This window comes from Streptomyces telluris, from assembly GCF_024519335.1.
Taxonomy (GTDB): Bacteria; Actinomycetota; Actinomycetes; order Streptomycetales; family Streptomycetaceae; genus Streptomyces; species Streptomyces telluris.
Genome location: NZ_JANIID010000016.1, coordinates 113,846 through 165,858, shown reverse-complemented (window position 1 = coordinate 165,858; position 52,013 = coordinate 113,846). Strand labels below are relative to the sequence as shown.

Annotated in this window: 44 protein-coding genes (1 of these 44 cut by a window edge); 25 read left to right on the top strand and 19 right to left on the bottom strand. The window is 73.1% G+C overall.

Annotated elements, in window-relative coordinates:
* Nucleotides 1-56 precede the first annotated feature (56 nt).
* Nucleotides 57-566 carry a GNAT family N-acetyltransferase gene (locus tag NQU55_RS19005; RefSeq protein WP_168094818.1) on the top strand — a complete coding sequence of 170 codons (510 nt, stop codon included), beginning with the start codon at nucleotides 57-59 and terminating at the stop codon, nucleotides 564-566.
* Nucleotides 567-1,222: 656 nt separating this feature from the next.
* Here the strand turns inward: NQU55_RS19005 and NQU55_RS19000 are convergent.
* From NQU55_RS19000 to NQU55_RS18955, 10 genes are all read right to left on the bottom strand, one after another.
* Entirely contained in the window at nucleotides 1,223-1,744 is a 522-nt protein-coding gene (locus NQU55_RS19000; RefSeq protein WP_256790877.1) for a flavin reductase family protein, read from the bottom strand.
* A gap of 34 nt (nucleotides 1,745-1,778) precedes the next feature.
* On the bottom strand, nucleotides 1,779-3,053 hold the full coding sequence (locus tag NQU55_RS18995; protein ID WP_168094817.1) for an ATP-grasp domain-containing protein: 1,275 nt from the start codon (nucleotides 3,051-3,053) through the stop codon (nucleotides 1,779-1,781).
* On the bottom strand, nucleotides 3,050-4,018 hold the full coding sequence (locus NQU55_RS18990) for a 3-oxoacyl-ACP synthase III family protein (protein ID WP_168094816.1): 969 nt from the start codon (nucleotides 4,016-4,018) through the stop codon (nucleotides 3,050-3,052). The genes NQU55_RS18995 and NQU55_RS18990 overlap by 4 nt, the downstream gene beginning before the upstream one ends.
* Nucleotides 4,015-4,809, bottom strand: coding sequence for a thioesterase II family protein (locus tag NQU55_RS18985; RefSeq protein ID WP_256790876.1), 795 nt, complete (start codon nucleotides 4,807-4,809; stop codon nucleotides 4,015-4,017). The genes NQU55_RS18990 and NQU55_RS18985 overlap by 4 nt, the downstream gene beginning before the upstream one ends.
* Nucleotides 4,806-8,021, bottom strand: a complete 3,216-nt coding sequence (locus NQU55_RS18980) for a non-ribosomal peptide synthetase (protein WP_168094293.1) — start codon at nucleotides 8,019-8,021, stop codon at nucleotides 4,806-4,808. The genes NQU55_RS18985 and NQU55_RS18980 overlap by 4 nt, the downstream gene beginning before the upstream one ends.
* Nucleotides 8,018-9,091, bottom strand: coding sequence for a MupA/Atu3671 family FMN-dependent luciferase-like monooxygenase (locus NQU55_RS18975; RefSeq protein ID WP_168094292.1), 1,074 nt, complete (start codon nucleotides 9,089-9,091; stop codon nucleotides 8,018-8,020). Before NQU55_RS18975 ends, NQU55_RS18980 begins: the two co-directional genes overlap by 4 nt.
* Before the next feature lie 8 nt (nucleotides 9,092-9,099).
* Nucleotides 9,100-10,680: an amino acid adenylation domain-containing protein gene (locus tag NQU55_RS18970; RefSeq protein WP_168094291.1), complete on the bottom strand. Its 1,581-nt coding sequence runs from the start codon at nucleotides 10,678-10,680 to the stop codon at nucleotides 9,100-9,102.
* Entirely contained in the window at nucleotides 10,677-12,695 is a 2,019-nt protein-coding gene (locus NQU55_RS18965; protein WP_168094290.1) for a beta-ketoacyl synthase N-terminal-like domain-containing protein, read from the bottom strand. The genes NQU55_RS18970 and NQU55_RS18965 overlap by 4 nt, the downstream gene beginning before the upstream one ends.
* A 17-nt stretch (nucleotides 12,696-12,712) precedes the next feature.
* Nucleotides 12,713-13,021 (bottom strand): acyl carrier protein, encoded by a 309-nt coding sequence (locus NQU55_RS18960; RefSeq protein WP_168094289.1) that lies wholly within the window; start codon nucleotides 13,019-13,021, stop codon nucleotides 12,713-12,715.
* A 280-nt stretch (nucleotides 13,022-13,301) separates the two neighbouring features.
* A complete protein-coding gene (locus tag NQU55_RS18955; RefSeq protein ID WP_168094288.1) occupies nucleotides 13,302-14,615 on the bottom strand; it encodes an MFS transporter in 1,314 nt (437 codons plus the stop codon).
* Between the two features lie 68 nt (nucleotides 14,616-14,683).
* On the opposite strand from NQU55_RS18955, the gene NQU55_RS18950 reads away from it, so the two are divergent.
* Entirely contained in the window at nucleotides 14,684-15,190 is a 507-nt protein-coding gene (locus tag NQU55_RS18950) for a MarR family winged helix-turn-helix transcriptional regulator (protein ID WP_256790875.1), read from the top strand.
* A 65-nt stretch (nucleotides 15,191-15,255) separates the two neighbouring features.
* Here NQU55_RS18950 and NQU55_RS18945 read toward each other — a convergent pair whose 3' ends face one another.
* Entirely contained in the window at nucleotides 15,256-16,182 is a 927-nt protein-coding gene (locus NQU55_RS18945; RefSeq protein ID WP_256790874.1) for a ParB/RepB/Spo0J family partition protein, read from the bottom strand.
* Between the two features lie 299 nt (nucleotides 16,183-16,481).
* On the opposite strand from NQU55_RS18945, the gene NQU55_RS18940 reads away from it, so the two are divergent.
* The 10 genes from NQU55_RS18940 to NQU55_RS18895 all read left to right on the top strand — a co-directional run bounded on the left by NQU55_RS18940 (nucleotide 16,482) and on the right by NQU55_RS18895 (nucleotide 26,790).
* Nucleotides 16,482-17,507: a helix-turn-helix domain-containing protein gene (locus NQU55_RS18940; protein WP_168094963.1), complete on the top strand. Its 1,026-nt coding sequence runs from the start codon at nucleotides 16,482-16,484 to the stop codon at nucleotides 17,505-17,507.
* A 153-nt stretch (nucleotides 17,508-17,660) separates the two neighbouring features.
* A complete protein-coding gene (locus NQU55_RS18935) occupies nucleotides 17,661-19,670 on the top strand; it encodes a glycosyltransferase family 2 protein (protein WP_168094962.1) in 2,010 nt (669 codons plus the stop codon).
* Nucleotides 19,671-19,973: 303 nt separating this feature from the next.
* Entirely contained in the window at nucleotides 19,974-21,113 is a 1,140-nt protein-coding gene (gene hisC / locus NQU55_RS18930) for a histidinol-phosphate transaminase (RefSeq protein WP_168094961.1), read from the top strand.
* Nucleotides 21,114-21,370: 257 nt separating this feature from the next.
* Complete coding sequence (locus tag NQU55_RS18925; protein ID WP_308402252.1) at nucleotides 21,371-22,648, top strand: ATP-grasp domain-containing protein; 1,278 nt, start codon at nucleotides 21,371-21,373, stop codon at nucleotides 22,646-22,648.
* Nucleotides 22,649-22,738: 90 nt separating this feature from the next.
* Nucleotides 22,739-23,401 carry a type 2 periplasmic-binding domain-containing protein gene (locus NQU55_RS18920; RefSeq protein ID WP_168095911.1) on the top strand — a complete coding sequence of 221 codons (663 nt, stop codon included), beginning with the start codon at nucleotides 22,739-22,741 and terminating at the stop codon, nucleotides 23,399-23,401.
* Between the two features lie 4 nt (nucleotides 23,402-23,405).
* Nucleotides 23,406-23,819 carry a DUF2000 family protein gene (locus NQU55_RS18915; protein WP_168095912.1) on the top strand — a complete coding sequence of 138 codons (414 nt, stop codon included), beginning with the start codon at nucleotides 23,406-23,408 and terminating at the stop codon, nucleotides 23,817-23,819.
* 153 nt (nucleotides 23,820-23,972) lie between these two features.
* Nucleotides 23,973-24,386 (top strand): cell division protein SepF, encoded by a 414-nt coding sequence (locus NQU55_RS18910; RefSeq protein ID WP_058042284.1) that lies wholly within the window; start codon nucleotides 23,973-23,975, stop codon nucleotides 24,384-24,386.
* A 24-nt stretch (nucleotides 24,387-24,410) separates the two neighbouring features.
* Nucleotides 24,411-25,721: an AAA family ATPase gene (locus NQU55_RS18905; RefSeq protein WP_168095913.1), complete on the top strand. Its 1,311-nt coding sequence runs from the start codon at nucleotides 24,411-24,413 to the stop codon at nucleotides 25,719-25,721.
* The gene (locus tag NQU55_RS18900; protein ID WP_372504743.1) at nucleotides 25,711-26,106 is read left to right on the top strand and encodes a nucleotide pyrophosphohydrolase; all 396 of its coding nucleotides are present in this window, start codon (nucleotides 25,711-25,713) and stop codon (nucleotides 26,104-26,106) included. The genes NQU55_RS18905 and NQU55_RS18900 overlap by 11 nt, the downstream gene beginning before the upstream one ends.
* Nucleotides 26,107-26,331: 225 nt before the next feature.
* Complete coding sequence (locus tag NQU55_RS18895; RefSeq protein ID WP_168095914.1) at nucleotides 26,332-26,790, top strand: DUF6099 family protein; 459 nt, start codon at nucleotides 26,332-26,334, stop codon at nucleotides 26,788-26,790.
* An 11-nt stretch (nucleotides 26,791-26,801) separates the two neighbouring features.
* Here NQU55_RS18895 and NQU55_RS18890 read toward each other — a convergent pair whose 3' ends face one another.
* Nucleotides 26,802-26,996: a hypothetical protein gene (locus NQU55_RS18890; RefSeq protein ID WP_168095915.1), complete on the bottom strand. Its 195-nt coding sequence runs from the start codon at nucleotides 26,994-26,996 to the stop codon at nucleotides 26,802-26,804.
* Nucleotides 26,997-27,244: 248 nt separating this feature from the next.
* Between NQU55_RS18890 and NQU55_RS18885 the strand changes: the two genes are divergently transcribed.
* From NQU55_RS18885 to NQU55_RS18855, 7 genes are all read left to right on the top strand, one after another.
* Nucleotides 27,245-28,168, top strand: coding sequence for an LLM class F420-dependent oxidoreductase (locus tag NQU55_RS18885; protein ID WP_256790873.1), 924 nt, complete (start codon nucleotides 27,245-27,247; stop codon nucleotides 28,166-28,168).
* A 37-nt stretch (nucleotides 28,169-28,205) separates the two neighbouring features.
* Nucleotides 28,206-29,144, top strand: a complete 939-nt coding sequence (gene mmuM, locus NQU55_RS18880) for a homocysteine S-methyltransferase (RefSeq protein ID WP_168095094.1) — start codon at nucleotides 28,206-28,208, stop codon at nucleotides 29,142-29,144.
* A 333-nt stretch (nucleotides 29,145-29,477) separates the two neighbouring features.
* Entirely contained in the window at nucleotides 29,478-30,965 is a 1,488-nt protein-coding gene (locus NQU55_RS18875; RefSeq protein WP_256790872.1) for a hypothetical protein, read from the top strand.
* A gap of 4 nt (nucleotides 30,966-30,969) precedes the next feature.
* A complete protein-coding gene (locus NQU55_RS18870; protein WP_168095092.1) occupies nucleotides 30,970-31,800 on the top strand; it encodes an NUDIX hydrolase in 831 nt (276 codons plus the stop codon).
* Between the two features lie 34 nt (nucleotides 31,801-31,834).
* On the top strand, nucleotides 31,835-33,301 hold the full coding sequence (locus NQU55_RS18865; RefSeq protein WP_168095091.1) for a 3' terminal RNA ribose 2'-O-methyltransferase Hen1: 1,467 nt from the start codon (nucleotides 31,835-31,837) through the stop codon (nucleotides 33,299-33,301).
* A complete protein-coding gene (locus tag NQU55_RS18860; RefSeq protein ID WP_256790871.1) occupies nucleotides 33,298-35,994 on the top strand; it encodes a polynucleotide kinase-phosphatase in 2,697 nt (898 codons plus the stop codon). The genes NQU55_RS18865 and NQU55_RS18860 overlap by 4 nt, the downstream gene beginning before the upstream one ends.
* Nucleotides 35,995-36,107: 113 nt before the next feature.
* Nucleotides 36,108-36,551 carry a hypothetical protein gene (locus NQU55_RS18855; protein ID WP_206329156.1) on the top strand — a complete coding sequence of 148 codons (444 nt, stop codon included), beginning with the start codon at nucleotides 36,108-36,110 and terminating at the stop codon, nucleotides 36,549-36,551.
* 21 nt (nucleotides 36,552-36,572) lie between these two features.
* Here NQU55_RS18855 and NQU55_RS18850 read toward each other — a convergent pair whose 3' ends face one another.
* Nucleotides 36,573-36,965: a RidA family protein gene (locus NQU55_RS18850; RefSeq protein WP_168092131.1), complete on the bottom strand. Its 393-nt coding sequence runs from the start codon at nucleotides 36,963-36,965 to the stop codon at nucleotides 36,573-36,575.
* A 122-nt stretch (nucleotides 36,966-37,087) separates the two neighbouring features.
* The gene (locus NQU55_RS18845) at nucleotides 37,088-38,224 is read right to left on the bottom strand and encodes an acyl-CoA dehydrogenase family protein (RefSeq protein WP_168092130.1); all 1,137 of its coding nucleotides are present in this window, start codon (nucleotides 38,222-38,224) and stop codon (nucleotides 37,088-37,090) included.
* Nucleotides 38,225-38,353: 129 nt separating this feature from the next.
* On the opposite strand from NQU55_RS18845, the gene NQU55_RS18840 reads away from it, so the two are divergent.
* Both NQU55_RS18840 and NQU55_RS18835 read left to right on the top strand, forming a co-directional pair.
* Complete coding sequence (locus NQU55_RS18840; protein ID WP_168092129.1) at nucleotides 38,354-40,093, top strand: AMP-binding protein; 1,740 nt, start codon at nucleotides 38,354-38,356, stop codon at nucleotides 40,091-40,093.
* Entirely contained in the window at nucleotides 40,086-40,928 is an 843-nt protein-coding gene (locus tag NQU55_RS18835; protein WP_168092128.1) for a PaaX family transcriptional regulator, read from the top strand. Before NQU55_RS18840 ends, NQU55_RS18835 begins: the two co-directional genes overlap by 8 nt.
* A gap of 113 nt (nucleotides 40,929-41,041) precedes the next feature.
* On the opposite strand, the gene NQU55_RS18830 is transcribed toward NQU55_RS18835, so the two are convergent.
* The 5 genes from NQU55_RS18830 to NQU55_RS18810 form a co-directional block, all read right to left on the bottom strand.
* Complete coding sequence (locus NQU55_RS18830; RefSeq protein ID WP_168092127.1) at nucleotides 41,042-43,294, bottom strand: bifunctional salicylyl-CoA 5-hydroxylase/oxidoreductase; 2,253 nt, start codon at nucleotides 43,292-43,294, stop codon at nucleotides 41,042-41,044.
* Complete coding sequence (locus NQU55_RS18825; protein ID WP_168092126.1) at nucleotides 43,291-44,118, bottom strand: enoyl-CoA hydratase family protein; 828 nt, start codon at nucleotides 44,116-44,118, stop codon at nucleotides 43,291-43,293. Before NQU55_RS18825 ends, NQU55_RS18830 begins: the two co-directional genes overlap by 4 nt.
* Before the next feature lie 172 nt (nucleotides 44,119-44,290).
* Nucleotides 44,291-45,292 carry an ornithine carbamoyltransferase gene (gene argF, locus NQU55_RS18820; RefSeq protein WP_168092125.1) on the bottom strand — a complete coding sequence of 334 codons (1,002 nt, stop codon included), beginning with the start codon at nucleotides 45,290-45,292 and terminating at the stop codon, nucleotides 44,291-44,293.
* Between the two features lie 88 nt (nucleotides 45,293-45,380).
* Complete coding sequence (locus NQU55_RS18815) at nucleotides 45,381-46,712, bottom strand: arginine deiminase (protein ID WP_240976242.1); 1,332 nt, start codon at nucleotides 46,710-46,712, stop codon at nucleotides 45,381-45,383.
* A 124-nt stretch (nucleotides 46,713-46,836) separates the two neighbouring features.
* Entirely contained in the window at nucleotides 46,837-48,366 is a 1,530-nt protein-coding gene (locus NQU55_RS18810; protein ID WP_058042297.1) for a helix-turn-helix domain-containing protein, read from the bottom strand.
* A gap of 103 nt (nucleotides 48,367-48,469) precedes the next feature.
* Between NQU55_RS18810 and NQU55_RS18805 the strand changes: the two genes are divergently transcribed.
* The 4 genes from NQU55_RS18805 to acnA all read left to right on the top strand — a co-directional run.
* Nucleotides 48,470-49,459: a hypothetical protein gene (locus NQU55_RS18805; protein ID WP_168092124.1), complete on the top strand. Its 990-nt coding sequence runs from the start codon at nucleotides 48,470-48,472 to the stop codon at nucleotides 49,457-49,459.
* A gap of 1 nt (nucleotide 49,460) precedes the next feature.
* Nucleotides 49,461-49,823 carry a GntR family transcriptional regulator gene (locus NQU55_RS18800; protein WP_168092123.1) on the top strand — a complete coding sequence of 121 codons (363 nt, stop codon included), beginning with the start codon at nucleotides 49,461-49,463 and terminating at the stop codon, nucleotides 49,821-49,823.
* A 129-nt stretch (nucleotides 49,824-49,952) separates the two neighbouring features.
* On the top strand, nucleotides 49,953-50,849 hold the full coding sequence (locus NQU55_RS18795) for an alpha/beta fold hydrolase (RefSeq protein WP_168092122.1): 897 nt from the start codon (nucleotides 49,953-49,955) through the stop codon (nucleotides 50,847-50,849).
* Between the two features lie 218 nt (nucleotides 50,850-51,067).
* Nucleotides 51,068-52,013, top strand: the 5' end (the start) of a protein-coding gene (acnA, locus tag NQU55_RS18790; protein ID WP_168092121.1) for an aconitate hydratase AcnA. The gene runs 1,769 nt beyond the window's last position; the window shows 946 of its 2,715 coding nt (coding positions 1-946); the start codon lies at nucleotides 51,068-51,070; its stop codon lies beyond the right edge, outside the window.

Genomic DNA, 52,013 nt, shown 5'->3' with positions numbered 1-52,013 from the left:
CGAGGTCAGCCGCCGCCACCATGACGTCTGAATCCAAAGGCAAGGGAGCAACACACATGCTGCTACGTGATGTTGAGTACGGCGACGTCGACGCCTACGTCCGGATGCGATGCGACCCGGTCATGATGGCCGAGCTGGGCGGACCGCTGCCTCGCGAAGGCATGGAGGCGAAGGTCCAACGTGATGTTCAACGGGTGGCAGCGGACACCGACTGGACAAAGATGATCGTGCCCGATGAGGCCGAGCTGGACGTGGTCGCGGGAACCGTGACCTTGTGGCACCACGACGCAGCCGGCGAGCGCATCTCCGAGATCGGCTGGATGGTGCTGCCGGAATACCAGGGACGGGGACTCGGAAAACAGGGCGTCCGCACGCTGCTTGAGCTGGCCTTCGACGACGGCCGGTGGGGGCTGATACACGCATTCCCCGCAACAACCAACGCACCGTCCAACAGCATCTGCCGCACCCTCGGATTCCGATTCCTGGGCAAGCAAGACGTGCCCTTCGCCGGTCGAGTCCTGCAAACCAACCACTGGGCCATCGACCCTCGCACCGACCTGACCTGATACAGGTCCATGGCACGCCGGGGACCCGCACGGAACCCCGAGGGCGGGAGGCATTCAGAGAGTTCCAATACCCGACTCCACCATTACACCTGCAACCGGACGCCCACAAGGCCGTCCTCGGAGTGTGGGAGCGCTTGGATGTCCCGCTGAGCATAGCTGCATAGATCGACCCTCCGCCCTGTCCGCACGGACAGGGCGGAGGCCGGTCACGTTCTGTGTCCGGTCGGCCGGTAGGTACACGCCTCGGTGCGGGGTGCGTTCGCTGCCTTCCGGCGGGCTTTGCTTGGACCTGGCCCGCTCGACGCGCTGCCGCCGGACAGGCATGATGGGGGCGGATGAGGAGTGTCGCAGTCTTCGTCCGTGATCGTTCTGGGTGGCAGGTTGCGGTCTCGCCGGGTTGGTGCAGGTGCTCCGGGGGCCTGATACGGCGAGCGCTGGCACCTGCTGACTGTGACGCTCGTTTGACGCTCAGAGCCGATATCAGCCCACTTGGGGGGCTGATAAACCGCCTCTGACCAGCAGTTTTTCCAGGGGCACGCCCTTGTGACGTGTAAACGATGACGCACCACGTGGAGTGCGTGGCGATCCTGAAGCCGGTCGCTAAGGACGCCTGACCGGGCCCAGGGCTCCCGGCCCCGGTCAGGTGGTCCGGCAGGCTAATGGGTCGGCCGCCCCAGCGGTGTGCGGAATTCTCGCTGGTACCACAGCAAGGGCTCGCCGCCGGGGCCCTGGCGGGTTTCCAGGAGTTCGCCGAGGAGCAGGTCGTGGTCGCCGGCGGGGAGGACGTCCGCTCGTCGGCACAGGAAGGCCGCGTGTGCGTTGGCGAGGACCGGGAGGGCGGAGCCCGGCCACGTCTCGAAGCCGCCGGAGGCGAACCGGTCGATGCCGCTGCGGGCGAACGTCCTCGCCGTGGCGGCGTGTTCGGCGCCCAGGAGGTTGACCACGAACTCGGGGGCGGACGTCAGGGCCGGGTGGCAGCTGGACGTGCGGGCGATGCCGACGAGCAGCAGCGGCGGTTCCATGGACACGGAGGTGACCGCGCTGGCGGTGAACCCCCAGCGGCGCCCCGTCTCGTCCGCGGTCGTGATGATGGTCAGCGGCGCCGCCAGGTGCGCCATGGCGTCGCGGAACTCTGCCGCACCGATCGGTGCCCGGGTCGTCTGCGTCGGCGTGGTCACGGGGTCTCCTCCCAGCGGAACGTCATGTGAGAGCTCACCGCAGCAGCTCGGCCGGGGTGACCCTGCGGGTCGTCCCGTCGGCGAACGCGAAGTCGTAGGAGAGCGCGGACAGCGTCTTGTCGTACAGCGCCGCCATCTCCGCGTGGTCCGCGCCGCTGCCCCACACCAGGTACAGGATCTGGGTGTTGACGCCGCCGGGCAGTTCCTCGCCGATGCGCGTGAAGCCGCGGTAGCCCGCGATGCCGTCCAGGGCGCGCACGTCGTCCTCGCCGTGGACGGCGACGAGCCGGGCCGGTTCCACCGGCGCGAGGCCGATGAACACGAAGTGCACCCGGCGCGGGCGGAGCGGGGGGAGCCGCACCTGCTCGCCGAGGGCGAGGAGCGCGGCCACCCGGGCCAGGTCGACGCCGGACGACTCCTGGCCGAGCAGGTGGATGTGCCCGCCGATACGGCCGTTGACCTCGATGATCCGCGGTCCGTCGGGGGTCAGCTTGACCTCGGTGTGGGTGAGGCCGTTGGTGACCCCGAGGGCGCGCAGCGCGTCCCCCGTCAGGGTCCGGATCTCGTCCTCCAGTCCGTCCGGCAGGGCCGGCGGCCAGAAGTAGCCGGTCTCGCGGAACGGCGGCGCGAGCGGGAGCTTGCCCGTGACCGCCAGGTGCGTGATGCCCTGCGGCCCGCACAGGCTCTCCACCGAGACGTAGTCGCCGAAGTCCAGGTCGGTCCGGCCCTGCAGCAGCTCCTCGGCGACCACGGTGGTGCCGGTCGCGTCCGCGGTCACGAACACCTCGGCGACCAGGCGCTCCACCTCCTCCGGGTCCGCGACGACGAAGACGCCCCGGCTGCCCTCGCCGCGCAGCGGCTTGACGATGGCGGGCAGGCCCACCTCGGCCGCCACCCGCGGCCACTCGTCGGCCGAGGTCAGCGCGATGCTGCGGACCCGGTCCACGCCGGTCTCCGCGAGGCGGGCCCGCTGGCGGGCCTTGTCGATGAGCATGAGCGTGGTCTCGGGGGAGTGGCCGGGCAGGCCGAGCGCCGAGGTGAGGGCCGAGGTGGTGGTCAGCTGCGACTCGGCGAAGGTGAGCACCGCGGCCGGGTTCTCGGCCCGGACGGCGGCGATGTCCGTCTCCGGATCGCCGGTCAGCCGGAGGGTGCGCCCGACCTGTTCGAGCAGGGGCCGCATCTCCTCGTTGTGCGCCGAGTCGGGCAGCAGGAACAGCAGCTCGCCGAGGCCGGACAGGCCCGCCGAGAACTGGGCGGGCGCGACCGCGCCCTTGTCATAGACGACCGCGATGGTCCGGGCCGTGCTCATCGGGCACCCTCCGCGCAGTATTCGAGCGCGGTGACGCCGAAGCTGAAGCCCATGCCGCTGGACGCCACCAGAATCAGATCGCCGTGCCGCAGTCGCTCACGCGCAGCCAGCTCTTGCAGACAGATCACGGTGTCGCTGCTCGCCATGTGGCCGAGCCGCCCGTAGGTGAAGACACTCTGCTCCTCGGCCAGGCCGAGGGCGGTGAGCAAGCGCGACTGGATGTTGCGGTCACCCTGGTTGATGAGCAGGTAGGCGATGTCGCCGCGCTTGCGGCCGATCGCGTCGAGCGCCTGCTGCGCGAGGGCCTCGAAGTTCTCCATGTAGGCCGTCGACAGGCCCTTGCGTCCGCCCTGGAAGCGGAACGAGGGCCCGTCCGGGCCCTGCTCGCCGCCCCAGAAGTCGGCCCAGCTCGCGTCGGTGCGCATGGCCGCGTGCAGGTGGCGGTACGCGTAGCCCTCCGGTCCGACCAGGATGGCGCTGCCGGCGTCGCCCGCGTTGAACAGGGGCAGCGTGGTCGCGTCGTGGTAGTCGACGAGACGGCCCAGCCGGTCGCCGAGCAGGACGAGCACGTACCCGCCGTGCGACCGGGACTTCTCACAGGCGATCTGCAGCGCCGTCATGCCCGCGTTGCAGAAGTTGCCCACCTCGAAGCAGTGCGCCCGGTCGATGCCCAGCTCGTGCGCGATCTTCGCGGCGGGGGACCAGGCGGGCCGGTCCCAGACGCCCGAACCCGCGTACAGGACGTGGCGGATCCCGGCACGGTCCACGCCGGTCCGGTCCAGGACCGCGGCCGCCGCGTCCCGGGCGATCTCCCAGGCGGTCTCGTCCGGACCGAGGACCGGGATCTCCTCGCACAGGGTGATCTTGCGGATCTCCTCGGCCGGCAGCCCGGAAGCGCGCTGCATCTGTTCCACCGTGGCGCGGCCGCGGGGGAAGCGCACATCGAGATCGACGATTCCGCTCATGGCCGCACCGCCTCGGGTGCGGCCATGTTCGTGCGGTGGCGCACGGTGTCCTCCAGGATTTCTTCGAGTGCCGCGGCCGGGCCGGTGACCCGGTCGCCGAGGTAGAAGTGGTGGCCCGCGAACACCCGCAGGGTGAAGGGGCCTTCGGTGTGGGCGCGCCAGGCCGTCGCGTCCGCCACCGTCGTCGTGGGGTCGGAGGCCCCGGTGAAGGCGGCGAGCGGAGCGGCCACGACGGCCCGGGGGTCCGGGCGGTGGGTCAGCGCGGCCCGGACGTCGGCCCGCAGGGCCGGCAGGACCAGGCGGAGCAGCTCCGGGCTCTCCAGGACGCGTGCGTCGGTGCCGTGCATGGCCCGGATGTCGCCGAGGAGCTCGTCGTCGCCGGGTGGCGTCTCCTCGCGGTGCACGGAGGGGGCGCGCCGCCCCGAGACGACCACGGCCGCGGGGCCCGGCCCGCCCGAGGCCTCCAGGCGCAGCGCGAGCTCGAAGGCGAGTACGGCGCCCATGCTGTGCCCGAAGAGCACCAGCGGCCGGCCGGCGGCGTCGGGAACCTCCCGGGCGAGCGCGGCGTGCAGGGCGTCGGCGCAGTCGTGCAGGGACGTGAACGCGGGCTCCGCGAGCCGGTCCTGACGGCCCGGGTACTGCACGGCCAGCACCTCCGCCGTCCCCCGGGCCGCCAGCTCCCCGGCCAGCGGCCGGAAGAAGCCGGCGGTTCCGCCGGCGTGGGGCAGGCACAGCAGCCGCGGCGCGTCCGCGGCCGCCGTGCCCAGGGTGCGGATCCATCGGCCGGTCATGGGGAGACGAGCTCCCACAGCGCGGCCTCCAGGGCCGCGGCCAGCTCCTGCGCTGCCCCGGCGGCCACCTTCGCGGGGTCGGTCGTGATGTCGAGCCTCCACTGGTCGCTGCCGGTGTGGCGGCCGATCTCCACGGAGACGGGGAAGCTGTTGCGGTCGCTCAGCCACCAGTCCGCCGTCTTGAGGAGCATGAGGTCGTCCAGGGCGTCCACCATGCCGAAGCTGGTGAAGTTGAACAGGACCTCGAACGGCGTGGCCTTGACGTCCCGGGTGATCCGGGACAGCGGGTAGCGGCGGTGCGGCAGCATCTCCTGCTCGGCGGCGAAGGCCGCCCCGACCAGGCCGGCGGGGTCCTTGCCGGCGAGGTCCACGCGCAGCGGCACGCTGTTGAGGAACAGGCCGAGGGTCGCCTCCGCCGAGGCGGCTTCGGGCCTGCCGCCCGACACCACGCCGGTGACGACGTCCTCGGTTCCGGAGACCCGGCCGAGGGCCAGCAGATGGGCGGCGAGGAAGACGCTCTTGACCGGGGCGCCGAGCGCGGCGGCCCGCTCGCCGACCCGCGCCACCAGCTCGGGCGGGAGGATCACGGTGACGTCCCGCTCGGGCGCGCGGCCGCCGCCGTCGGACGCCCCGCCCGCGGCAGACGCCCCGCCCGCGGCAGACGCCCCGGACGGGGCGGGCAGCCGGGTGGCGGTGGCCCCGTCGAGCAGCCCTGTCCAGTACTCCCGGGCCGTGTCCGACCCGGCCTCGCGGGCCTCCAGGGCGACGAACTCCCGGTAGGGGAAGGGGCGCTCGTCGTCGGCGTACGCGGTGAGGCCGGTCATCTCGCGGTCGTATCCGGTGAGCAGCTCGGTCATCAGGAGCGCGAAGCTCCAGCCGTCCAGGATGCTGTGGTGCGTGGAGACCGCCAGGTGGAAGTCCTCTTCCCCGTGCCGGAGCACGTGGCAGCGAAGGAGCGGCGCCCGGGTGAAGTCGAAGCGCTCCTGCCACTGTCCCTGCCACCAGTGGCGCAGTGCGGCATCCGGGTCGAGTCCCGCGGCAGGCGTGACCACGGTCAGCGGGATCTCCGCCGCGGCGTGCACGTACTGGACGACCTGCCGGTGGCTGCCGAGATCGAAGGAGGTGCGCAGGATCTCGTGCCGGCCCGCGAGGGCGTCCAGCGCGCGCCGCAGCGCTCCGAGGTCGAGCGGTCCGTGCACGCGCACGCTCTCCAGGTCGTGGTAGAGCGTCGGGTCGCCACTCATCTTCGAGTGGAAGATGATGCCCTGCTGGAGGGTGGAGGCCGGGTAGGCGGCCTCCACGCCGTACGGGGCGCCGGCGAGGAAGCGGTCCTCGGCGGATTCGGCGGATTCGGCGACTCCGGGGCCGGTACCTGCGGCCTCCCCGGCGCTTGCGCTCTCCTCGGCCTGCGCGGCGGACGCTTCCTGGGCGCGGCAGTACGCGGCCAGTGCGCTCACGGTCGGGTGCGCGAAGAGCGCCACCACCGTGACCGGCAGGCCCGCCTCCTTGGCCCGCACCACCATCGGGATGGCGCGCATGGAGTCGCCGCCGATGGCGAAGAAGTTGTCGTCGGTGCCCACCGCGGGCACCCCGAGCGCCTCGGCCCAGATCGCCGCGAGCAGTTCCTCGACGCTGTCCGCGGGGGCCCGGAGCGGGCCCGCGGGGGCCGTGACCCGCGCCTCGGGGCGGGGCAGCGCGTCCCGGTCCAGCTTGCCGTTGGGGGTCATCGGCAGCGCGGTCATCGGGACGAACGCGGACGGCACCATGTGGGCGGGGAGCCGCCCGGCGGTGAACTCCCGCAGAGCGGCGGGCAGTCCGTCGGCCGGCTCCGCGCCGCCGCGCCCGACCCAGTAGCACACGAGGCGCTGCTGCCCGGGCTCGTCCTCGCGGACCACGGCGACGGCCTCGCGGACGTCGGGGTGGCCGAGCACGGTCGCCTCGATCTCGCCCAGCTCGATGCGGAAGCCGCGCAGCTGGACCTGGCCGTCGGCCCGCCCGTGGTAGTACACCTCGCCGTCGGCGCCCGGCTCGGCCAGGTCGCCGGTGCGGTAGAGCCGGCCGCCGGGCGTGAACGGGTCGGGCAGGAAGCGCTCCCGGGTCAGCTCGGGACGGTTCAGGTAGCCCCGCGCGACACCGGCCCCGCCCACGTACAGCTCGCCCTGCACGCCCGGGGCGACGGGCCGCAGCTCCTCGTCGAGCACGTACAGGGTGAGGTCGGCCAGCGGGGTGCCGATGGGGCTGCGCCGGTCGTCGAGGTCGGCGCGGGTGATGCGGCGCAGGGTGACGTGCACGGTCGTCTCGGTGATGCCGTACATGTTGATCAGCCGGGGCCGGTCGTCGCCGTACCGCTCCACCCAGCGCCTGAGCGTGGCCGGCTCCAGCTTCTCGCCGCCGAAGACCACCGTGCGCAGCGCCGTCCCGGGGAAGCCGAGCGCCTCGGCGGCCGTGGCCAGCTGGCGGAAGGCGGAGGGCGTCTGGCTGAGCACGGTGACGCGCTCGGCCACGAGCAACTGCACGAACGCCTCGGGGTCGCGGCTCAGCTCGTACGGCACCACGACGACCCGGCCGCCGTACAGCAGGGCGCCCCACAGCTCCCACACGGAGAAGTCGAAGGCGATGGAGTGGAACATCGTCCACACGTCGTCCGGTCCGAAGCCGAACTCCGCCTCGGTGGCGGTGAACAGGCGGGCCGCGTTGGCGTGGCTGACGACGACGCCCTTCGGCCTGCCGGTGGAGCCGGAGGTGTAGATCACGTACGCGACGTGCTCGGGCCGCAGGTCGACGGCGGGCGCGGTGTCCGGCTCGCCCGCGAGGTCGTCCTGCGCGGGGGCGACGACGGTCAGGCCCAGCTCGGGCACCTCGTCGCCGACCACGAGGCGGCAGCCCGCGTCGGCCACGGTGGAGCGCAGCCGCTCCAGCGGGTAGCGCGGGTCGAGCGGCAGGTAGCCGGCGCCGGACTTCAGGATGCCGAGCACCCCGACCACCAGGTCGACGGTGCGCGCGCAGGAGAGGGCGACCAGCTGCTCCGGGCCCGCGCCGAGCGCCACGAGCCGGTGGGCGAGCCGGTTGGCCGCGCGGTCGAGCTCGGCGTAGGTCAGCCGGCGCTCGCCGTCGCTGACGGCGATGCGCCCGGGCAGGGCGGCCGCCGCGGCGGCGAAGGACTCGTGGAGGGGGCGCACCGCGTGCTCCCCGCCGTCGTGCGCGGCGGTCATCGCCGTCCCTCCGTGTCGTCGGTGCTGAGCCGGCGCAGCCGGTTCAGGTGGTCGAGACCGCCGAGGACGTCGGCGGTGGGCAGGCCGAAGTCGATGAGACAGGCGATCTCGTCGACGCCGATGTCCCGCAGCCGCTCCACCACCGCGCGGCACTTGTCGACGCCGCCGAGCAGACCGCCGTCGTCGTAGTAGCGCTCGAAGGCCCGCTCCACGAGGAAGTCGATGTCCTTCTCGCGCAGCTTGGACGGGTCGATCTTGCGGGCGTTCTCCAGCTTCGAGCCGCCGAGGATGAGCCCGAGCGAGCTGCGCAGGTACGCCGACATGGGCGCGCGCACCAGCTCCCGCGCCGCGTCGTCGTCCTCGGCGAGGAAGGTGTGCACCATGAGGGCCACGTGGCCGGGCCAGCTGTCCGCGCCGGGGCGCTCGGCGACGGCCTTGCGGTACAGGGCGATCTTCTCGGCGAGCTGGTCGAGGTCCTGGCCGAGCAGGTGGGTGAGCAGGCCGTACCCGCCCTTGCCGGCCTCCTCCACGGTGCGGGCGTCGCCGCCGCTGGTGATCCACACCGGCAGCTCGGGCTGCACCGGCGGCGGGAAGATCCGTACGTCGGCCTCGTCGCCGGTGCCGCCCGTGACGGTCATCGACTCGCCGCGCCACAGCTTCCGGACCTGTGCCGCCTGGTCGAAGAGGCCCGCCCTGCGGTTCTCGTACGCACCGGGGTTGAGGCAGAAGTCCGTGGCGTGCCAGCCGGACGCGACCGAGATGCCGGCGCGGCCACCGGAGATGTTGTCGACGACCGACCACTCCTCGGCGATGCGCAGCGGGTGGTGCAGCGGGGCCACCACGCTGCCCGCGCGGATCTTGACGCGCTCGGTGATCGCCGCGAGGGCGGCGCCGGTCACCGAGGGGTTGGGGTAGGTGCCGCCGAAGGCGTGGAAGTGCCGCTCCGGCGTCCACACCGCGGTGAAGCCGTTGCGGTCGGCGAACCTGGCGCCTTCGAGGAGGAGCTCGTAGCGGTTGCCGCCGTCCTCGCCCGCGCTGTCGTTGGCGAAGTAGAAGAGGCTGAAGTCCATCGGTTCCGTCACCCTTCGTTCCGGGTAGCGCGTTCGGTGAGCATCCGGACCAGCCCCGGACGGTCGGCCTTGCCGCTGGTGTTCAGCGGCAGCGCGTCGAGGTGCTCGTACTGCTGCGGCACCATGTGCACGGGCAGCTTCTTGCGCAGCCAGGTGCTCAGCGCGCCGCGGCCGAACTCCTCGGGGCCGGTGTGGAAGGCGACGAGGCCCGCGCCCGGGCCCTGCGGCGATACGACGACGACGGCCTGGTCGATGCCGGGGTGGCGGCGCAGCACGGTCTCGATCTCGCCCAGCTCCACGCGGTAGCCGCGGAGCTTGACCTGGTTGTCGAGCCGGCCCAGGTGCACCCACGCGCCGTTCTCCAGGCGGACCCGGTCCCCGGTGCGGTAGTAGTGCGCGTCGGTCAGCTCGCCCGAGCCGTCGAACACGGTCGCCACCGGGCCGCCGGGGGTCTCCTCGACGGACACGAACCGGCCCGCGTCGTCCTCCGGGGCGTAGTAGCCGGCGAAGCGCTGGGAGCCGCGCACCACGAGCTCGCCGTCCTCGGCGGGGCGGCCGTCCTCGTCCAGGACCAGCCACTCCAGGAAGGGGTAGACCGGGCCGATGGGCACCGTGTCGTTGGAGGTCGCGGGCCACTGCTCAGGGTCCGCGGGCAGTTCGTAGCCGGCGCAGGCCACGGTGAGCTCGGTGGGGCCGTACACGTTGCCGATGACCGCGCCCGGGGCGATCCGCCGCCACGCCGCGGCCTGATCGAGGGTGAGCTGCTCACCGATGAAGAGGCTGTAGCGCAGCGTGTCCGACACGCCCGTGAACAGCTTGCCGAGGCTGCGGCTGACCGTCACCACCGAGGGCACGGAGAACCAGTGGGTGATCCGGCGGCCGATGAGGTAGTCGACCGGCGTGAGCAGCTCCGTGCGCTGCGGCACCACGAGCGTCGCGCCCGCCGCCCAGGTCACGAAGAGGTCGAAGACCGAGGGGTCGAAGGTGAGGTCGAACGTGTGCGAGACGCGGTCGCCCGGCCGCACGTCGTAGCGCTCCACGGAGTGGGCGACGTACGCGGAGGCGTTCCGGTGCCGGATCGGCACGCCCTTGGGGCGGCCCGTCGAGCCCGAGGTGAACAGCAGGTAGGCCACGTCGTCCAGGTCGCCGCGGTAGGCGGGCAGGCCGCCGCCGGCCTTGGCCTCGGCCACGTCGGCGGCGGTGAGGGTGATCACCTGGTGTTCCGACCAGCCCTCGGAGTCGGATACCTGCGCCGCGCCCGACTCGTCCACGAGCACCACGTCGATGCGGGCTAGGTCGCAGGTGGCCTGGTTGCGGGTGACGGGGAAGCGCGGGTTGAGGGGGGTCACCACCGCGCCCAGGCGCAGCGCGGCCAGGTAGCCGGCGTAGGCGACGTGGCTGCGCATGGCGAGCAGCGCGACGCGCTCGGGAGCCTTGCCGTGCTCGCGCACCAGGAGCTCGGCCAGGGCCTCGGCCTGGGCGTGGAGCTCGCGATAGGTGTACGAGGTGTCCTGCACCTCCAGGGCGGTGTGCTCCGGGTACCGGTCCACCGCCTCCTGGAACCAGGCGTAGAGCGTACGGGCGGTCATGCGGGTTCTCCTTGTGCTGAGTGAGGGCCGGACCCGCCGCCCGGCGGCAGGGGAGCGGCCGCCGGGCGGCCCGCCTGCGCGGGGAAGTGGTCGAGGGCCCAGTAGCGCTCGCGCGGGAAGGGGTAGGTGGGCAGCGGCACGCGCCGGCCGCGGCGGCCCGCGAGGGCGGCCCAGTCGACGTCGACGCCGTGCAGCCAGGCCTCGTGCGCCAGTTCCTCGACGGATTCCGCGAGGTCCGCGGGCCGGGCGGCCAGCCGCACGACCGGGCCCGTGCGGTCGCCCGGGTCGAGGCCCTCGCCCACCAGGACGGTGAAGGCCCGCTCGGGCACGTCCGCGACGGCGTCGTAGCGGGCGCTGCGGCGCGGGAAGGCGGTGGCGAGCAGGTCGAGGAGCGCGGTGGCCCCGGGCGCGTCGGCGGTCGCCACGACGACCGCGAGCAGGCCCGAAGGGGCGGCCCGTCGCGACCGCACGGCCGGGTCGGCGGCGTCGCGCAGGGCGGCGGCGAGGCGGGCGGGGCTGTCGGCGGGGACGGCCACCACGCGCCGCTCGGGGAAGGCCCGGCGGCCCGTGCGCAGGGTGTGGGCGAGGTCTTCCGGCCGTACGGCGCCGGACTCCGCGACCTCGGCCAGCCGCCGTGCCACGGAGTCCAGCTCCGCGCCGTTGCGGGCCGAGAGGACGAGGCGCACGACGGGCCGCTCCGGTGCCGGCGGGCGCACCGGCGCGGGCGGCGCGGCGACCACGGCGACCGCGTTGTTGCCGCCGAAGCCGATGTTGTTGACCAGCGCGAACCGCTCCTCCCCGGCGAGGGGCCGCGGCTCGGTCGTCACGTGGAACGGGCTCTGCGCGAACGCCCGCGGCTCGCGGGGCTCCTTGAACAGCGGATGCGGCACGAGCCGGCCGGTGCGCACCACGTGGACGGCGCTGAGCAGCCCCGCGAGGCCCGAGGCGGGCCCGGTGTGCCCGATGTTGGCCTTGACCGAGCCGAGCGCGATCCGGCCGGCCGGGACTCCGGGGCCCAGGCCCGCGGTGAGGCCGCGGATCTCCAGGCGGTCCCCGATGGGCGTGCCGACGCCGTGCCCTTCGACGTAGCCCACCTGGTGGCCGCTCACTCCGGCGACGTCCAGGGCCCGGCGCACCACGGAGGCGATGCCCGCCGCGCTGGGCGCGGTGAAGCCGGCGCGATCCGAGCCGTGGTTGCCCACGGCGGTGCCGCGCAGGACCGCGAGGACCGGGTCGCCGTCCGCCAGGGCGTCCGGCAGCCGGCGCAGCGCCACCGCACCGACACCCGAGCTGTAGAACGTGCCCGACGAACTGGCGTCGTACGAGCGGCAGTAGCCGTCCGCGGACAGGCTGCCGTCGGGGCGGCGCCGGTAGCCCGTCTCCGGTTCGAGGACCGTGGCGCCGCCGGCCAGGGCGAGGTCGCACTCGCCCGCGAGCAGGCTCAGGACCGCGGAGTGCACGGAGTACAGGGCCGAGGCGCAGGCCGCCTGGACACCGGCGGTGGGGCCGCGCAGGCCCAGCTTGTAGGCCACGCGCGCGGGCATGAAGTCCCCGAGGCCCCCGAGGTGCAGCGGCAGGTCGCCGAGCGCCGCCGGCCAGCCGTCCCGCTGCGCCGTGGCGGCCAGCAGCCGTGCCGAGTACGGCCCGGCGTGGCTGCCCGCGAAGACGCCGGTGGCCGTGCCGGAGCGGGCTCCGTGACCGGCGGACTCCAGGGCCTCCCAGCACACTTCGAGGAAGAGCCGCTGCTGCGGGTCGACGGCCTCGGCCTCGGCCCGGGAGTAGCCGAAGAACTCCCCGGCGAAGTCGGCGGCCCCGGACAGCCGGGCGGCCTTCCGGACGAACCCGGGGTCGGCCCAGGTCCCGGGCCCCACCCCGGCGGCGAGCAGGTCCTCGTCGGAGAGCTCCCGTACGGAGACGGTGCCGTTCTCGAGGTTGCGCCAGAACTCCTGCGGGTTCGACGCGTCGGGGAAACGGCACCCGGCGCCGACGACGGCGATGTCGGTGTCGCGGCTCACGCCTGCGCCACCCCGCCTCAGTGGCCGCGGGCCAGGAGCCGGCCGCGCCCCTCGGCCGCGTCGTCGGCGGCGTCCGCCCCGGCCCCGGGGACGGCGAGGCCCGCGAGGAACTCGGCCTGGGCCTCCACGGTTGAGTGGTCGAACAGCTCGGCGGCTTCGATCTCGCGGCCGGTCAGGCGGTTGATCCGCTCCAGGAGGACGATGAAGAGCAGGGAATCACCGCCGGCCTCGAAGAAGTTCTCGTCGACCGGGACGTCCTCCTGGTCGAGCACCTCGGCCCAGATCAGCCGGATCTCGTCGAGGAGGTCGTGTGCGGCGGTGCTCATGGGATTCCTTTCGGGGCGTGCCGGTCCGCGCCCGGGCACCGGTAACCGGTGTTCAGGGCGGCTCGGGAGGCCGTGGACTCCGCTCGTGCGGAGCCGGAGGACGCATGGGTGAACGGCGGCCCGGCGGGCTCGCGCGGGGCCGGCTCGCGCACAGCGCTCGCTCGTGCGGTGCGCGGGACCACGCGGCTGAGCGCCGGAGCCGCCCGTGAATGCATACTCCGCGGTACGGTTTTCCCCGTCAAGGAATCCCGGTCGAACGGGAGTTAGGGAGCCTCGCGGCTCAAGCGGGCGTCTTGGTGCCCTCCCCGCTCTCCCGGACGGCTTCGGCGCCGTCCCCGGCCGCCGCGCCGGCTTCCTCGGCCGCGGGCCCGGGGTGCGCCGGAGCCTCGCGGTCCAGCCGCAGGTTCCGTACGCCGGGGACCGCGGCCGTGCCCACGCAGACCACCGCGACCAGGACCGCGGCGGCCGCGAAGGGCACCCGCTCGCCCCACAGGGACAGCGCGACCGGAGCGAGGACCACGCCGAGCGGCTGCGCGGCCAGCGACACCAGCCAGTCGTAGGAGCTGACCCGGGCGAGCACGCCCTGCGGGATGACCGTCTGGACGGTGGTGTCCCAGGTGGGGTTGAGGAAGCCGAGCGCGGCGAGGGCGACGCCGTAGCCGGCCACCAGCAGCGGCACCGGGGCGCCGGCGGCGAACAGGCCGAGCGGCAGCGCGTAGCTGGCGAGGGCGATGTTGCCGACGAGCACGGGCCGCTTCGGGCGGGCCCAGCCCGACAGGAGCGAGCCGGCGAGGAGACCGATGCCGCCCGCCTGGGTCACCGCGACCCAGGCGCCCTCGCCGCCGAGCCGCTTCACGGCGATGAGCGGGCCGAGTGTGAGCAGGATGTTGGCGACGAAGTTCCACACGGCGTGCGCGATCAGGCTGGTCCAGTACCAGTCCCTGGCCCGCACCTCGGCGAACCCCTCGGTGAGGTCCGCCCGGATCGAGGTGCGCGCCCGGGGGGCGGGGGCGGCCTCGGTCAGGCGGACCGTCAGCATCAGGGCGGCGCTGATGCCGAAGGCGGTCGCGTCGACCACGAAGACCCAGCCGTAGCCGACCGCGAAGATCAGGGTGCCGGCCAGGGCGGGACCGGCCAGCAGGGAGACGCTCTTGGCCACGCTCATCAGGGAATTGGCCTTGATCCGCTGCTCCCCTGCGGCGGGCACGATCTTGGTGACCAGCGGCGAGAGGTTGGACAGGCCGACCGCCGACGCCGCCCCCGCCACGGCCTGGGCTATCGCGATGTGCGTGACGCTGGGGTCGTCGCCGAGCAGTTCCACGGCCACCACGGCCTGGGTGACCATCCGCGTGAGGTCCGCGGCGAGCGCGACCAGGCGGGTGTTGAACCGGTCGGCGACCGCACCGGCCACCGGCAGCAGCACGAGCCGGGTGCCGAGGGCGCAGCCCAGGACGACGGCCAGCAGCGTGGCCGAGCCGGTGACCTGGACGACGGCCAGGCTCAGCGCGGTCGGCACCAGGGCGTCGCTGAGCGTGGACATGGTGCGGCTGATGAAGAGCAGCCGGAAGTTGCGTAGCCGCAGGGGATGGGTCATCCGGCGAGATTAATTCGACGTCGCAATATTTGACAACGCACTTTATGGCGACGAAGTAAAATGTGTCCATGGCTGAGCGCGACTCCGTGGACGAACACGTCACCCGCTGGCAGGAGATCCTGCCGACCCTCGATCCGGTGGTGGAAGGCGCGGTGACCCGGATGTCGGTGCTCGTCAGACACTTGGGCCGGGCCAAGGAGGCCGCCCTCGCCGAGCACGGCCTGCAGAGCTTCGAGTACCTGACGCTGCACGCCCTCGCCGGCCGCGGCGGCCGGGCCACGCCGTCGGAGCTCGCGGCCGCGATCAAGCTCTCCCCGTCCGCGATGACCAGCCGTCTCGACGGCTTGGAGCGGCGCGGCTTCGTCCGGCGCGAGGCGTCCGCGGCGGACCGCCGCAAGGTGACGGTCGAGCTCACCGGTCCGGGGCGGACCGCCTGGCAGTCCGCCCTGGAGACCGAGGGGCGCGAGGAGCACCGCATCCTGCAGGCCCTCGACCCGGCCGAGCGTGAGCTCCTGGTCGACCTGCTGCGACGCGTCCTCGTCGAGGCCGAACGCGAACCGCGCTTCGGAGCCTGAGCAGGCCCGGCCCGGAGGCCTCCGGGCCCCGCCGTCTGCGGTCCCTGCCGCCCGGTCGGCCCCTGCTAGCCGGCGCGCCGGGCGCCCGCCGACTCCTGCGTGCGGCCGAGCTCCCGGGCGAACCGCTCCCACTCCTGCGCGTAGGAGTGGGCCAGGTCGGCGACGGTGACCGCGCAGTGCGGCGGCACGGAGGCGAGCAACTGCTCGCCGGCTTCGATGTCCAGGGCCTGCGTGCTCAGCCAGCGCAGCAGTGCGCGCCCCGACTCGGTGAGCTTGAGCGAAGGGTCGTTGACCAGCCTCCGCAGCACCGTCGCCCGGCTGCGGCGCACCTCGTGCGGCCCGGCCGCGGGTCCGGCCGGGGCGGTGGCCCGGCGGGCCGCCGCCGACTCGGGCTCGCCGCACTGCATGCGCCGGTGCACGTCATGGGCGGTGCTGACGGAGATCCCCGCGTGGGCCGCCACCTCGCGCAGCGGGACCCCGGGGTGCGCGGCCAGCAGGGCCCGGGCGGCCTCCCGGCGCCGGGCCGGGTCGAGCGGCCGGGCCCGGCCGTCCTGGCCCACCCGGGTGTTCGGCTGAGGAATTTCCTCGCACGAACGCCTTCGGGCCGCGCCCACGGTCTTCGGCGACAGGTCCGTTATCCGGGCGATCGCCCGGTCCGACCAGGCGGGATGGGTGCGCAGGATCCGCTCGGCCGCCGCCTTGCGGTCCTTCAGGGTCAGCGGCAGGCCGTGGCCGATGTTCGCCGCGACGGCCCGGACGAACACCTCGTCGGCCGGCCCGTCCAGGTAGCGGACCGCGATCTCGTGCTCGCCGCGCAGCACCGCCGCTCTCAACCGGTGCATCCCGTCGACCACTTGGCGCGTGGCGCGGTGCACCAGGATCGGGGCGAACTCCCGGGGCGACTGGGCGAGGGCCTCGACGTGCTCCTGGTCGATGCCGCCGAGCCGCGGAGAGTCGCCGCTGCGCAGGGAGTCCACGGGGACCCTGCTCACCGGGTACGACGCGGACCATAGTCCTGGCCCTGACATCACAGACAGTTTCTCCGCCCCTGCGTGCGCCTTCGACAACGCAGGCCCCCCTTCGCTCACGTGCGGCAGCGCCCCACGCCTCCCCTGTCGGCCATCACCCAAAGATCAATTGCCAGGTTTGTCAAGCGTCGGCAGGGCTGGTTGCGGGCTTACGAATCGAGTAGGTTCCCTCACGGCTCGGCCGGCGTCGGCGCCCGTGCGGATCAGCCGCAGAACAGCGAGGCGAAGGAGGGCGACTGCCCGGCAGTGGCACCATGACGGCCATGCGACAGCGAGCTAGGTATCTCCCGGAACAGCCGGGATTCGGCGCCCGGTTGAGGGAGATCAGGCAGGCCCGCGGCATGATGCAGGCGGAGCTCGCCGGCCCGGGCATGTCGCCGGCGTACCTCTCGCGCCTCGAATCGGGCAACCGCCCGCCGACCGAGCGGGCCCTCGCCTACCTCTGCGACAAGCTCGGCGTCCCCGCCGAGGTCTTCGGGCAGGAGAACCCCGACGAAGCGGCGCAGCGGCTCGCCGTGGTGCTGTCGGGAAGCGTCGCCGAGGACGCGGACGTCGTCCCGCTGCTGCTCGAAAACCTGGAACGGCCCGCCGAGATGGACCCGGCCGTGCGCTGGCAGGCGCTGTGGGTCCTCGCCGAGGCCTACCGCACACAGGGCGACCGGGAGCAGGAGGAGCAGACCCTGCGGGCCCTGATCGCAGTCGGCGCGGAGATCGGCAACCCCCGCCTCGAGGTCCGCGCCCGCGTCCAGCTCGCGCGGTACCTGCAGGCCTGCGGCCGGAACCGGGAGGCGCTGGACGCCGCCGGGACGGCCCATGCCGTCACCGCCGAGCGGGCGATGCCTCCGTTGGACTCGGCCCGGGCGCTCCTGGTGCTCGTATCCCTGGAGGCCGACGCCGGACGGATCGCCGAAGCCGCCGCGCACTCGGATGAGTTACTCGCCCTCGTGGCGGAACTGCCGGCCCGGCTGCGGGTCGAGGCGCTGTGGACGGCGAGCACGGTGCGCATCCGCCAGAAGCGGCGCTCCGAAGCCGTCCAGCTCCTCGAACAGGCGATGTCCGAACTCACCTGTACCGGCGGCGATCTGACCCTCTGGCTGCGCCTGCGCCTGGCCGTGTCCTGGCTATACCTGCAGATGGCCCCGCGCGACCTGGGCGGGGCCGAGCGCCGGCTGCGCGAGGCCGGACCCGCCGTCGAGCTCCTGGGCTCCACGACGTACCAGCGGGAGTTCTTCGCCCTCTGCTCGTACCTCGCCTTCCACCGGGGCGGCGACGCCCGCCCCGGTTCCTGATGGCCGGCGCCGTCGCTCATCCGCACCCCTGCGCCGTGCGTACGCGCCGGGGCCCCTGCGGCGATCCCCGGTTCCGGCAATCTTCGACGAACACCGTTTCGATGTCTCCTATACCCTGAAACGCCACCCCTGCAGGAACGGAGCACCCCCGCCATGTCCCGGCCTCGGCCCGACGTCACGGTCATCATCGCCGCGTACAACGCCATGCCGTACGTGACCGGCAGTGTCGGTTCCGTTCTGGAGCAGTCGCTCGGGGCCGACCGGATCGAGCTGATCGTGGTCGACGACGGGTCCACGGACGGTACGGCCGCCGAGCTGGACCGGCTCGCGGAGCGGGCGGGGCCGGGGATGCGGGTCGTTCATCAGGCGAATTCCGGGGGGCCCGCGGGGCCGCGGAATCTTGGGCTCGAGCAGGCCACCGGGCGCTACGTGTACTTCCTCGACGCGGATGACCGGATCGGGCCCGAGGCCCTGGAGCGCATGGTCGCCGCGGCGGACGAGAACGGGTCCGACGTCGTGCTCGGGCGGATCGTGGGGGAGGGCGGGCGGCGGGCGCCTCAGTCGATGTTCCGGCGGAACCAGCCCAAAACCGATGTTTTCGCCTCCCGGGTCTACTGGACGCTCAACCCCATGAAGCTGTTCCGCCGCGAGCTGATAGACCGGCTCGGGCTGCGCTTCGACACCGGGCTGTCGATCGGCGAGGACCAGCCGTTCGTCGCCACCGCCTACCTCCAGGCCGCCGCGATATCCGTCGTCGCCGACTACGACTGCCTGTACTGGGTCGCGCGCGAGGACGGGAACAACATCACCGCGCAGGAGCACGGCGCGCGGATGCGAATAGACCTCTTCCGGATGATGGCGGGCCTCGTCGCCGAGCACGTGCCGGCCGGCCCCGACCGCGACACGCTGATGCACCGGCATTTCGCCGTCGAGCTGCGCGACGCCGTCCTCCAGCTGAGCCGCGAGCCGCAGCGGGACGTCCAGGACAAGCTGCTGAACGAGCTGTCCGACCTGGTCACGCTGCACTGGAGCGAGGGCCTGGCCGCGCGCCTGCCCGCCGTGGTCCGCCTGCGCTGCCACCTCATCCGCCACAGGCTCCTCGACGAGCTCCTCACCCTCGTCCGCTGGGAGCTCGACCGCGGCGCCGCCAGCTACGGCATCACCACCCTCGCCGCCACCGCCTCCGCACTCCCGGACCTCCTGGTCGAAGGCGGCCGCGCCTACGCGCTCCACCCCTACTTCCGCGACTCCACGCTCAACATCCCCGACGACTGCTACGACATCACGGACGAGCTGCGCGCCCGCCACCGCGTCGACTCCGCCGAGATCAACACCGCCGGGCTGCGCCTCACGGGGCACGCCTACATCCACCGCATCGCCACGCGCGACGTCACCACCGAGCTCGTCCTCCGCAAGCGCGGCACGGACACGGAGCACCGCCTCCCCGTCCACCACACGGCCACCCCGGGCCTGGGTGCCGAGGAGGACGGCGGGCTGCACGACTACGACGTCGCCGGGTACGACGCGACGATCGATCTGGCGTCGCTGACGGCCGGCATGTGGGACATCTCGCTCGCCGTCGGCGCCCAGGGCATCGTCAAGAACGCCCGCCTCGGCAGCAGCCGCGCGGAGTCCGTGACGACCGCGACGACGATGCTCATCACGGACGCGGGCACGGCGGTCGCCCTCTTCACCACCAAGCCCTACGGCAACCTCACGCTGGACGTCGGCGAGACCCGCCACCGCGTACTGCCGCGCCTGCGCGTCACCGGCGCGAAGTGGTCGGCCGACGGCCCCGCCACCCTCTCCGTGAGCGGCCGCTGCACGCTGGAGAGCCTGCCCGCGGGCGCGCTGACGGTGCGCGCCAAGGGCCCGAAGGGTGCCGAGCAGACGATCCCGGTCGAGCCGTCGGCCGCCGACGGCACCTTCACGGTGCAGGTGCCCTGCACGACCGCCGGCGAGTGGGAGCTGACGCTCCGCCTCGCCGTGGCCGGCAAGGAGTGGTCCGTTCCCGTACCGCCGCAGGCGTCGCTGAAGCCGGCGCGCTGGCAGCGGCTCGGCCTGCCCTGGTACGCGAAGCCGCTGCCGGGACGGGATGCGCTGGCGCTGCGCGTCGGGCGCGTGGAGCTCCTGAAGGCCGTACGGGGGCGGCTGAAGCGGTGACGCGGCGCCGGTAGGCCTGCGGTCCGAGCGTCCGGGTGCCCGAGCGTCCGACCCCGAGCGTCCGTGGGGCCACGGGCCCACGCACACTCGGAACAGATGCCTCCGGTTGCTCGGTTTTCTCCCGCAAACCCCGATCCCATCTGCTGACCTGCGGATCTTTACGGTTCTTTGCGATGCTCGGGGGTCGCCCGGGCCTCCGTCACCCTCCGTGCTCGCGTAATCTTGATCTTGGTCGTGCGGTCCCTCGGCCGCGGTCTCCGTCGTGCGGCCGGGACCGTGTCGTGTCCGAGGAGGGGGAAGCACGTGGGGGAGTTAGGGCCCAAGCTGCGGGCGGCGCTGGAGGGGGTGCCGGCGAGCAAGCCGCGGAGCTCTGCGGGGGTTCCTGCGGAAGCCGCAGCTGAAGCTCCCGGGGAGCAGCGGCTCCGGCAGTCGCAGTCGCAGCCGGTGTACAAGCTGTCCGCGAACGAGAATCCGTATCCGCCGCTGCCCGGCGTGATCGAGCGGGCCGTGGCCGGCGCACAGGGGATCAACCGCTACCCGGACCTGTGGTGCGGGGAGCTGACGCGCGAACTCGCCGCGCGCTTCGACGTGCCGGAGGCGCACATCGCGACCGGCACCGGCTCGGTCGGCGTCACCCAGCAGCTGCTGCAGATCACCGCGCAGCCCGGGGACGAAGTCCTCTACGCCTGGCGGTCCTTCGAGGCGTACCCCGTCCTCACCCGCATCGTGGGCGCCCGCCCCGTCGAGGTGCCGCTGGCGGCGGGCGAGGTGCACGACCTCGACGCCATGGCCGCAGCCGTCACCGGGCGCACCCGCCTCATCTTCGTCTGCAACCCCAACAACCCGACCGGCACCATAGTGCGCCGGGCGGAACTGGAGCGCTTCCTCGACCGGGTGCCCTCCGATGTCCTGGTCGTCCTGGACGAGGCGTACATCGAGTTCGTGGCGGACGAGGACTTCCCGGACGGCATCGAGGTCTACCGCGACCGTCCCAACGTCTGCGTCCTGCGCACCTTCTCCAAGGCGTACGGCCTGGCCGGCATGCGCGTGGGCTTCGCCTTCGCGCACGAACCTGTGGCCGCCGCCCTGCGGAAGACGGCCGTCCCCTTCGGCGTGACGCAGTTCGCGCAGGATGCCGCGGTCGCGTCACTGCGGGCCGAGGCCGGGATGCGGGAGCGCGTGGAGGCCCTCACCGCCGAACGGCGGCGGGTGAGCGCGGCGCTGGCGGAACAGGGCTGGGCCCTGGAGCCGTCGCACGCCAACTTCGTCTGGCTGCGGACGGGGGAGCGCACGGACGACTTCGCCGCGCTGTGCGAGCGGGAGGGGATCCTGGTGCGGGCCTTCAGCGGCGAGGGCGCGCGCGTCAGCCTGGGGGAGCCCGCCGCGAACGACCGGTTCCTTTACGTCGCCGAGCGTTTCCGTAAGGAGTTGCCGGGCCGGTAACCGGCCCGCATTTCCCGGGAATTCTTTCTCCTCGTGTTACCCCGGCCTGCCGCCCCGCCTTATTTGCCGCAGGCCGGAACAGGCCTGCCCGAAATCAAGAGAAGTGCCTTACCGGAAGCCCCATTTCTGTGACATCCGCCACCGTTGACTGATCCCGGCGGGTCGATCAAGGATTGGCGAATACGGATACGAATACGAATACGAGTGCGAATGCACGGAGATCGGTACGGGAGGATTCCTTGGGCACCCACCAGGATGTGCGCCGGCAGCGGAACGTGATTCTGGTCGACAGTTACGAGACTGCCGAGCACGGAGTTCCGCAGACTGCCCGCCACATCGCCCCGGCCTTCATTCATGCCGGATATTCGTGCGTGCGCGTCCAGAGTTCCGCGAATCCGCCCGCCGTCTACGCGTCCTCGCGCCCCGCGCTGGAGAACTACGTCGCCAACCTCGTGCACGACGGCGACCTCGCCCGGACGGTCGCGGAACTGCGTGCCTACGACCCGGTGGCCGTCGTGCCCGGCGGCGAGTACGGCGTGGCGTTCGCCGACGTGCTGAGCGAGGCCCTCGGCCTGCCCACCAACGGGACCGCCCTCAGCCGGGCCCGCCGGGACAAGGCCGAGATGGCGGAGACCGTACGCCGGGCGGGTCTGCGCACGGCGGAGCAGCTGCGGGCGGAGAGCGAGCAGGAGCTCGTGGACTGGCACCGCAAGCTCGGCGGCCGGATCGTCGTCAAGCCGCTCTCCAGCGCGGGCGGCGACGGGGTCGCGTTCTGCGACACCCCCGAGCAGTCGGCGGCGGCGTTCCGCCGCATCGTCGGCGCGGACGACATCTTCTCGCGCCCCAACACTGCCGTGCTGGCCCAGGAGTACCTGGTCGGCACCGAGTACATCGTCAACACGGCGAGCCTGGACGGCGCCCACCACGCCGCCGAGATCTGGCGCAGCTCGCGCTTCAGCGTCAACGGCATCCGCGACCTGTCGGGCGCCTGCTACATCGTCCCGCGCCGCGGCGAGGTGCAGGACCAGCTGGTCGAGTACGCCTTCGGGGTGCTCGACGCGCTGGGCATCCGGCACGGTCCGGCCCACGTGGAACTCAAGATGACTCCGGACGGCCCGTGCCTCATCGAGGCCGGCGCGCGGCTGTCCGGCGGCGACCTGCCGCACTACGCGCGGCTGGCGGCGGGCGAGTCCCAGCTCGACTGGGCCGTCGACGCCTACGTACGGCCCAAGCGCTTCCTAGCGCGCCGGGGGGAGCCGTACGAGATAGACCGGTACTTCGCCTGGGTGGCGCTGATCTCACCGGCCGCCGGGCGGCTCAAGAAGTACCGGAACACCGAGGAAATCCGTTCACTGGAGAGCTTCCGCGAAATGTGGGAGCTGGTCCGGCCGGGGGAGGAGATTGTGCCGACCGTGGACGACACCACATACCCCGTCATCATCAATCTGATGCACGAGGTGGAAGAAGTAGTGCAGCGCGACATGGGAACGATCCGATATCTGGACGGGGCGGGATTCTATGAACTCGAGGGATGATCACCGGCTCCGTCCGTCGGCCCGTCCGTCCGCCCGCCCGACGGTACGCCTGACGGTTCACCTGAACGACGTCCCCGAGGAGTGCACATCGTGACCACGCAGACCATGGACGTGAATTCAGTCGTGAATTCGGTCGTAAATTCAGGTGCAGGCTCGGACGTTGATGAACTGATGGCGGCGGCTTCCTTCAGCGCCTACATCGACACGGCCACCCGCTACGCCTCGGTCGCCACGCTGGCCGACGACCCGGCGGGGCTCACGTGCAGCGTCACCGTGGGTACGCGCTGGGCGGCGACGGGCAAGGCGAGCCGGCTGCTCGGCTACCCCTCCTTCGAGGAGGCCGCCGCTTCGGTCAAGGACGGCCGGAACGACGCGCTGCTCGTGGCCGGCGCCTACCCGGAGATCCGCACGTTCTTCTTCGACCCCGAACTGCGGGCCGTGGAGGCGTTCGTCGGCCCGCTGCCGGACATGGTCTTCGCCGCCCCGCCGCAGGACGCGGACCTGGAGCGGTTCGAGGTCGTCCACTACCACCCGGCGACCAGGAAGCTCTTCGAGTCGCGCGTGAGCGGCCGGACCGGGGAGTCCTTCCACGCCACCTCGAACAGCGCCGCCTGCAAGGCCGCCCTGGCCCACGGCGGCCGCGCCGCCGCCATCACCAACGCCACCTGTGCGGACCACTACGGGCTGAAGGTCATCGAGGTGCTCTCCGCCGGCACCCCCATGAGCTTCGTCGTCTTCGAGCGGAGAAAATAACCGGATGTCAGAACTCCTCCGTACGGTGATCGCCGTCGACAAGTCCCTGGAAGCGGGCGCCGTCGCCAACGCGACCGCCATCGTGATGGGCCAGCTGGCCCGTGTCGACGCCAGGATCTACGCGGACGACGTGCGGGACGGCGACGGGATGCACCACGCAGGCATCCGCTTCAACACCGTCGTCCTCTCGGGCCGTACCAGTCATCTCCTGCAACTGGCCGAGTCCGCCCGGGCGGAGGGGCTCGCCCCGGTGGTGTTCACCACCCGCGGCCAGGCGCTCAGCAACAGCTTCGACGACTACCGGGCCATGGTCGAAGAGGCTTCCTCCGGGGAGCTCGGCATCTGCGCGGTGGGCGTCGTCGGCGAGGACGCCGGCATCCGGGCGCTGACGAAGCGCTTCAGCGTCTACAAGGGCTGACCCAGGGCTGACCCGCCCGCCCCATGCGGGTGCGCCGGACGAGCCGTGACGGCCCGTCCGGCGCTCACGCGTGTCATTGGTCCTGACGGGTGACGATTGTCCCTAGGATTGTGGGATGCATATAGCGAGCACGTTCCCCGGAGGGGTGAGCCGGTGAACAGGTCCGAGGCCACCGACGAGCAGTGGGAGGGTCTGGCCGAGGTCGTCCCGCTCCGTGGTCACCACGCATGGCCGTCATGGCCCAATCACAGGGCGCTGCCCGAGGACGAGCAGCAGCCCGATCCCAACCAGCGGCGCATGGTCGTGCTGCGGGTGCAGGTCTTCGCGGACGCCCGCGAGGTCGCCGAGCACCTGATGGCCCGGGTGCCGGTCCTGCTGGACCTCACCGGCGCCGACACGGACGTCGCCAAGCGCATCCTCGACTTCTCCAGCGGTGTCGTCTTCGGCCTGGGCAGCGGCATGCACCGGGTCGACACGAACGTCTTCCTGCTGGCCCCGGAAGGGACGGAGGTGGCGTCGGGATACCCCGATCGTAGGAAAAGTGATCAGCCGAAACGGTTTGGCTGAATATCTGTCACATACGGTCCGGGCATGGACACACGCTGTGCCCGACCGGACGCTCCTCCCGCCGTCGCTGCCGTTAATTCCGCTGCTACGTCTGCTACCTCTACTTCCTCTACTTCCTCTACTTCCTCTACTTCCGCTGCTACCGCTGCTTCCGTCCCTTCCGCTCCTGCCCCCGTTCCTTCCGGCGGGCAGCGCCCCGCGGTGACCGAGTTACGGCTCTCCGCCTTCAAGTCCCACCGCAACGCCGTCTTCGCGCTCGGCCCGCTCACCCTCTTCCGGGGCCCGAGCGGCAGCGGCAAGTCCAGTGCTCTCCAGGCCTACGGAGCCCTCGCCCGGCTCGCCGGAGGCGACACCCTGGAGGAGGCCCTCGCCACTGTCGACGGCGGCCCGGAGGCCTGCGTCCCGCTGCAGGCCCGCCCCGACGCACAGGGCCGGCGCGGCTTCCGCATCGGCTGCACCGTCGGAGGGCCCCTGGGCCCCGTCCGCCTCGACGTCGCCGTCCAGGCCGAACCCGAGCTGCGCATCGTGGGCGAGCGGATGACGGCCGCCGGCCGCACCCTGCTCTCCACGGCCCTGCGCGATCCCGGCCGCCGCGCCGTCGAGGCCGCCTGGCACACGGCCGGCGCCGTTCCCGTCACCCGCGCGCCCCTGCCGGACGACCGGCTCGGGACCGCTCTGCTGCCCCTGCGCGTCGCGGGCAAGACCGCCGGTCAGCGCCTCGTCCTCGACGCTGCCGAACAGGTCGTCGTGGCGCTGCGCTCCGTCTTCGCCTGCGATCCCCGCCCCGGGCTCATGCGGCTGCCCGCCGCCGCGGGCGACGGGCTGCTGCGCGGCTCCTGCGACAACGCCGCGGCGGTTCTCGGCCGTACGCGCCACGAGTGCGCGACCCGCCACGCGGCGCTCGTGGCGGCGGTGGGCGCGGGGTGCCGGGTGCCCGTGGACGAACTGGCGGTACGGGAGCTGGGCGACGGCCTCGTGACGGCTCGGCTGGAGCGGCGGTCCGGGGCGGCGACGCCACTGGAACGGCTGGGGGACGGCGAGTTGCGCTACCTCGCCCTCTGCCTCGTGCTGATGACCGGTCCGGGGGTGCTGGACATGGACCCGGCCGCCGAGGTGCTGCAGGCGCGGCAGACCCTCACCGTCCTGGCGGACGGCTTCGACCGCTGCCTGGACGCGCGGCAGGCGCGCGAGCTGCTCGACCTGGCGGTGCGGATGGGGGAGCGGGGACACGTCCGGCTGGTGGCGGCGGTGCACGGGGGCGCGGATCCCTCGCATCCCGCAGGGGATCCGGCCCTGCCGGGGATCTCGGTGGTAGATCTTGGGGGTGAATCCTGAACACCGAGAAGAGGGGCGCGGCGGCGGAGAGGGCGAGCTGCAGGTGCTGCAGCGCCGCCTGGCCGACTTCGCGGCGGCGCGCCGCTGGCTTCCCTACCACACGCCCAAAAACCTCGTTGCCGCCTTGAGTGTCGAGGCGTCCGAACTCGTCGAGATCTTCCAGTGGTTGACGCCGGAGGAATCGGCGCGGGTGATGGAGAGCCCGGGAACCGCCGCCCGGGTCGAGGACGAGGTCGCGGACGTGCTGGCGTATCTCCTGCAGTTCTGCCAGGTGCTGGGCATCGACCCGGCGGAGGCCCTCTCCGCGAAGATCGAGCGCAACGAGAAGCGGTTCCCGCTGCCGGATCAGCCGATGGAACCGGACCGGCCGGATCAGCCGACTTAAGCCGGCCGACTTAACCCGGCCGTCCGGACCAGGAAGCTCCGGATACGCCAGATCGTCACTCTCCGGAGTGATTGAGTTATCCACACCCCATCTGGTATCCACAGATTTCTGAATTCCCCTGGCGTTTCCGGCGGTTAGTCATCACTCTGGGTAGTGAGCCGGTGTGGGCGCGGCGCAGTCGGAAGCGCAGTTGAAGGCGCAGTCGGGAAGATGGGGATTCAGGCCATGGATGCAGTGCGGCTCATCGGAGCCACCCGGACGGCCCTGGCGCAGGCCGGGGCCGTCCACGACATCGTCACCGAGGCATGGCAGACGCAGGCGCTGGCGGGAGCGGTCGGCGGCCACCTCGCGGTGCACGGGCCCTTCGAGGCCCGCGCCGCCGCGGGGAGTCTGAGCGAGGCCGGCACCCGTGCGTCCGGCGCGCTGCGTCACACGCTGCGCGCCGGAGCGATACGGGCCGGGCAGCTCACCGAAGTGCGCGACCCCTGGGGAGCGTTGGCGGGGCTCTGCGGGCTCCTCGGCGAGGTGGGCATCGCCCTGGTGGGTGTCGCCTGCTCCTCCGGCGAGGACGCCATGTACTGGCAGTGCATAGAGGCGATCGACGCCGCCGACGAGACGAGCGACAGGGTCCGCTGGTTACAGAGACGGCTCGCGGCACGCGAGCGGGAGGGTGGTGCCGCGTGAGGCGCGGGCGGTCAGCGGGCATCCCCTCCGTCGACGGACGCCGGGCGTCCGCCGCGCGGCTGCAGATCGGCGTCGAGCTGCGACAGGTCGGCGTTGAGCGCGGCCATCAGCTCCTCCATCTGCTGCAGCAGGCCCTTGGGCGCGCCCGGCTGCCGGGCGGCGGGCTGGGCGGGCACCGTTTCGTCGGGCACGGCTTCCTGGGTCATCGCGGCCTCCTCGGCCCCGGCCCTCCCAGTGCGGGAGAGCGGTGTTGCGGTCGTCGCCTCCGGCAGAGCACACCGGTGCGCGGGCCGGGCGGTCCGGCTCCGCCCGAGCCAACGACCACCGGCCGCGGCGGACACTGGCCGGGGCTCACCCGTCCGGCGGGGGCGGCGGAATTTCACCCGACCGGGGTGGGTGGACCGGGGCAGGGCACGGTCGGTTGACGCGCGTGCGGCAGTGCAGGATGGGGGGCATGGATCTGCGAATCTTCACCGAGCCCCAGCAAGGGGCGAGCTATGACACCCTGCTGACGGTCGCCAAGGCCACCGAGGACCTCGGCTTCGACGCCTTCTTCCGCTCCGACCACTACCTCGCCATGGGATCCGCGGACGGCCTGCCCGGGCCGACGGACGCCTGGATCACCCTGGCGGGGCTCGCCCGTGAGACGCGCCGCATCCGGCTCGGCACCCTGATGACCGCGGGCACGTTCCGGCTGCCCGGCGTGCTGGCCATCCAGGTGGCGCAGGTGGACCAGATGTCGGGCGGGCGGGTCGAGCTCGGCCTGGGCGCCGGCTGGTTCGAGGAGGAGCACAAGGCGTACGGCATCCCCTTCCCCAAGGAGAAGTTCGGGCGTCTGGAGGAGCAGCTCGCGATCGTGACGGGCCTGTGGGAGACGGAGGCCGGGCGGACCTTCGACTTCGACGGCACCTACTACCAGCTCACCGACTGCCCCGCGCTGCCCAAGCCCGCACAGCGGAAGGTGCCCGTGCTCATCGGCGGCCACGGTGCGAAGCGCACGCCGCGGCTCGCCGCGAAGTACGCCGACGAGTTCAACATCCCCTTCGCCTCGGTCGAGGACAGCGAGCGGCAGTTCGGCAGGGTGCGGGCGGCCGCGGAGGAGGCCGGCCGCAAGGGTGACGAGCTCGTCTACTCCAACGTGCTCGTCGCCTGCATCGGCAAGGACGACGCGGAGGTCGCGCGCCGGGCGGCGGTCATCGGGCGCGATGTGGCCGAGCTCAAGGAGAACGGCCTGGCCGGTTCGCCCGCCGAGGTCGTCGACAAGATCGGCCGCTATGCGGCCATCGGCTCCTCCCGGGTCTACTTCCAGATCCTGGACCTGGACGACCTCGACCACCTGGAGCTGATCTCCTCGGAGGTCCAGTCCCAGCTGGGCTGACGCCGGCCCGGCGCCGCCGCACGACCGAGGAGCACCTGTGACGCCCGTCCCCACCACCCCTCTCGCCGACGCGCTGGAGCGCGGCCCGCTCGTCCTCGACGGCGGGCTGTCCAACCAGCTGGCGGCGCAGGGCTGCGACCTGTCCGACGCCCTGTGGTCGGCCCGGCTGCTCGCCGACGACCCGGAGCAGATCGAGCAGGCCCACGCGGCGTATGTACGGGCGGGCGCCCAGGTCCTCATCACCTCCAGCTACCAGGCCACCTTCGAGGGCTTCGCGCGGCGCGGCCTGGGCCGTGCCGAGGCCGCGGCGCTGCTGCGGCGCAGCGTGGAGCTGGCGCGCGGCGCCGCGGAGCGCGAGGCCCCCGGGCGGGAGATCCGGGTCGCCGCATCCGTCGGCCCCTACGGCGCCTTCCTCGCCGACGGCAGCGAGTACCGCGGGCGTTACGGCCTGAGCACCGCCGAGCTGGAGCGCTTCCACCGGCCTCGGATCGAGACCCTGGTGGAGGCCGCGCCCGACGTCCTCGCGCTGGAGACCGTGCCCGACGTCGACGAGGCGGAGGCGCTCCTGCGGGCCGTGGCGGGCTGCGGGGTGCCCGTGTGGCTGTCCTACAGCGCGGAGGGCGAGTGCACGCGCGCCGGTCAGCCGCTGCGCGAGGCGTTCGCGCTGGCCGCCGGGAACGACCAGGTGGTCGCCGTCGGGGTCAACTGCTGCACGCCCGCCGATGCCGGCCCCGCGGTGCGGCTCGCGGCGGAGGCCGCGCGGAAGCCCGTCGTGGTCTACCCCAACAGCGGCGAGCAGTGGGATGCCGAGGCCCGGTCCTGGACGGGCGAGCCGGCCTTCGCGCCCGACTGCGTCACCGAGTGGTACGAGGCGGGTGCCCGCCTCATCGGGGGCTGCTGCCGCGTGGGCCCGGCCGAGATCGCCTCTCTGGCCGACGCCCTCGGCGCCGGGCCAGGCCGGGGCCTGAGGGCCTGACGCCTTCGCCGCGGAGCCGTTGTCAGACCCTCCCCCGAGTTCCGGCTCCGCTACGCCCAGGCCGGCATCGAGCCCTTCGGCGACGTCCGCCGGCCCGCGCGGCTCGCGGAGGTGATCCCGGGGTGGCACCGACCGCCTCCCCGGCCGCCTCAGTAGCGACTCCCCGTCTCAGTGGCACCTTCAACACCGCTTCACATCAGGCCAGTTGGTGCAACCGCAGGTCCGGGCCACGGGTTCACCACTAGCGTGGACGCGGACGTGAGAGATGCGTCGTGGGGGATCCAGGACCGGGGGTGGGGAATGTCCCAGGAATCCGCTGAGACGACCGTCAGAGTGAGGCCGCCGGATCTGGCGCCCGGCGCGGTGATCGCCCAGTCCCTGGACAACCAGTGGGTGACCGCGGAGCTGACCAGGGAGATGGTCGCGGGCGGGAGATCGCTCGGCGAGGTCGGGGGCGCGCGGGAGAAGGAGGTGCGGGCCGAGTACTTCCGCAGTCTGATCAACACCCGCCAAGTGGTAGCCAACCGCGTGTTCTTCTACAACAACGCCGCCGTCAGCCGCGACCTCGTGGAGGGCGGCGCGGCCCGCCGCGCCCATCAGAAGCTGCTGGCGCAGGCGGCCCTCGTCCCGTACCTGCTCAACGAGCGCGATCCGGCCGAGCGCCCCAGCACCGGGCTGGACTTCGACGAGCGGGCCTTCACCGCTTGGCAGGAGACGCTCGAAGGGATGCCGGCCGGCGAGCGCGTCAAGTGCGTCCGGTTCTCCTGGGAGGACCAGGAGAACCGGGACGCCACCAGGAGCGCCCTGTTCAACGCCTTCGCCGCGCGGGTGCAGGGGCTCACCGCGAAGGACATCCCCCTGCTCGCCGCGCAGGTCGGCGTCCCGCAGCGGCGGCACGCGGCGTTCGCCGCCCGGATCGGGGAAGTGGTCGGCCTCAGCAACGAGCGCAGCATCCGCGGCGACCTCGTCACGCGCAACGTGCTCTACGAGGAGTTCGTGACCGTGCCGGGCACGGCCGTCTCCGAGGGCAGGTACGACAGGAACAAGCCCTTCGCGGCGGAGATCAAACAGCTCCTCGACCTCATCTACAACGTCAACCTCGCCGACGCCCTCGGCATGTATCCGCTCACCCCGGCCGGCAGTCTGCGGAGGGTGGCCCTCCAGGAGTGGCGCGACGTCCGTACGACACCCGCCGGGACGGTCACCGACCCCGAGCAGCTCCTGCTGTTCCTGCAGCGGCAGGCGTTCTCCACGGTCCAGGACCGGCTCGCCCTCACCCCCGCCGCGGTCGACGCGCTCGCCCTGGAGGACATCTGGAGCCTGCGGCAGAGCGACTCGTGGAACGCCTACATACGCGCCTTCGACGAGCTGACCGCCGACCCGGCGTCCTTCCACGAGCGCGTCGGCCCCGTCTTCGACCGCTACGTCAGGCTCAACTCCGAGATCGTCCGTCTCGCCGAGGCCCGCGGCGACAGCCGGGCCCGCGCCAACAAGTGGCTGCCCGTCATCGAGGTCGTCGTCACCGTCGGCGGCGCCGCCTTCACCGCCGTCACCGGCGACGAGGCCTGGAGCGTGGCCGGCAGCCTCGGCGGGGTCTCGGCCAGGTACGGCGGATCCGTGCAACTGGTGCTGCGCAACAGGCTGGAGGGCCGGCGCGAGCAGAAGTTCGCACGGGAGATGGCCGCGGTGCGGTTCGACGGCGCGCGGGAGTGGGAAAGGTTCCACGACATGGTGCGCAAGCTGCCCGGGTACCGGGAGGAGGGCGGCTCCCCGGCCGCCACCGGCTCCGCCACCGTGCAGGACGAACTCCCGGAGTACTGAGCCAGTGCGAGAAGAGACCCCCGCCACCCCCTACGACCGGCTGCGCGCCGCCCGTCCCGAGCTGTTCGGCAACACCCCGGGCGGGATCGACATCCTCTTCGACCCCGCCGACGTCGAGGAGGCCCGGCGCACGGCGGGCGCCGGGGCGGAGAACACCGGGGCGGAGCATGCCGGCGCGGAGGGTGCCGGAGCGGAGGGCGCCGCGGCACCGGTCGGCGTCGTCTACGCCGACCGCTTCGTCACTCTCGTACGGGACGCCGTCCGCTTCCCCGGCGGCGCCCCCGGGCTCTACGTCCGCATGCTCTCCACGGTCGCGAGCCCCGGCGCCGTTGTCCTCCCCCTCACGCCCGCGGGAGACGTCGTCCTCGTCGAGCACTACCGCCACGCCACCCGCTCCTGGCACTGGGAGGTGCCGCGCGGCATGGGCGCCCCCGGCGCCACCGGAGCGGAGAACGCGGTGCGGGAACTGGCGGAGGAAATCGGTGCAGAGGTCACCGAATTGATTTCCCTGGGCCGTATGCATCCCGACAGCGGGCTGATCGGCGATCACGTCGAGCTGTTCGCCGCCCGAATCGACGATTTCGGTTCCCCGGAGACCTCCGAAGGCATCCGGCGCATCGTCCCCCGGCCCTGGCCGGAGGTCGCGGAAATGGTCGCCGCGGGGGAGATCACCTGCGGTTTCACCATCGCGGTCCTCACCCGCGCCCTGTTGAACGGCCTGCTGTTGAACGGCCTTCCGGGGAACGGCCTGCTGGGGAAGGGCAAGCCGGGGAACGGCCTTCCGGGGCACGGCCTTCCGGTGAATACCACCGAGGGCACCGGCGAAAAGCATTAGCAGCAGGCGCGCACCCCCGGGGATACTCGACCGCGTGTTCCTGACGATATCCACCACCGCCACGACCGGATCCCCTGCGACCGACCTCGGATTCCTGCTGCACAAGCACCCCGACAAGGCGCAGCGTTTCTCGACCTCCCACGGCACCGCGCACGTCCTCTACCCCGAGGCCACGGCCGAGCGCTGCACCGCCGCGCTGCTGCTGGAGATCGATCCGGTGGCGCTGGTGCGGCGCTCCAAGGGCAAGGGCCGCGGCGGCGCCCCCGACTCCGCCCTCGCGCAGTACGTCAACGACCGTCCGTACGCGGCGTCCTCGCTGCTCGCCGTCGCCCTCGGCAGCGTCTTCTCCACCGCCCTCAAGGGTCAGTGCGCCGCCCGGCCCGGGCTGCCCGGAGCGGCCCGGCCGCTGCGCGTCGAGGTGCCCGTGCTGCCAGCCCGCGGCGGCGCGGCGCTCGTGGAGCGGCTGTTCGCCCCGCTGGGCTGGACGGTGTCCGCCGAGCCGGTCGCGCTGGACGAGAAGTTCCCGCAGTGGGGCGACTCGCGCTACGTACGGCTGGTGCTGGAGGGCGAGCAGCGGCTCGCCGACGCCCTGCGCCACCTGTACGTCCTGCTGCCGGTGCTCGACGACTCCAAGCACTACTGGGTGGCGCCCGACGAGGTGGAGAAGCTCCTGCGCTCCGGCGAGGGATGGCTGGAGGACCACCCCGAGCAGCGCCTGATCGCCGGCCGCTACCTCGGCCGCCGCTGGTCGCTGACGCGGGACGCCCTGGAGCGGCTGGCCCTCGCCCGCCTCGCCGAGGCCGACGACAGCGAGGCCGAGGAGCTCGACAACGCCGTCGACGAGGAGACGGACACCGAGGAGCGGCCCGTCCCGCTGGCCGTGCAGCGCCGTGAGGCGATCCTGGGCGCCCTGCGCGCCTCGGGGGCCGCGCGCGTGCTCGACCTGGGCTGCGGGCAGGGGCAGCTCGTGGGCGAGCTGCTGAAGGACCCGCGCTTCACCGAGGTGGCCGGCATGGACGTGTCGGCGCGCGCCCTCGCGGTGGCCGCGCGGCGGCTGCGCCTGGACCGCATGACCGAGCGCCAGGCGGCGCGGGTCGCGCTGTTCCAGGGCTCGCTCGCGTACACCGACCGCAGGCTGGCCGGGTACGACGCGGCGGTGCTCAGCGAGGTGATCGAGCACGTCGACCTGCCCCGGCTGCCCGCCCTGGAGCACGCGGTGTTCGGCGCGGCGCGCCCCGCGACGGTCGTCGTGACCACCCCGAACGTGGAGTACAACGTGCGCTGGGAGACCCTTCCCGCCGGGCACGTGCGGCACTCGGACCACCGCTTCGAGTGGACCCGCCAGGAGTTCCGCGCCTGGGCGGCGGGCGTCGCGGAGCGGTACGGCTACGAGGTGGCGTACGCGCCCGTGGGGCCGGACGACCCGGAGGTCGGGCCGCCGACCCAGATGGGCGTCTTCACCCGTACAGAGAAAGAGCCGGAGCAGGAGAAGGCCGCATGACCACCACAGCAACAGCCCCCGCGGCACGGGCGAAGCGCACCCTCGCCGTCACCGACCTCTCCCTCGTGGTGCTGGTCGGCCCGACCGGCTCCGGCAAGTCCACCTTCGCCCGGAAGCACTTCAAGCCCACCGAGGTGCTCTCCTCGGACTTCTGCCGCGGCCTCGTAGCCGACGACGAGAACGACCAGAGCGCCAGCGGCGACGCCTTCGACGTGCTGCACTACATCGCGGGCAAGCGCCTCGCGGCCGGCCGCCTCACCGTGATCGACGCGACCAACGTCCAGGCCGAGGCCCGCCGGCAGCTGGTCCGCGTCGCCCGCGAGCACGACGTGCTGCCCATCGCGATCGTCCTCGATGTGCCCGAGGACGTGTGCGCCGCGCGCAACGCCGCCCGCCCCGACCGGGCCCACCTGCCCCGCCACGTCATCCAGCGCCACCGCCGCGAGCTGCGCCGCTCGCTGCGCGGCCTGGAGCGCGAGGGCTTCCGCAAGGTGCACGTCCTGCGCGGCGTCGAGGAGGTCGAGGCCGCCGAGGTCGTCCTGGAGCGCCGCTACAACGACCTCCGGCACCTCACCGGCCCCTTCGACATCATCGGCGACATCCACGGCTGCAGCTCCGAACTGGAGACCCTGCTGGGCGAGCTCGGCTACGCCGACGGCGTCCACCCCGAGGGCCGCACGGCCGTCTTCGTCGGCGACCTCGTCGACCGCGGCCCGGACAGCCCCGGCGTGCTGCGCCGCGTCATGGGCATGGTCGCCTCCGGCAACGCCCTGTGCGTGCCGGGCAACCACGAGAACAAGCTCGGCCGCTGGCTCAAGGGCAAGAAGGTCCAGCCGACCCACGGGCTGGCCGAGACCATCGAGCAGCTGGAGCGCGAGGACGCCCGCGACCCCGCCTTCCGCGCGCAGGTGCGGGAGTTCGTCGACGGGCTCGTCAGCCACTACGTCCTCGACGGCGGCAAGCTCGTGGTCTGCCACGCCGGCCTGCCGGAGAAGTACCACGGCCGCACCTCGGGCCGCGTCCGCTCGCACGCGCTGTACGGGGACACCACCGGCGAGACCGACGAGTTCGGCCTGCCCGTGCGCTACCCGTGGGCCGAGGACTACCGCGGCAGCGCCGCCGTCGTCTACGGCCACACCCCCAACCCGTCGGCCACGTGGCTGAACAACACCATCTGCCTGGACACCGGCGCCGTCTTCGGCGGGAAGATGACCGCGCTGCGCTGGCCCGAGCGCGAGCTGGTGGACGTACCGGCCGAGCAGGTCTGGTACGAGCCGGCGCGGCCGCTGATGAGCGAGGCGCCCGGCGGGGAGGACGGCCGCCCGCTCGACCTGTCCGACGTCACCGGCCGCCGCGTCGTCGAGACCCGGCACATGGGCCGGGTCGCGGTGAAGGAGGAGAACGCCGCGGCCGCCCTGGAGGTCATGAGCCGCTTCTCCGTCGACCCGCGGCTGCTGCCCTACCTCCCGCCGACCATGGCGCCGTGCGCGACCTCCCAGGAGGAGGGCTACCTGGAGCACCCGGCCGAGGCGTTCGCCGCCTACCGGGCCGACGGGGTGCGGCAGGTGGTGTGCGAGGAGAAGCACATGGGCTCGCGGGCCGTGGCCCTCGTGTGCCGCGACGCGGACGTGGCGCGGGAGCGCTTCGGCGCGACCGGCGGGGCGAGCGGGGCGCTCTACACCCGCACCGGCCGGCCGTTCTTCGACGACCCCGAGATGACCGGGCGCATCCTTCACCGGCTGAGCAGGACGATCGGCGCGGCCGGGCTGTGGGACGAGCTGGAGACCGACTGGCTGCTGCTCGACGCCGAGCTCATGCCCTGGTCCCTCAAGGCACAGGGGCTGCTGCGCCACCAGTACGCGGCCGTCGGCGCCGCGTCCGGCGCGGTCTTCCCCGGTGCGATCGCCGCACTGGAGTCGGCTGCGGAGCGGGGCGTGGACGTGTCCGGGCTGCTGGACCGCCAGCGCGAGCGGGCCGCGGACGCGGCCGCGTTCACGGAGGCGTACCGCCGTTACTGCTGGACCACCGGCGACAGCGCCCAGGGCTGGCCGGGGGAGCAGGCGGAGACGCAGTCCCTGCGCCGGGTCGGCGCCAAGGGCACGGACGGCCTGGACGGCATCCGGATGGCGCCGTTCCAGATCCTGGCGGTGCAGGGCCGCAGCCTGGCCGCACTTCCGCACGACGAGCAGCTCGCCCTGATCGACCGGATGATCGAGGCGGAGATGTACGGCTCGGAGTCGAACAACGGCATCTGCGCGTACACCCCGGTGTACATGAACCGCCTGCTCGCCCCGACACGCCGCCTCGTCGTCGACACCGAGGACGAGGCGTCGGTCGCCGCGGGCGTGCAGTGGTGGCTGGACCTGACCGGCGCCGGTGGCGAGGGCATGGTCGTCAAGCCGCTGCAGGCGCTCGTGCGGACCGCCGGCGGGCGGCTCGTCCAGCCGGGCGTCAAGTGCCGGGGCCGGGAGTACCTGCGGATCATCTACGGTCCCGAGTACACCCGCCCGGACAACCTGGCCCGGCTGCGCGCACGCCACCTCGGCCACAAGCGCTCGCTCGCCCTGCGCGAGTACGCGCTCGGGCTGGAGGCGCTGGACCGGCTGGCGGCGGGCGAGCCGCTGTGGCGGGTGCACGAGGCGGTCTTCGGGGTCCTCGCCCTGGAGTCGGAGCCGGTGGACCCGCGGCTGTAGGCGCCACCGGCGGGATCCGGCCCGCAGCTGCGGGTGCGGGCGGGGGCGCGGGCCGCCGCCCGTACGGGCGGCCCCCGCTCGCCACCCCGCGGGGGCGGCGGCATGCTGGCCGCATGAGTACGCAGCACTGGGGCGACGACTACGCGCACGGTGCGCCGCCGCACGTCCGCCACCGACGGCACCGGAAGTGGCCGTGGGTGCTGCTCGCCGTCGTGCTCCTGCTGGCCGCCGGGTGCGCGGCGATCGTCGTCGTGCTCGCCGGGCAGAGCGGCAAGACGGTCCGGGTGCGGTACGAGGTCACCGGCGACGCGAAGGGCGTGTCCATCGCGTACAGCACGTGGCAGGACGGGGCCGTCGTGACGCAGAAGGAGGGTCCCCGGGACCTGCCCTGGCGCAAGGAGCTGGAGACGACGGAGTTCGAGAAGGGCGGCCTGCTGGCCGTTACGACCGGGAAGAGCGGCGGTACGGTCTCCTGCTCGGTGACGGTGGACGACCGCCGGCCGTGGACCGCCACGGCGTCCGGCCGGGAGGCGACGGCGACCTGCTCCGGCTTCTGACCCCGCGCCCCCGGGGCCGGCTCACGGCAGCATCGCGATCCCGTCCAGCTCCACCAGCGCCTCCTCGTCCCACAGGCGCACCGCGCCGATGACGGCCATCGCCGGGTAGTCCCGCCCGGCCAGCCGCCGCCAGATGCCGCCCAGTTCCCGGGCGTGCGCGCGGTAGGCGGCGACGTCGGTGGCGTAGACGGTGACGCGCGCGAGGTGCTGCGGCCCGCCGCCCGCGGCGCGCAGGGCGGCGAGCAGATTGCCCAGGGCCCGCTCGAACTGCTCCGGCAGCCCGCCGGGCACGAGGCGGCCGGCGCCGTCGAGGGCGGTCTGCCCGGCGAGGAGGACGAGCCGGCCCCCGGTGACGGTGACGGCGTGCGAGAAGCCGGTGGGCGGGGAGAGCTCCGGCGGGTTGATCCGGCGCACTTCGGCGCCCCCGGCCCCACGGGGATCCGCACCCCCGGCGCCATGCGTGTCCGCGTCAGCGGCGCCGTGCGTGTCCGCGTCAGCGGCGCCGTGCGTGTCCGTGCCCCCGGCCTCGTGGCTGTTCACCGGTACAGCTCCTTCGCGATGATCGTGCGCTGGACCTCGCTCGCGCCCTCGTAGATCCGCGGCGCGCGCACCTCCCGGTACAGGTGCTCCAGCAGGTGCCCCCGACGCAGCGCGCGGGCGCCGTGGAGCTGCACGGACGCGTCGACGACGTACTGCGCGGTCTCGGTGGCGAACAGCTTGGCCATCGCCGAGCGGGCCGCGATGCCGGGCTCGCCCGCGTCGTACGCCGCGGCCGCCGCGTACACCAGCAGCGCCGCGGCCTCGGTACGCGTGGCCATCTCGGCGAGCTGGTGGGAGACGGCCTGCAGGTCCTTCAGGGGGCCGCCGAAAGCGCGCCGCTCCCCGGCGTGGGCGACGGCGGCCGCGAGCGCGGCCCGGGCCATGCCGACGGCGAAGGCCCCCACGCTCGGCCGGAAGAGGTCGAGCGTGCGCATGGCGACGCGGAAGCCGCCGCCCGGCACCCCGAGGACGTCCCCGGCGCCGACCGGCACGCCGTCGAAGGTCAGCGTGCCGATGGGGTGCGGGCTGAGCATGTCCAGGCCGCGGCCGGAGAGTCCCGCGCTGTCGCCGGGGACGAGGAACGCCGTCACGCCCCGTGAGCCGGGCGCCTGGCCCGTGCGGGCGAAGACGGTGTAGACGTCGGCCTCGGGCGCGTTGGAGATCCACGTCTTCTCGCCCGACAGCCGCCAGCCGTCCCCGGCGCCGGACGGGTCCGGCTCGGCGCACAGCTCCAGGGCCGCCGCGTCGGACCCGGCGGCCGGCTCGCTCAGCGCGAACGCGGCCACCGCCCGGCCCGCGATCACCTCGGGCATCCAGCGGGCGCGCTGCCGGGCGGTCCCGGACTGCACGACGGGGTAGGCGCCGAGCCCCTGCAGGGCGAGCGCGGTCTCGGCCTCCGTGCACTCCCGCGCGAGGGACTCCCGCAGCAGGCACAGGTCCGTCGCGCGCACCGGCCCCTCGGCGGGGAAGAGCCGGGCCAGCAGGCCGAGTTCGCCGAGGGCGGCGACGAGGGGACGGTTGACGCGGCCCGGCTCGCCGCCGGCCGCGAGCGGGCGCAGCCGCTCCGCCGCGACGGTGCGCAAGCCGGCGCACCAGGCGCGCTGCTGCGGGTCGAGGGCGAACGGGGTGACCATGGGCGGCCCCTTCGTGGTATCGCGCTGTGTTGACTGCCGTCACCAAGTCGCTACGCTGACAGCGGATCCGCACGGCTGGCAAGACCCCCGTTCACCTCCATGTCACCGGCGCGAGGGGGCGCATCAGCGATGGCAGCGACCGAGCTTCAGCCGTCGGCCCACGTCGACACCTTTCCGCGCGACCACCTCCCTCCCGCCCGCCACTGGCCCGCCCTCCTGCACCGGAGCGACGCCCTGCCCGCCTACCCGCCCCGCCTCAACTGCGGCAGCGAACTCCTCGACGCCACCGTGGCCCGGCTGGGCCCGGACCGCCCCGCCGTGCACGACGACACCGGATGCCGGTGGACCTACGGCCAGCTCGCCGCCCACGTCGACCGCATCGCCCACACCCTCACCGGCGACCTCGGCGTCGTCCCCGGCAACCGGGTCCTGCTGCGCGGCCCCACCACCCCCTGGCTCGCGGCCTGCTGGCTCGCCGTGATGAAGGCCGGCGCGGTCGCCGTCACCGTCCTGGCCGCCCAGCGGCCGCACGAACTCGCCACGATCTGCGAACTGGCCCGCATACGGCACGCCTTGTGCGACGCCCGCTCGCTCGAAGGTCTCGGAGGTCTCGGAGGTCTCGACGGCCTCGACGCCCTCGCGCGGGCCCCGGAACCCCTGCGGATCACCCCGTACGGCGGGGACACTCCGGGCGACCTGCTGCGCCTGGCCGCGGACAAACCCTCATCGTATGCGGCGGTGGACACCTCCGCGGACGACGTCGCCCTCATCGCCTTCACCTCCGGCACCACCGGACGCCCCAAGGGCTGCATGCACTTCCACCGCGACGTGCTCGCCATAGCCGACACCTTCTCGGCCCACGTCCTGCGGCCGCGCCCCGACGACGTCTTCGCCGGCAGCCCGCCCCTGGGCTTCACCTTCGGCCTCGGCGGCCTGGTGGTCTTCCCCCTGCGGGCGGGCGCCGCCACGCTGCTGACCGACTGGCGCGGCCCCGAACGCCTCCTCGCCGACATCCGGCGCCACCGCGTCTCCGTGCTCTTCACCGCCCCCACCGCCTACCGCTCGATGCTGGAGACACTGGAACAGCAACAGCAACAGCAACAGCAACAGCAACAGCAACAGCAACAGCAACAGCAACAGCCCGGCCCGCACGACGTCTCGTCGCTGCGCCGCTGCGTCTCGGCCGGCGAACACCTGCCCGCGGCCCTCTGGCACGCCTGGCGGCAGGCCACCGGGCTGCGCGTCATCAACGGCATCGGCGCGACCGAGATGCTGCACATCTTCATCTCCGCCGCCGACGACGCGATCCGCCCCGGCACCACCGGCCTGCCCGTCCCCGGCTACGAGGCCCGCGTCACCGGCCCCGACGGCCGGACGCTGCCGGACGGCGAACCCGGTCTGCTGGCCGTGCGCGGCCCCACCGGCTGCCGCTACCTCGCCGACGAACGCCAGCGCGAGTACGTCCGCGACGGCTGGAACCTCACCGGAGACACCTATGTCCGCGAACCCGGCGGCCACTTCCGTTACGTCGCCCGCGCCGACGACATGATCATCTCGGCCGGGTACAACATCGCCGGCCCGGAGGTGGAAGAGGCCCTGCTGCGCCACCCCGACGTCCTGGAAGCGGCCGTCGTCGGGCGCCCCGACGAGCGGCGCGGCCAGATCGTCGTGGCCCACGTGGTGCTCCGGGCGGGGGCCCCGCGCACCGCGGAAACGGCGGCGGCGCTGCGGGAGTTCACCAAAAAGGAGATCGTTCCCTACAAGTGCCCTCGCGAGATCGAGTTCCCGGAGTCCCTTCCCCGCACGCCCACCGGCAAATTGCAGCGCTTCCGGCTGCGTCACGGCGCTTTACAGTTTCCCCGTGACTGACCAGCAACCACTCCATACTCCTCGGTCCCTCATCGTCACTTTCTACGGCGCGTACGGCCGCGGGGGCGCCGCCCGCCATACGGGCGGCAGGCCCGTACCGATCGCGGCCCTGATCCGGTTGCTGGGTGCCGTCGGCGTGGACTCGCCCTCGGTGCGGTCGGCCGTCTCGCGGCTCAAACGACGCGGCCTGCTCGTCGCGGACCGCACCCCCGACGGGGCCGCGGGTTACGGGCTCTCGGAAGCCGCGCGGCAGCTCCTCGACGACGGCGACCGGCGCATCTACGGCCGGGTCTCCACGCGTACGGCCGGCGGCTGGCTGCTGGCCGTCTTCTCCGTGCCCGAGGAGGAGCGGCACAAGCGGCACCTGCTGCGCTCGCGGCTGGCCCGGCTCGGCTTCGGGACCGCCGCCCCCGGCGTGTGGATCGCCCCCGCGCACGTCCACGACGAGACGCGGCACACCCTCGAACGGCTCGGACTGGCCTCCTACGTCGACCTGTTCAAGGGCTCCCACGTCGGCTTCGAGCCGACCGCGGAGGCCGTGGGGCGCTGGTGGGACCTCGCGTCCCTGGCCGGGCAGCACCACGCCTTCCTGGCGGCCCACGAGCCGGTGCTGCGGCGCTGGGCGCGGCGGCGGGTGGTGCCGCCGCGTGACGCCTACCGCGACTACCTCCTCGCGCTGGACTCGTGGCGGCACCTGCCGTACGCGGACCCCGGCCTGCCGGGCGGCCTGCTGCCGGCCGACTGGCCCGGGGTGCGGGCGGCGCGGGTGTTCGGTGCGCTGCATTCGCGGTTGCGGGAGGCGGGGGCGCGGTTCGTGGCGGGGGAGCTGGCTTAGGCCCGTGGTCGGGTGCCCCGCCGCTGCGCGGGGCTCCGCCCCGGACCCCGGTCCTCAATCGCCGGACGGCTCTATTTCTCCTGAGCCCGGGCGCAATACGTGCCGGACACGAGTCAGGCGCCGCGGCCCGTCGGCGGCCTCCTGCTTCCCGCCCGGTACGGCTCCGGCCACCGCACCCCCGGCCCCGCGTACTCCTGTTCGGCCGCCGCGTGCAGCGTCCAGTGCGGGTCGTACAGGTGAGGCCGGCCGAGGGCGCACAGGTCGGCGCGGCCCGCCAGGATCAGGGAGTTGACGTCGTCCCAGGAGGAGATCGCGCCGACCGCGATCACGGGGACGCCCGCCTCGTGGCGGATGCGGTCGGCGAAGGGCGTCTGGTACGAGCGGCCGAAGGCGGGCCGCTCGTCGGCGACGACCTGGCCGGTGGAGACGTCGAGCGCGTCGGCCCCGTGGGCGGCGAAGGCGCGCGCGACGGCGACGGCGTCCTGCGCGGTGGTGCCGCCGTCGGCCCAGTCGGTGGCGGAGATGCGTACGGTCATGGGCCGGTCGGCGGGCCAGACGGCCCGGACGGCGTCGAAGACCTCCAGGGGGTAGCGCAGCCGCCCGGCGAGGTCGCCCCCGTAGGCGTCGTCGCGGTGGTTGGTCAGGGGGGAGAGGAAGCCGGACAGCAGGTAGCCGTGGGCGCAGTGGAGTTCGAGGAGGTCGAACCCGGCGCGGGCGGCGGCCTCCGCGGACCGTACGAACTGATCGCGCACGGCCTCCATTCCGGCGACCGACAGGGCGTGCGGGGTCTGGTTGACGCCGGCCCGGTACGGCAGCGCCGACGGGGCGACCAGCGGCCAGTTCCCCTCCGGGAGCGGCTGGTCGATGCCCTCCCACATGCGGCGCGTGGAGCCCTTGCGGCCCGCGTGCCCCAGCTGGAGGCCGATCGCCGTACCGGGCGCCCGGTCGTGCACGAAGCCGGTGATGCGGCGCCACGCCCGCTCGTGCTCCGGGGTGTACATCCCCGAGCAGCCGGGCGTGATCCGGCCCTGTTCGCTCACGCAGACCATCTCGGCCATGACGAGCCCGGCCCCGCCGAGGGCGCGCGCGCCGAGGTGGACGAGGTGGAAGTCGCCGGGGGTGCCGCCGGCCGCGGAGTACATGTCCATGGGGGAGACGACGACGCGGTTGCGCAGGGTCAGGCCGCGCAGCCGGAAGGGCGTGAACATGGGGGGCGTGCCGGGCGGGACGCCGGCCTCGTCCTCCACGGAGGCGACGAAGTCCGCGTCGCGCAGGCGCAGGTTGGCGTGGGTGACGCGGCGGCTGCGGGTGAGGAGGTTGAAGGCGAAGCGGCGCGGGGGCTGGTCCACGTGCACGGCGAGGTCCTCGAACCACTCCAGGCTGGCGCGGGCGGCGCGCTGGGTGGAGGCGACGGCCGGGCGCCGCTCGTCCTCGTAGGCGGCCAGCGCCGCGGGGACGTCCGGGTGCCGCTCCAGGGCCTGCGCGAGGGCGAGGGCGTCCTCGACGGCGAGCTTGGTGCCGGAGCCGATGGAGAAGTGGGCGGTGTGGGCGGCGTCGCCGAGGAGGACCGTACGGCCGTGGTGCCAGTGTTCGTTGACGACGGTGCGGAAAGCGGTCCAGGCGGAGCGGTTGGAGCGCAGGGGGCGGCCGCCGAGGGCGTCGGCGAAGTACTTGCCGCAGGCTTCCAGCGTGGCGTCCTCGTCGGCGCGGTCGAGGCCCGCGCGGCGCCAGACCTCCTCGCGCATCTCGACGACCACGGTGCTGGCGTCGTGCCGGTACGGGTAGCCGTGGAGCTGCATCAGGCCGTGCTCGGTCTCGGCGATCTCGAAGCGGAAGGCGTCGAACGCGAAGTCGGCGGAGAGCCAGATGTAGCGGCAGCGGTGGGTGGTGAGGGCGGGCCGGAAGAGGTCCGCGTGGGTCTCGCGGGTGCGGCTGTGGACGCCGTCGGCGGCGATGACGAGGTCGTGGGTGCGGGCGAGCTCGCCGGCGGGCGGCGCCTCCGTGCGGAAGCGGAGCCGGACGCCGAGCCCGTGGCAGCGATCGTGGAGGATCTCCAGGAGCCGGCGGCGGCCGAGGGCGGCGAAGCCGTGACCCCCGGAGCGCAGCGCGGTGCCGCGGTGGACGACGTCGACGTCGTCCCAGCGGACGAACTCGCGGCGCAGGGCGGCGTAGACCTCCGGGTCGGCGCTCTCGATGCCGCCGAGCGTCTCGTCGGAGAGGACGACGCCGAAGCCGAAGGTGTCGTCGGGGGCGTTGCGTTCCCAGAGGGTGACCTCGCGCTCCGGGGCGAGGCGTTTGAGCAGGGCCGCGGCGTAGAGGCCGCCCGGCCCGCCGCCGATGACGGCGACCCGCGCGGCGGCCGTCATCGCCCCCGCCACTTCGGGGGCCGCTTCTCGGTGAAGGCGGCGTGGAACTCGGCGTAGTCGGCGCTGTTCATGAGCAGGGCCTGGGTGGCGGCGTCGAGTTCGACGGCGGCCGCCAGCGGCATGTCGAGCTCGGCGGTGAGCAGGGCCTTGGTCTGGGCGTGGGCGAGGGCGGGCCCGTCGGCGAGACGGCGGGCGAGGGCCTGCGCCGCCTCCCCGGCCCCTCCTTCGCCGGTCAGCTGACTGATCAGGCCGATGCGTTCGGCCTCGGCGGCGCGCACGGGCTCGCCCAGCATCAGCAGCCGCGTGGCGTGCCCGAGGCCGACGACGCGGGGGAGCAGGTAGGCGGCGCCCATGTCGCCGCCGGAGAGCCCGACCCGTGTGAAGAGGAACGCGAAGCGGGCGGTCGGGTCGGCGACGCGGAAGTCGGCGGCGAGCGCGAGGACGGCCCCGGCGCCCGCGGCGACCCCGTGCACGGCGGCGACGACCGGGAAGGGGCACTCGCGCAGGGCCCGTACGGTCTGCCCGGTCATGCGGTTGAAGTCCAGGAGCTGCCCGGTGTCCATGGCCAGCGTCGCGCCGATGATCTCGTCGACGTCGCCGCCGGAGCAGAAGCCGCGGCCCTCGCCGCCGAGCACGAGGGCGCGCACGGAGCCGTCGCGGGCCAGCTCGGGCAGGAGGTCGCGCAGGTCGGCGTAGGCGCCGAAGGTGAGGGCGTTGAGCTTTTCGGGGCGGGCGAGGGTGACGGTCGCGACGCCCGCGTCGAGGGTCAGGCGCAGGTGCCGCCACTCCTCGGTACGGGACGCGGAGCCGGTGAACGGAGTCATGGAGCGCGGCCTCCTTCAGCCGGGGGGCTGGTGCGTGCCTGCGCTGTGAAGTTATCACCGGTGCGTGACTGTCGTCACGAGTGCGCGATAGAAGGGGAGTTGCTCCGGGCGGTCGGCGGTCGGCGGCCGGTGGCCGGCAGCCGGCGGCCGACCGCCCGGGGCGAGCGGGCCGTCAGCCGGCGAGCGTCGCCACCAGCACCGCCTTGATCGTGTGCATCCGGTTCTCGGCCTGGTCGAAGACCACGGAGTGCTGCGACTCGAAGACCTCGTCGGTGACCTCCAGGGAGGTCAGCCCGTGCCGCTCGTGGATCTCGCGGGCGACCGAGGTCTCCAGGTCGTGGAACGCGGGCAGGCAGTGCAGGAACTTCACCGCCGGATTGCCCGTCGCGCGCAGCACGTCCATGGTGACGGCGTACGGCGCGAGCAGGGCGATGCGGGCGTCCCACACCTCCTTGGGCTCGCCCATCGACACCCACACGTCGGTGGCGACGAAGTCCGCGCCCTTCACGCCCTCGGCGACGTCCGGGGTGAGGCTGATCCGAGCCCCGCTCGTCTCGGCGAGCCGCCGCGCCGCCGCGATGACGTCCGCGTCGGGCCACAGCTCCTCCGGGGCCACAATGCGCACGTCCATGCCGAGGAGCGCGCCCGTGATGAGGTAGGAGTTGCCCATGTTGTACCGGGCGTCGCCGAGGTAGGCGAAGGCGACGTGGTCCAGGGACTTGGCGGTGTGCTCGGACATGGTGAGGACGTCGGCGAGCATCTGGGTGGGGTGCCACTCGTCCGTCAGACCGTTGTAGACGGGCACCCCGGCGTGCGCGGCCAGCTCCTCCACGACGTCCTGGCCGTGGCCCCGGTACTCGATGGCGTCGAACATCCGGCCGAGCACGCGCGCGGTGTCCTTGACCGACTCCTTGTGCCCGATCTGGGAGCCCGCCGGGTCGAGGTAGGTCGTGCGGGCCCCCTGGTCGCCCGCCGCGACCTCGAAGGCGCAGCGGGTGCGCGTCGAGGTCTTCTCGAAGACCAGGGCGATGTGCCGGCCGAGGAGGCGCTGCTCCTCGACGCCGGTCTGCCGTGCGGCCTTGAGCTCGGCCGCGAGCTCGACGAGGCTGTGGAACTCCTCGGCGGTGAAGTCCGTCTCCTTGAGGAAGTGACGGCCCTTGAGGTCTGTCGTCATGGGGATGGACTCCTAGCTGGGTCTGGCTCGCGGGGCTCACGACTGCGGAAAGATGGAATTCTATACATGCTTCCGCATTGCTATGCAATCAAGTGTGCGAAGGACCACCCGGGGCGGAGCCGGCGGAGGGCGGTGCGACGGGGCCCGGAGCGATGCCCGGGACGGGCGGTCCGGCGGGTTGCCCGGCCGGGTGCCCGCCCACCGGGTCCCGCTCGATCGGGCAGCTCATGCAGCGCGGCCCGCCCCGCCCCCGGCCCAGCTCGCTGCCCGGAATGGTGATCACTTCGATGCCGTTCTTGCGCAGGTGGGTGTTGGTCGTCACGTTGCGCTCGTAGGCCACCACCACGCCCGGCTCGATGGCCAGCACGTTGCAGCCGTCGTCCCACTGCTCCCGCTCCGCCGCGTGCACGTCCTGCGTCGCGGTCAGCACCCGCACCGAGTCCAGGCCGAGGGCCGCGGCGATCGCCCGGTGCATGTGCTCCGGCGGATGGTCGGTGACCTTCAGCTCGCGCTCGCCCGCACCCGGCTCGATCGTGTACGAGCGGAGCGTCCCCAGCCCGGCGTACTGGGTGAAGGTGTCCCCGTCCACCATGGTCATCACGGTGTCCAGGTGCATGAACGCGCGCCGCTTGGGCATGTCCAGCGCCACGATCGTGCGGGCCGAGCCGGCTGCGAAGAGCCGGTGGGCGAGCATCTCCACCGCCTGCGGGGTGGTCCGCTCGCTCATCCCGATCAGCACGGCGCCCTCGCCGATGACGAGCACGTCGCCGCCCTCGATCGTGGACGGGTATGCGGCCTGGCCCTCGGACCAGACGTGGAAGCCGCCGCCCGAGAAGAGCGGGTGGTAGCGGTAGAGGGCCTCGTAGTGCACGGTCTCGTGCCAACGCGCGGGCCAGCGCATCGCGTTGACGCACACCCCGTCGTAGACCCAGGCGGAGGTGTCCCGGGTGAACAGGTGGTTGGGCAGCGGGTTGATCAGGAAGTCGTCCAGCTCCATGGCGTGGAAGCGCACCGAGACCGGCTCGCTCCAGCGCTCCAGGAACTCGCGCTTGGTCATCCCGCCGACCAGCCACTCGCCCAGGTCCGCCGCCGGCAGCCGCTCGAACGCGGCCCGCAGGTGGCCGGTGGCCAGCGGTCCGTACTCCTTCTCGTCGAAGACCCGGTCCAGCACCATGGCCCGGGCCTCCGGCACCGTCAGGCTCTCCTCCAGCAGGTCCTGGAAGAAGTGCACCTCGACCCCGCGCTCGCGCAGCACGTCCGCGAAGCCGTCGTGCTCGGCGCGGGCCCGCCGCACCCAGAGCACGTCGTCGAAGAGGAGAGCGTCCTTGTTGGAGGGCGTGAGCCGCTTCAGCTCCAGGCCGGGGCGGTGCAGTATGACGCGGCGCAGCCGCCCGGCCTCGGAATCGACATGGAATCCCATCCCCCCATCCTGTCCCGGATCACTCGCGATGACCCGGTTCACCACGGCGAAACGTCCACCGGCGGTTCGCCGCGGCCTGCGACGGGTGGGGATGGGATGGGGGACGGGGAAGGGGGCCTCGGGCTCAGATGTCGCGGAAGATCTCGATCTGGGCGCCGATCGAGTTGAGGCGTTCCGCCAGGTCCTCGTAACCGCGGTTGATGACATAGACGTTGCGCAGGACCGACGTGCCCTCCGCGGCCATCATGGCCAGCAGGACGACCACGGCGGGGCGCAGGGCCGGCGGGCACATCATTTCCGCCGAGCGCCAGCGGGTGGGGCCCTCGACGAGGACGCGGTGCGGGTCGAGGAGCTTGACGTCCGCGCCGAGGCGGTTGAGGTCGGTGAGGTAGATGGCGCGGTTGTCGTAGACCCAGTCGTGGATGAGGGTCTGGCCCTGGGCGGCCGCGGCGATGGCCGCGAAGAAGGGCACGTTGTCGATGTTGAGGCCCGGGAACGGCATGGGGTGAATCTTGTCGATCGGGGCCCGGAGCTTGGAGGGGCGCACGGTCAGGTCCAGCAGGCGCGTGCGGCCGTTGTTCGCCGGGTACTCGGGGCTGCGCTCGTGGTCGAGGCCCATCTCCTCCAGGACCGCGAGCTCGATCTCCAGGAACTCCACCGGTACGCGCCGGATGGTCAGTTCGGACTCGGTGACGACCGCGGCGGCCAGCAGGCTCATGGCCTCCACCGGGTCCTCGGACGGGGCGTAGTCCACGTCGCGGTCGATGGTGGCGACGCCGTGCACGGTGAGGGTGGTCGTGCCGATGCCCTCGACGCGCACGCCGAGCTCCTCCAGGAAGAAGCACAGGTCCTGGACCATGTAGTTCGAGCTGGCGTTCCGGATGACGGTCACGCCGTCGTGCCGGGCGGCCGCCAGGAGGGCGTTCTCGGTGACGGTGTCCCCGCGCTCGGTCAGCACAATCGCCCGGGTGGGTGCGACCGAACGGTCGACCTGTGCGTGGTACGTGCCGTCGGTCGCGGTGACCTCCAGGCCGAAGTGACGCAGGGCCGTCATGTGCGGCTGAACGGTGCGGGTGCCCAGGTCGCAGCCGCCCGCGTACGGAATCTTGAAGTGGTCCATGCGGTGCAGCAGCGGGCCCAGGAACATGATGACGCTGCGCGTCCGGCGGGCGGCCTCGGTGTCCATGGCGGCCAGGTTGAGCTCGGCGGGCGGCACGATCTCCAGGTCGTTGCCGTCGTTGATCCAGCGGGTGCGGACGCCGATGCTGCCCAGCACCTCCAGGATCCGGTAGACCTCCTCGATCCGGGCGACCCGGCGCAGGGTCGTGCGGCCGGCGTTGAGCAGGGTGGCGCAGAGCAGGGCGACACACGCGTTCTTGCTGGTCTTGACGTCGATGGAACCGGAGAGCCGGCGCCCGCCGACCACCCTGAGATGCATGGGCCCCGCGTAACCGAGGGAGACGATTTCGCTGTCCAGCGCCTCACCGATCCTGGCGATCATATCAAGGCTGATGTTCTGATTTCCTCGCTCAATGCGGTTCACGGCGCTCTGGCTGGTGCCGAGGGCCTCCGCGAGCTGGGACTGGGTCCAGCCTCGGTGCTGACGGGCATCGCGGATCAGCTTGCCGATGCGGGCGAGGTATGCGTCTGTCATGGCCTAAACGTTATCTCACATATGAGATTTCATCCGCATGGCGGTTCTGGCCATTGGTTGTTCTATTACGATGCGTACAACTCGGAGGTGCCCCGGAGGTGCCATGACTGTGACCCCGCGCCCGGTGAGCGGCGTTCGTGCGCCCCTCGTCGTGACCGCCGCCCATCTGCTGGCCTGCGCCGCCTTCCTGACGGTCTTTCTGGAGCGGAGCGGCGACCTGCCCGACCCCGTCGCCACGCACTTCTCGGGCTCCGGCGGCGCCGACGGCTTCACCGCGCTCGGCTCCTTCCCCTACCAGGCGCTGGGCCTCCTGCTCGTGACGGCGCTGCTCTTCGGCGGGCTCGTCCACGCGGCGCGCGGCGCGCGGGGGCTCGTCGCCCTCGGCTGCGGCGTCGCGGGCTTCCTGTGCGCCGTCACCGTCTCCGTCGTCCTGGGCAACGCCCGCGCGGAGACGGCGGATCAGGTGCACTTCACCCTGGGGACGTTCGGCGCGGCCGCGGCCGTCGCCGCCGTGGCCGCGGGCCTGGGCGCCCTCGCCGCAGGGCGCGGCGCCCCGGCAACGGCCCCGGCGCGGGCGGCCGCCGGCCCTGCCGCCGCCGTGCCCCGCCTCGGCCTCCGCGAGGGCGAGAGCGCGATCTGGACCCGGAGCGCGGGCTCGCGCCCCCTGCTCATCGGCGGCGGGGCCCTCGCGGCGGCCGGAGCCGTCCTCGTCCCGCTCGCCGGCTGGGCCGCGGGCGCCGGCCTGATGGCCGGCGGGGCCGTGCTGTGCGCCTGCTTCGGCGTCCGCGTCACCGTCGACCGGCACGGGCTCACCGTCAACGTGCTCGGCCTGCCCCGCCCCCGCGTCCGCATCCCGCTCGACCGGATAGCGGAGGCCGTCCACCGCGACGTCGACCCGCTGCGCGACCTCGGCGGCTGGGGCTACCGCGCCGTCCCCGGCCGCAGCGGCTTCGCCCTGCGCTCCGGCGACGCCGTGGTGGCCCGCCTGACGACCGGCAGCGAATTCGTCGTCACCGTCGACGACGCCGCCACCGCCGCCGCGCTCCTCAACGCCCTGGCCGAGCGCGCCCGCACGGCGAACGGCGGCGGCTGACATGCTCTTCCGCCTCGACCACGGCTCCCCGGTGCCCCTCGGCGACCAGATCGCCGCCTCCGTGCGCGGCGCCATAGCCGACGCCGTCGTACGCCCGGGCGAACGCCTCCCCGCCGCCCGCGCCCTCGCCGACTCCCTCGGCGTCAACGTCCACACCGTCCTGCGCGGCTACCAGCAGCTGCGCGAGGAGGGCCTCATCGAACTCCGGCGCGGCCGCGGCGCGGTCGTCACGGCCGACCCCGCCGCCCCCGGCCGCGCCCGCCTGAGCGACATCGTCCGCACCCTCGTCGCCGACGCCCGCGCCCTGGGCCTGACGGACGAGGAGATCGTCGACGCCGTGCGGGGCGGTCTGGCGGCGCGGTAGGCCCGGCCGGGCGCGCGGCCTGCGCCCGCGCGCCCGCGGAGGGATCCCCCACCCGCAGCCCGCGATCCACCCCCTGTCATGATCGAAGACGTGGCGGCCGGGGGTGCCGCCGCAGGGGGAGGTCGCCTCATGGGCACCCAGGTCAGTTCCTTCGCCGACGACGCCGCGCGGGCGCGGATACTCGGCGCCTACGACGCGGCCATGGCCTTCTGGCCGGAGCCGCGGGGTCAGCAGGACGTCGCGACGTCCTTCGGGAGCACCCGCGTCCACACCTACGGCGGCGGCCCGGGCACGCCGGTCGTCCTGCTGCACGGCCAGAGCGCGACCCCGGCCGAATGGGCGCCGCACGTGGCCGCGCTCGGCGAGGGCCGCCCCGTGCTGGCCGTCGACCGGGTCGGCGAGCCGGGGTACAGCACGCAGAGCGCCCCCATCACCACCGCGGAGGAGACCGCGATCTGGCTGGAAGAGGTCCTTGCGGGCCTCGGCCTGGAGCGGGCGCACCTGGTCGGTCACTCGTACGGCGGCTGGGTGGCCCTCAATCACGCGGCCCGCAAGCCCGCCCGCGTGGCCTCGGTCGCCGTCTACGATCCGCCCCGCGCCCTGGCCCCGCTGCGGGCGGGCTTCGTCCTGGGCGCCGTCGCCTCGATGGTGAGCGGTTCGGAGAAGTTCCAGCGCCGCTGGTTCACCGCGCTCATCGGCGACACGGGTGCGGACCCCGAGGAGGCCGAGGCGCAGACGCACCTGTCGCTGGAGGCCATGCGAGGCTTCCGCGTGCGCCTGCTGCCGCCGCCGCGCATGAGCGACGAGGAACTGCGCTCCGTGACCGCCCCCGCCCTGATCCTGCTCGGCGGAGCGGACCGGGCCATGGACTCGAAGCGTGCCCGGGAGCGGGCGGACCGCCTGATCCCGGACGTGCGGGCGGAGATCGTGCCCGGCGCCGGGCACGGCATTCCGGTGAAGGCGCTGAACAGCCGCGTGCCGGAGTTCTGGCGCGAGGTGGAGGCCGCGCCGGGCGGGCACGCCTGAGGGGACGGGCACCGGGCGAGGGGCGCAGGGGCCCGCCAGGACATGACCGTTCCCCGGCGATGTATTAGAGTTATCTCGACATCGAGATATCTGCCGAGAGGCGTACCGCTGTCGCGCCAGTAAGGCATGCCTAACTAAGGCACACCTTATCGGATCGGCGGGACCGTGGGGCGGCAGGATGGCCGCAGTACGCGAATTCATGCATGAAGGAGACTGTCGTGTCGGCGAACAGCTTCGACGCCCGCAGCACGCTGCAGGTGGGCGACGAGTCGTACGAGATCTTCCGGCTGGACAAGGTCGAGGGCTCCGCGCGCCTTCCCTACAGCCTGAAGGTGCTGCTGGAGAACCTGCTCCGCACGGAGGACGGCGCGAACATCACCGCCGACCACATCCGTGCGCTGGGCAACTGGGACTCGCAGGCCCAGCCCAGCCAGGAGATCCAGTTCACGCCGGCCCGCGTGATCATGCAGGACTTCACCGGCGTCCCCTGCGTCGTCGACCTCGCCACCATGCGTGAGGCCGTCAAGGAGCTCGGCGGCGACCCGGCGAAGGTCAACCCGCTCTCCCCGGCCGAGCTGGTCATCGACCACTCCGTCATCGCCGACAAGTTCGGCACGAAGGACGCCTTCGGCCAGAACGTCGAGCTGGAGTACGGCCGCAACAAGGAGCGCTACCAGTTCCTGCGCTGGGGCCAGACCGCCTTCGACGACTTCAAGGTCGTCCCCCCGGGCACCGGCATCGTCCACCAGGTGAACATCGAGCACCTGGCCCGTACGGTCATGGTCCGTAACGGCCAGGCCTACCCCGACACCCTGGTCGGCACCGACTCGCACACCACGATGGTCAACGGCCTCGGCGTGCTGGGCTGGGGCGTCGGCGGCATCGAGGCCGAGGCCGCGATGCTCGGCCAGCCGGTCTCCATGCTCATCCCGCGCGTCGTCGGCTTCAAGCTGACCGGTGAGCTCCCGGCCGGCACCACCGCCACCGACCTCGTCCTCACGATCACCGAGATGCTGCGCAAGCACGGCGTCGTCGGCAAGTTCGTCGAGTTCTACGGCGAGGGCGTCGCCGCCACCTCGCTGGCCAACCGTGCCACCATCGGCAACATGTCGCCGGAGTTCGGCTCCACCGCCGCGATGTTCCCGATCGACGGCGAGACCCTGA

Coding starts and splice junctions, on each gene's coding strand:
- NQU55_RS18905 (WP_168095913.1), top strand. CDS start 24,411: ATGGACACACGCTGTGCCCGACCGGACGCTCCTCCCGCCGTCGCTGCC.
- NQU55_RS18980 (WP_168094293.1), bottom strand. CDS start 8,021: ATGACCGCCGCGCACGACGGCGGGGAGCACGCGGTGCGCCCCCTCCAC.
- NQU55_RS18990 (WP_168094816.1), bottom strand. CDS start 4,018: ATGAGCGGAATCGTCGATCTCGATGTGCGCTTCCCCCGCGGCCGCGCC.
- NQU55_RS18970 (WP_168094291.1), bottom strand. CDS start 10,680: ATGACCGCCCGTACGCTCTACGCCTGGTTCCAGGAGGCGGTGGACCGG.
- NQU55_RS18810 (WP_058042297.1), bottom strand. CDS start 48,366: ATGACAGACGCATACCTCGCCCGCATCGGCAAGCTGATCCGCGATGCC.
- NQU55_RS18805 (WP_168092124.1), top strand. CDS start 48,470: ATGACTGTGACCCCGCGCCCGGTGAGCGGCGTTCGTGCGCCCCTCGTC.
- NQU55_RS18915 (WP_168095912.1), top strand. CDS start 23,406: ATGTCAGAACTCCTCCGTACGGTGATCGCCGTCGACAAGTCCCTGGAA.
- NQU55_RS18985 (WP_256790876.1), bottom strand. CDS start 4,809: ATGACCGGCCGATGGATCCGCACCCTGGGCACGGCGGCCGCGGACGCG.
- NQU55_RS18795 (WP_168092122.1), top strand. CDS start 49,953: ATGGGCACCCAGGTCAGTTCCTTCGCCGACGACGCCGCGCGGGCGCGG.
- NQU55_RS18860 (WP_256790871.1), top strand. CDS start 33,298: ATGACCACCACAGCAACAGCCCCCGCGGCACGGGCGAAGCGCACCCTC.
- NQU55_RS18995 (WP_168094817.1), bottom strand. CDS start 3,053: ATGAGCACGGCCCGGACCATCGCGGTCGTCTATGACAAGGGCGCGGTC.
- NQU55_RS18950 (WP_256790875.1), top strand. CDS start 14,684: ATGGCTGAGCGCGACTCCGTGGACGAACACGTCACCCGCTGGCAGGAG.
- NQU55_RS18815 (WP_240976242.1), bottom strand. CDS start 46,712: ATGGGATTCCATGTCGATTCCGAGGCCGGGCGGCTGCGCCGCGTCATA.
- NQU55_RS18895 (WP_168095914.1), top strand. CDS start 26,332: ATGGATGCAGTGCGGCTCATCGGAGCCACCCGGACGGCCCTGGCGCAG.
- NQU55_RS19005 (WP_168094818.1), top strand. CDS start 57: ATGCTGCTACGTGATGTTGAGTACGGCGACGTCGACGCCTACGTCCGG.
- NQU55_RS18890 (WP_168095915.1), bottom strand. CDS start 26,996: ATGACCCAGGAAGCCGTGCCCGACGAAACGGTGCCCGCCCAGCCCGCC.
- NQU55_RS18940 (WP_168094963.1), top strand. CDS start 16,482: ATGCGACAGCGAGCTAGGTATCTCCCGGAACAGCCGGGATTCGGCGCC.
- NQU55_RS18935 (WP_168094962.1), top strand. CDS start 17,661: ATGTCCCGGCCTCGGCCCGACGTCACGGTCATCATCGCCGCGTACAAC.
- NQU55_RS18855 (WP_206329156.1), top strand. CDS start 36,108: ATGAGTACGCAGCACTGGGGCGACGACTACGCGCACGGTGCGCCGCCG.
- NQU55_RS18955 (WP_168094288.1), bottom strand. CDS start 14,615: ATGACCCATCCCCTGCGGCTACGCAACTTCCGGCTGCTCTTCATCAGC.
- NQU55_RS18825 (WP_168092126.1), bottom strand. CDS start 44,118: ATGACTCCGTTCACCGGCTCCGCGTCCCGTACCGAGGAGTGGCGGCAC.
- NQU55_RS18845 (WP_168092130.1), bottom strand. CDS start 38,224: ATGGTCACCCCGTTCGCCCTCGACCCGCAGCAGCGCGCCTGGTGCGCC.
- NQU55_RS18840 (WP_168092129.1), top strand. CDS start 38,354: ATGGCAGCGACCGAGCTTCAGCCGTCGGCCCACGTCGACACCTTTCCG.
- NQU55_RS18960 (WP_168094289.1), bottom strand. CDS start 13,021: ATGAGCACCGCCGCACACGACCTCCTCGACGAGATCCGGCTGATCTGG.
- NQU55_RS18885 (WP_256790873.1), top strand. CDS start 27,245: ATGGATCTGCGAATCTTCACCGAGCCCCAGCAAGGGGCGAGCTATGAC.
- NQU55_RS18830 (WP_168092127.1), bottom strand. CDS start 43,294: ATGACGGCCGCCGCGCGGGTCGCCGTCATCGGCGGCGGGCCGGGCGGC.
- NQU55_RS18800 (WP_168092123.1), top strand. CDS start 49,461: ATGCTCTTCCGCCTCGACCACGGCTCCCCGGTGCCCCTCGGCGACCAG.
- argF (WP_168092125.1), bottom strand. CDS start 45,292: ATGACGACAGACCTCAAGGGCCGTCACTTCCTCAAGGAGACGGACTTC.
- NQU55_RS18975 (WP_168094292.1), bottom strand. CDS start 9,091: ATGGACTTCAGCCTCTTCTACTTCGCCAACGACAGCGCGGGCGAGGAC.